This is a genomic window from Allobosea sp. AAP35, assembly GCF_001295925.1.
In the GTDB taxonomy this organism is placed as follows: domain Bacteria; phylum Pseudomonadota; class Alphaproteobacteria; order Rhizobiales; family Beijerinckiaceae; genus Allobosea.
Genome location: NZ_LJHQ01000030.1, coordinates 1 through 43,135, shown reverse-complemented (window position 1 = coordinate 43,135; position 43,135 = coordinate 1). Strand labels below are relative to the sequence as shown.

The window sequence follows — 43,135 nt, the reverse complement described above, 5'->3', positions numbered from 1 at the left end:
CTGGCTCGACCGGCTCGACAAGGTCGTCGGCACCCGCCACGGCATCGAGCCCAATGGCGATCTCCTGGCGACGACGCAGGCCGGAACCGAACGGCGCAGTCTCGTCGAGGCGCTGGCGCGGGTGGACTGGCTCGATCGCGACAGCGGCGGGCCCAAGCTGTGAGCCTCAAGCTCCCCCGCGCCATCCGGCTCGACCCGTCCGACACCTTTGTCTTCCGCCGGGCGGCCGAGCCCGGTGAGTGGCTGGTGACCGGCTCCTTCCTGTTTCGCCAGACCGACCCCTCAGTGCTCGATTCGAAGGGCAAGGCCGCCTTCCGCTCGGGATTCCTCGGCGTTGCCAGTTTCGGCTGGAGCACACTGGCGGTGGTGACGGATGCGACGCCAGCCGAGCGCGACGACGCCGTCGGGCAGCTTGCCGCCCATCTGATCGACAAGCTCGGCGCACCCGATGCAGCGACCGCGCGAGCGGCCGCGGCCGAAGAGATCGCCTTTGCCGCCTCGCTCTGCGATCATCCCGCGCAGACGCTGCTGGCTCTGCACCGGACGCTGGAGGACGGCGAGATCCGCGAGCGCTTCCGCACCCTGACGCCGCGCGATTCCAGCCAGAGCGAGGGCTTTCGCGCCTTCGAATTTCTGGAGGTGGCGGGCGAGGATGATGGGCCGGTCGAGCAGGTCGATCTTCTCAATCTCGACAAGAATCTCGAAAAGACCAGGCTGACATGACGCATTTCTGGGCCACCTCCGGCCATCTCCTGCTGGACCTTGAACCCGGCGGCGGGCTCAAGGTCACCGACGAGTTTCTCAAGGCCTATCTGGCGCGGCCCGAACTGCTGCCGCCCGAGGAGGCCTGCGCCGCCGAGCGCGCCTTGCACGGCAAGCTGATGGACGCGCCCCAGGCTGACGTCTCGCCCGAAGAGCTCAGCGCCATTCTCGATCAGGATGCACGCGAGAACTGGCTGTTCATGCTGGGCTGGCGCGACCGGCTGCTGGCCGCTCCAACATTGGAGGCCGCCTATGCCGGCATCATTCGCGAGGGTGTCTCGGGCATTCCCCCGCTCTTCCTCGACCAGCTCGTCCATGTCATCCTGCGCGCGGCGCTCGACGATCTCGACGATCCCTATGTGACGCGCGCCGCCGAATGCCTGTTCCGGCCCCAGCGCGTCACCCATCACGACAACACGATCCTGCTCGCCGACGCCGACATCATCGAGGGGCACGAGGCCGATCGACACGCCTCGCCGCTGCTGGCGATGCTGGGCGGCCCGGCCGCGACCTCGCTCGACATCCTCAAACCCGCCAATGCCGACCAGTACTGGCAGCGCTCGGATGGGTTCGACATGGTGCTCGACCTCGGCGGAGCGCCCTCGGGGCGCGCCGCGCTCGGCCAGGCGCTGCGCCATTGGGTCCGCCAGATCCATGGCTTCGACGTCACGGTCACGCCGCTGGAGACGGTCAAGGATGCCGACTGGCGCTGGTTCGTCGGGCTCGATGCGCAAGGCACGGCCATCGGCAACGCGCTCTGGCAGGGGCAATCGGTCGGGGAGGATGATCTCTCGCGCGTGCTGGCGCTCTATACGATGACGGTGCCCGACGATGTGCCGGTCTTGCCGGCCGCGAAGGGCAAGCCGATCTATCTGATCATGGCGATGTCGCCCGACCGCCTGCTGCGGCTGAAGCCGCAGAACCTCGTCACCGGCCTGCCGCTGGCGACCCGCGAAATGGCGAACTGAGGATGATGCGATGACGCAAGCCCATATCGAGGTCGGCATCGTCGTCGAGCGCCGCGCGGTCGAGTCCCCCTGGATCGACCACGCCTGGACGCCGCTCGCGGTTCTGCCCGAGCCGCCGCCGCTGGCGCCCTGGACGCAGCTGCAAGGCACGCCCGATCGCCAAAGCTTCTATCTCGGACCGGCGACGCTGACGCTGCACTCCGTCGACACCGCCCATTTCCGCGAGAATTTCCAGGCCGGCCGCGCCAAGCTCTGGGTCGCGATCAGGCCGACGGGGGTGGAGCCCGCAATCGAGTTCGTCGGCGTCACCGCCGATCCCTTCGAGGGCGAGGTCTATTCCGAGAATGTCGGCGACATCGTCGAGGCGCTGCCGATGCCCCACGCGATCGCCGAGCAGGTGCTGGCCTTCTTCGACGAGCATCATGTCGAGCGCGAATTCATCAAGCGCAAGCGCGCCGAACATGATCCGCGCAAGGGTGGCGCGCCCCGTCCCGACAGGCCCGGCTCGCCGCAGTCCGAAACCGGCGGCCGGCGGCGCGAGGGCGGGTCATGAGCGCGACGACGCCTGAAGACGAGGGCTTCCTCGGCCGCTGGTCGCGGCGCAAGCGGGAGGTGGCGGAAGCCGACGCCCGGCCGGAGCCGCTCGCGCCCCTGGCGGAACGCCCCGCCGAGGCCCCGGTCCCGGCCGTGGCACCCGACGTCCAGCCTGAACCGCCCGAGGAGCTGGAACTGGTCGAGCCGCCTTCGCTCGATTTGATCGACAAGGATTTCCAGCTGGCGCCCTGGCTGAAACAGAATGTGCCGGAGGCCTGGAAGCTCGCCGCCATGCGGCGCGCCTGGGAGAACGATCCGGCCATCGCCGGCTTCGAGAACCCGGCCCGCGATTACGCGCTCGACTGGAACACGCCCGGCGGCGCGCCGGGCTACGGCCCGCTGACCGAATCGGACGATGTCGCCGAAATGGTGCGCGGGATCTTCGGCGAGCCGCCGCCGGAAAAACCCGACCTGACGCAGGCAGAGGCAGCAGGCGACGGCATGTCGCACCAACTTTCGTCTGATGACGAGAATGCGAATGCCGATGCTGCAGCGCAAGAAACCGAGCTGCCCGAGGACCTGCCGGTCGCGATCAGGCGCAGCGACGAAAGCGCCAAGGCTTTCGATTTGGCCGACCAGAAGCGCATTGAAGCCCAACCGGTCTATGCTGCAGCGCAGCAAAGCGATGATCCCAGGGATGTTTCGGTGCGGACGCGCAAGCGCGGCGGTGGTGCCATTCCAATCTGAATCCAGTTTGGAATAATTTCAGTTCTGGGTAATAAGCAGGCATTATCACGGCATGCCGGCCGGCAGATCGCCGGGGGCATCAAAAAACAGGACGTTGGCTAGGCCTTATGCGCGACCCGGCACTGGAGAAAGCGATCGGTAGCGTCGGCGGCGTCAGGGCTCTGGCGCGCAGCCTCGGCATTTCTCAGCCTGCGATCTCAAGCTGGAAGCGCGTGCCCGCCGACCGTGTGCTCTCGGTCGAGGCGACCACGGGAGTTTCGCGTGGCGACCTTCGACCCGATCTGTATCCCGAGGCGGGGTCGGCGATGATGGCCGGACGTTCTGAAATTGCAGCGGCCGCAGACATCGACGAGGTCGATGAGGCCCGCGCCCGCGAATGCGAACTGATCGGCGCCCTGCTTTGGCGTGCGCCGACGGCCGAGACGCTGGCTGTGTTGCGCGGCCTCCAGGGCGACGCTTCGCCGCTTGGAATGGCCCATCTCGCGCTTGCCGAGGCGGCGGATGCCGCGACGCCCGAAAGCCTGCGCGACGAATTCTTCGAGCTCTTTATCGGCGTCGGCCGCGGCGAGATTCTGCCCTACGCCTCCTATTACCTGACCGGCTTCCTGCATGAGCGGCCGCTCGCCCTGGTCCGCGAGGACATGGGTGCGCTCGGCCTGGCCCGCGACGAGCGTGCCGGCGAGCCCGAGGATCACATGGCGGTCCTGCTCGACATCATGGCGAAGCTGATCCGGGGCGAGGTCGCAGCCGACGGCGTCGATGCCGATCGCTTCTTTACCCGGCATGTCGAGACCTGGGGCGAACGCTTCTTCGCCGATCTCGAAGTCGCGAAAGCGGCGAAATTCTACAAGGCTGTCGGCCGGCTCGGCAGCCTGTTCCTGTCGATCGAGACGCAAGCCGCGAGGCTTCCGGCATGACGACGACCGTACATCACGATGCGTGGGAGACGACGATGTCGAAAACAACACAATCCGGCAAACCGGCCGTCGATCGCCGCAGCTTTTTCAAGGCGCTCGGCGCCGGTGCCACCCTGGCGGCGACGCCGGCCATGGTGACGCCTGCCGCAGCCGTCGATCCGGGCAAGGAAGAGACCAAGGCGCGCTACCGCGAGTCGGCGCACGTCAAGGAATTCTACCGGTCCAACCGTTACTGAGAGGCGCAGAAAACATGCTGATCAAGCGCAAAACCGCCGATGTCCAGCGCGGCCGGCTCCAGGCGGCGATGGCCGGCCTGTCTTCCGGCGTGATGGATCGCCGCGCCTTCCTCCGCCGCTCCGGTCTCGTCGCGGGCGGCATCGCTGCCGCCGGCGCCATCCAGATCGGTTCCGTCCGCAAGGCCGAGGCGCAAGGCATCGGCCCCGCGACCGGCACCAAGATCGTCAAGAACATCTGCACCCACTGCTCGGTGGGCTGCACGGTCAAGGCCGAGGTCGCCAACGGCGTCTGGGTCGGCCAGGAGCCGGCCTGGGAAAGCCCGATCAATCGCGGCTCGCACTGCGCCAAGGGCGCCTCGGTGCGTGAGGTCGTCCATGGCGACCGCCGCATCAAATATCCGATGAAGCTGGTCGACGGCCAGTGGCAGCGCATTTCCTGGGACGTCGCGATCAACGAGATCGGCGACAAGATGAACGAGATCCGCGCCAAGTCGGGCGCCGATTCGGTCTATCTGCTCGGTTCGGCCAAGTTCTCCAACGAAGGCGCCTATCTTTTCCGCAAGTTTGCGGCCTTCTGGGGCACCAACAACGTCGATCACCAGGCGCGCATCTGTCACTCCACCACTGTCGCGGGTGTTGCCAACACCTGGGGCTACGGCGCGATGACGAACTCCTACAACGACATCCGCAACGCCAAGACGATCATGTTCATGGGCTCGAATGCGGCGGAAGCCCATCCGGTCTCGATGCAGCACATCCTGGCGGGCAAGGAAATCAACCGCGCCAACGTCATCGTCTTCGATCCGCGTCTGACCCGCACGGCGGCTCATGCGACCGATTACATCCGCATCCGTTCCGGCACCGACATCGCGGTGATCTGGGGCATGATGTGGCACATCTTCAAGAACGGCTGGGAAGACCAGGCCTTCCTCGCCGCCCGCGTGCACGGCATGGACGACGTCCGCAAGGAGGTCGAGAAATACGACCCCAAGACCGTCGAGGACATCACCGGCGTGCCCGAGGCGCAGCTGAAGCGCGCCGCCGAGACCTTCGCCAAGGTCAAGCCCGCGACCTTCATCTGGTGCATGGGCGTGACGCAGCACTCGGTCGGCACGGCCAACGTCCGTGCGATCTGCAACCTGCTCCTCGCCACCGGCAATGTCGGCGGCATGGGCAACGGCGCCAACATCTTCCGCGGCCACTGCAACGTGCAGGGCGCGACCGATTTCGGCCTCGATATCTCGAATCTGCCTTGCTATTACGGCCTGGTCGAAGGCGCCTGGCGCCATTGGGCTCGCGTCTGGGACGTGCCTTACGATTACTTCGTCACGCGCTTCGACCAGGTCCCGGCCAAGGGCGGGCGCCCGGCCCGCACGGCCAAAGCCAATATGGAGACCTCGGGCCACACCTCGACCCGCTGGTTCGACGCTGCCAATCTGCCGGCCGAACAGGTCGACCAGAAGGACAACCTCAAGGCCATGTTCGTCATGGGCCATGGCGGTAACACCATCCCGCGCATGCCCGACGCCGTGAAGGGCCTGGAGAAGCTCGAACTGCTGGTCGTCGCCGATCCGCACCCGACCAACTTCGTCTCGCTCGGCGGGCGCAAGAACGGCACCTATCTCCTGCCGATCGGCACCCAGTTCGAGTGCTCGGGCTCGCGCACCTGCTCGAACCGCTCCGTGCAGTGGGGCGAGAAGATCGTCGAGCCGATCTTCGAGGCGGCCAGCGACTATTTCGTCATCTACAAGCTGGCGCAGAAGCTCGGTTTCGCCGAGCCGATGCACAAGAACTTCGAGCTGATCCAGGGCAAATACGGCCCCGAGCCGTCGGCCGAATCGATCCTGCGCGAGATCAACAAGGGCGGCTGGTCGACCGGCTATACCGGCCAGTCTCCCGAGCGCCTGAAGCTCCACATGCAGCACCAGGACAAGTTCGACCTGGTCTCGTTGCGCGGCGCGGTCGGCTCGCCTGTCGAGAACGATTTCTACGGCCTGCCCTGGCCGTGCTGGGGCACACCGGAACTCAAGCATCCCGGCACCCACATCCTCTATAACACCTCGCTTGCGGCCAATAACGGCGGCGGCACCTTCCGTCCGCGCTTTGGCCTCACCCGCGAGCGCACGCTCGCCGATGGCAGCAAGGTCAACGACACGCTGCTGGCGGAGAACGGCTCCTACTCGCTGAACTCCGAGATCAAGGACGGCTATCCCGAATTCACCATGGGCGTGCTGAAGAAGCTCGGCTGGGACGCCGAGCTGACGCTCAAGGAGGTCGAGACGATCACCTGGGTCGGTGGCGCCAACATTGATGCGGTGAACTGGGCCAATGATATTTCGGGTGGCATCCAGCGCGTCGCGCTCGCCCATGGCTGCGTGCCCTACGGCAACGGCAAGGCCCGCGCGAACGCCTGGAACCTGCCTGACCCGGTGCCGACGCATCGCGAGCCGATCTACTCGCCGCGCGTCGACTTGGTCGCCAAATGGCCGGCGCGCCCCGACGAGCGCACGCTGCGTATCCCCAACCTGCACACCTCGGTCCAGAAGGCCGCGGTCGAGAAGGGCATCGCCAAATCCTTCCCGATCGTCCTGACCTCGGGTCGCCTGGTCGAGTACGAAGGCGGCGGCGAGGAGACGCGCTCGAACCGCTGGCTGGCCGAATTGCAGCAGGACATGTTCGTCGAGATCAACCCGGCCGACGCCACCGCGCGCGGCATCAGGGACGGCTCCTTCGTCTGGGTCTCCGGTCCGGAGAACAACTCCAAGGCGCGGGTCAAGGCGCTGGTCACCGAGCGTGTCGGCAGGGGCGTCGCCTTCATGCCGTTCCACTTCGGCGGCTTCTATCAGGGCCAGGACCAGCGCGGGAACTATCCGAAGGGGACGGACCCGATCGTGCTCGGCGAGTCGGTCAACATCGTCACGACCTATGGTTACGACCCGGTCACGGCGATGCACGAAGGCAAGGTCACGCTGTGCCAGATCGCAGCGGCGTAAGGGGAAACTGAAATCATGGCTCGGATGAAATTCCTCTGCGACGCCGATCGTTGCATCGAGTGCAACGCCTGCGTCACCGCCTGCAAGAACGAGAACGACGTGCCCTGGGGCATCAACCGTCGGCGCGTTGTCACCATCAATGACGGCAAGCCCGGCGAGCGTTCGATCTCGATGGCCTGCATGCACTGCACCGACGCGCCCTGCGCCGCAGTCTGCCCGGTCGACTGCTTCTACACCACGGCCGACGCCGTGGTGCTGCACAGCAAGGATCTCTGCATCGGCTGCGGTTATTGCTTCTACGCCTGCCCCTTCGGCGCGCCGCAATATCCCAAGGTCGGCAACTTCGGTTCGCGCGGCAAGATGGACAAGTGCACCTTCTGCGCCGGCGGCCCGGAGGTCGATCTCTCGCCGGCCGAGTTCCAGAAATATGGCTCGAACCGGCTGGCCGAAGGCAAGCTGCCGCTCTGCGCCGAGATGTGCTCGACCAAGTCCCTTCTCGCCGGCGACGGCGAGATCATCGCCCAGATCTACAAGGAGCGGGTGGTGAAGCGCGGCTATGGCTCGGGCGCCTGGGGCTGGCAGACGGCCTATAAAGAGACGATCGCGATCTGACACGCGGGCGATTTCGTTCTCCGGGACACTGCCGGACATCCGGGGCGACACAGGTCGTCCCGGGGTTCATCTCAAGGCGGATCTGGAGTTCCAGGATCAATCCAGGGCTTTGGCGGCTTCGCCGCTGTCCAGGATGACGGCGGGGGAATGGTCGATGACCGCACAACACGCTTCAATTCACGCGACCGCGCTTTTGCGAGAGGACTTCTTCATGCGTTTGGGCGCCCACATCGGCCTTCTGGTCACCGGACTGCTTTTGACCTTCGCGGTCGCTTTCGCCGTTCCCGCTTCCGCCCAGCAGGTCAACCCGACTGCCGATGCAGTGCGCGAGCAGCAGTTCCTCGACGTCCTGAAGGGCAATCGCGAAGCCGAACTCCAGGGTCGCGTGTCGATTCCCGACCAGAGAGCGGCCACGCTGGAGCGTCCGGCGGGTCGCGACTGGCGCCAATTCCACCAGGGCACGATGCTGTGGATCGCCGCCGTATCGGTGCTCGGCATGCTGCTTATCCTGACGGCCTTCTACCTGATCCGCGGCCGCATCCGCACCGAAGCGGGCCCCGCTGGCAGCACGCTGACGCGCTTCAACGCCTTTGAGCGTTTCATGCACTGGCTGACGGCAGCCTGCTTCATCATCCTGGCGCTGTCGGGTCTGAACGTCACCTTCGGCAAGCTCGTACTGCTGCCGCTGATCGGGCCGCAGGCTTTCACCAACCTGTCCGTGGTCGCCAAATGGTCGCACAATTTCCTGGCCTGGCCGTTCATGCTGGGCGTCGTCATGATGTTCGTGGTCTGGATCAAGGACAACATCCCGAACGCGCTTGACGTGCGCTGGCTGGCGGCCGGCGGCGGCATCTTCACCAAGGGCCACCCGCCGGCCAGGCGCTTCAACGCGGGCCAAAAGGTTGTGTTCTGGAGCGTGGTTCTGGGCGGCGCGGCGCTGTCGGTCTCGGGCTTCTACCTGCTGTTCCCGTTCTACGCGGGTGGCGTCCTCAACCTGCAGTTCTGGAACGTCGTCCACGGCATCGTCTCGGTGCTGATGGTCGCCCTGATGCTCGGTCACATCTATATCGGCTCGATCGGCATGGAGGGCGCCTTTGACGCCATGGGCTCCGGCGAGGTCGATCTGAACTGGGCCAAGGCGCACCATTCGCTCTGGGTCGAGGAAGAGATCGAGAAGGGCCAGGTCAATCCCGGTCCTCGGCTTCAGCCGGCGGAATGACGCCGGCCTTGACCGGAACAAGAGGCTGACCGAAGACAACCGGGCGCCAAGGCGCCCGGTTTTCATTTGACAAGGGTTGGCGATGCGCGTGATCGGACTGGCGGGATGGAGCGGCGCGGGCAAGACCACCGTGCTGACCCGCCTCATTCCCGAGCTGGGACGGCGCGGCCTTTCGGTTTCGACCATCAAGCATGCCCATCACGCCTTCGATCTCGATACGCCGGGCAAGGACTCTTTTGCCCATCGCGAGGCGGGCGCGCGCGAGGTGCTGATCTCCTCGGAGCGCCGCTGGGCCCTGATGCGCGAATTGCGGGGCGAGCCCGAGGCCTCGATGATCGATCTGCTCGCCCGCCTGTCGCCGGTCGATCTCGTGATCGTCGAGGGTTTCAAGCGCCAGCCCCACGCCAAGATCGAGATCCACCGCAGCGCGAATGGCAAGCCGCCGCTGCATCCCGGTGACGAGACGATCGTCGCCATCGCCAGCGACCAGGCCTTTCCGGAGGCCGGCCGCCCGGTCGTCGGCCTCGATGACATGGCCGCCATCGCCGATATCATTCTGGACCGAGCGCAACCGCTGGTTGCCGTGCTGGCGCAAGCGGGACCTGCCAAGTGAGACGACCATGGCGCAGCTGAGCCGGGACAGCGAGGCCTTCGGTGGCGCTCTGATGACGCTGGAGCAGGCCGGCGCGCGCGTCGCCGACATGGTCCTGCCCGTGGCCGGCGTCGAGACGGTCGCGCTTGCGCAGGCCGATGGCAGGGTGCTGGCTGCGGATGTCGCGGCGCCGCTCGATCTGCCCCCCTTCGCCAATTCCGCCGTCGATGGCTATGCCGTGCGCTTCGCCGATCTCGCGGCGCAGGGCCGCTCGCACCTGCCTGTCGCGGGGCGGGTCCCTGCGGGCGCCGATGCGCAAACCGTGACGACCCAGGGCGTGGCTGTACGCGTCTTCACCGGCGCGCCGCTGCCGCCGGGTGCCGACACCGTCTTCATGCAGGAGGATGTGACGCTCGCTGATGGCGTGGCGACGCTACCGCCGGGGCTGGCCCGCGGCGCCAATGCCCGGCCCGCCGGAGAGGACATCGCCTGCGGCGCGCTGGCGGCATCCGCCGGCCAGCGTCTGCGGCCGCAGGATCTCGCCTTGCTCGCTGCTCTTGGCCTGACGCAGCTGACGGTGCGGCGCCGGCCCCGCATCGCGCTGTTTTCGACCGGGGACGAGCTGATCGAGCCGGGCCAGCCATTGCCCCCGGCCGCGATCTACGACGCCAACCGCGCCTTGCTGCGCGCCATGGTCGCCCGCGCGGGAGCTGACATCGTCGATCTCGGGATCCTGCCCGACGAACCTGTCGGCCTCGCGCAGCGCCTGTCCGAGGCAGCTGCCTCATGCGACCTCGTTCTGACCTCGGGCGGCGTGTCCACCGGCGAGGAGGACCACGTCAAGGCGGCGGTCGAGCAGGTCGGGGAGCTCGCCTTCTGGCGCATCGGCATCAAGCCCGGCCGCCCCGTGGCTCTGGGTCGCGTAGGCACGACGCCCTTCATCGGGCTGCCTGGCAATCCGGTCGCGGTCTTCGTGACGTTCGCCTTCGTTGCGCGCGTGATGATCGCGCAACTGGCCGGCACGACATGCCCCAGGCCTCTCGCCTTGCCGGTGCGGCTCGGCTTTGCGTATCGCAAGAAGGAGGGCCGGCGCGAATTCGTCCGCGTCTCGCTGGAGCCGGCCGCCGATGGCGTGATGATCGCCCGCAAGCACCCGCAGGACGGGGCCGGCGTGCTGACCTCGCTGACCCGCACGGACGGTCTTGTCGCGCTTGCCGAGGATCTGACGACCGTCGTGGAAGGAACCATCGTCCCTTTCCTCGCCTATGAGCTGCTGGTCGGCTGACGACGAAGGGGATGGTGTTCAGTCGCGCCGGAACACCACGCTGGCGAGCCAACCCAGCAGCAGCGCCATCAGCACAGTGACGAGCCCGTAGATCAGCGGCCATTCATGAGCGCCCGAGGCGAGGCGCTGCTCCATCCCGCTCTTCACAACCTCGAAATTGGTGGTCTGGCGAGCAAGCGGCACGCCGCCCGCATAGAGCACGATGTCGATCTCGTAAGACCCCGTCGGGGCCGTTGCGGGCACGTTGATGGGTGCGCTGAACACGGTGCTCGACAAAAAGGTCACGCCGCGCTCCTCGGCCAGATAAAGCCCCCTCTCTTCGAGGATACGGATCAGCCCGGCCTGAAAGCGCGATGTCGTGAGGTCGAGATCCAGCCCGGCATCCTTCATCTTCTGGGCGTTTTCGAGCCCGATGCGCTCGCGGAGCGCCGTCTCCGGGCTCATGATCTCGCTCAACGGCCGATTGCTCGCCACGGTCAGGAAAAGCGAGCTGTCGGGAAACCGCCGCTGCGTGCGGTTGATCCAGATCGGTCCGAGCCGCTCCTTCTCGCGCACCAGCAGCATGCGACGGGGACCGCGCGCGGTCACCACGATGTCATAGGGGTCGGCGCGGGCGACGGTGCGCCCGTCGCGCTCGACCACACCAAAGACCGTGAGTTGGCTGCCGGTATAGTTGGAGGTGATCAGAATCTGATGGCTCGACATCGCCGCGATCAGCGACTCGGCCTGCGCGGACCATGCGGAGCCAGCAAGCAGCGCGAGAACAGCAAAAAGGCGACCCGCGCGATTCATCGCGGACCCTCCGACGTGACCACGGAAAACGGCTCGCTGGGCGGAATGAACAGCTCGATGGCGAAGCGCAGGCCGACAGACAGGATCAGCAGTGCCAGCAGCAGGCGAAACGACTCGACGTTAAGATTGCGTGCCGCGCGACCGCCGAACTGGGCACCGATCACCCCGCCCAGCAGCAGGAGGATCGCCAGCACGAGATCGACCGACTGGTTGGTCATCGCGTGCAGGAGCGTCGCGCCGGTCATCGTCATCAAGATCTGGAACAGCGAGGTCCCGACCACGACCGCCGGCGGAATGCGGAAGAAGTAGATCAGCGCCGGCACGAGGATGAAGCCGCCGCCGACGCCGAGCACCGCGCCGATGAAACCGATGACGATGGCCAGGGTCGCGATCGGGATTACGCTGCAATAGAGTTGCGAATGCGGAAAGCGCATGCGCCAGGGCAGGCCCATCCACCAGGGATGGGTGCCTGCCTGACGTTTCCGCCGCGCCGGCTTGCCGGCACGCACGCGCAGCATCGCCCGCAATGCATCCGTCAGCATCAACCCGCCAATGATCGTGAACAGCGTCACATAGGACAGGGTAATGACGAGCTCGAGCTGGCCGAGCCGGCGCATCGAGTTGAAGAACAACACGCCGATCACGGTGCCCAGAATGCCGCCCGCGACGAGGATGCCGCCGAGCTTGAAGTCGAGCGCCCGCCGGCGCCAATAGGTCAGCACGCCCGTGGTCGACGAACCGGCGACCTGCGCGGCAACCGTCGCCACCGCCACTGCCGGGGGAATGTCGAGAAAGATCAGCAGCGGTGTCAGAAGAAAGCCGCCGCCGACGCCGAACAGGCCGGAGATGAAACCGACCGCGCCGCTCAACCCCAGCACGGTGAGGATGCTGATCGGCAATTCGGCGATCGGAAGATAGATCTGCACCCCGGCTCCTCACGCGTCGCTTGTACCGATCGACGGATCGAAGCCGACCTTTACGCCCAATCGGTTAAGGCATGATGCCTGGCCGCGATACCGTCAGCGGCTCCTGGTGGGCAATGGAGCGTCCTGATGGCGTGCCAACGCGTCGAAACCATGACGGCTCCGGCGCTCGTGGCGCCGGATCTGCATCTGCGAGCCGTGGTCCAAGTCGTCAAGTCCGGGCCGTCAGGTCCGCGCCGGCTTCGCCGGCTTTTTGGCGGCGGCCGTCGGCGGTTCGTCCCAGCCCTTGGCGGGCGGTGTCACCTCGTTGGCAGCATTGGCCGTCGGCTTGGGCTTCCAGTTGGCCGCCTCGGCTTTTGCCGCGGCAAGATCGGTGGCGCTTAGCCGCTGGCCGACCTCGTCGCGCTTGCGGCCCGCGTCCTCATCGCCCTGGCCCGCCGCAACCGAGAACCAGAGATAGGATTGGACGAGGTCGGTCGGTGCGCCGAGCCCGCGACCCAGCAGCACGGCGAGATTGTACTGGCTGTCACGAACACCCAGTTCCGCAGCGCGGCGGAACCACTCGGTCGCCGTGGCATAGTCCGGCTTGCCGGACACGCCTTCGGCATGCAGCACTGCGAGATTGTGCATCGCCTTGGCGTTTCCGCGCTCGGCGGCGCGCGTGTACCAAACCCGCGCGAGCGAGAGGTCGCGCGCGGTGCCGATGCCTTTCTCGAACATGTTGCCGAGGCGAAACTGCGCCGGGGCGAGGCCGGCAACGGCCGCGCGCTCGAACAGCCGCAACGCCAGTTTGGGATCGCGCGAGGCGGTCGGTCCGTCAGCCGCGCGGCCCGCGATTTCGTAGACCGCGCGCGCATCGCCATCGAGCGCGGCCTTGCGCAGGCCGGCGCTGCCGAGCCCGGCCGGTAATTCGCCGAGGCCGGTCACGGACTGCACGGGTTCGGGCGTGGCCGGGTCGGCGGTCGCTGGCAGGGAGGGCTGTACGGTGGAACCGGTGATGTCGGCAGCCGATGCTGCGGCCGCGGTTGCCGCAGGCGCCGGGGAGGGCTGCAGAGCCGAGTTCTGGTCCTTGGCGGGCAGTTCGGCGGGAGCCTGCTCTGTGGGCGTGATCGGGCTCTGCACTGTGTCGCCGGTCGCCGCCGTGCGAGGCCCCTGCAGCGCGTTCGAGACGAGATGGGCCGTGCCGAGAGCCAGCACGAGCGCGGCGAGACCCAGCAGGAGCGGGCGCTTCCGCTTCTCCATGATTTCCTTGAGCCGACCGCCGCTCTTGGCGGATTCCGGTGCTGCGCTCGGTGCGGCCGAGGCGGCGTCGGTCGCAGCCTTCGCCGAGCGCCTGGCCGCCGCGATCAGGTTCTGCCGGATCGATTGCTGGTCGTGCCCTGCAACCATGGCCGCATCCGCGCGCGGCCGGCCGGAGCCTGGCTCCAGCGGCAGGTCCAGCGCTGCGGCGATCGGGGAGGCGGCGGCAGGGGCTGGGGGAGCGGCCATCTCGGCCTTGGCCGGCGCGGCGCGCTCTGGAGCCGCGATCCGGTCTGCCATAGCCAGCGTCATGGCGGCGGGCATCACGGCAGGCTTGACGGGCGGGCGATCCTCAGCGGCCAGACGCGGAGGCATGGGAGTCCGCGCGGCTTGAGCGGCCGTGGCCTGCCTGTCGGCGATCAACTCGGCCTCGAGGCTGGACAGCCTGGAGATGATGGTTTCGAGCGTCTGGTGGACAGCGCCGATCGCGTCCTGCGTCTCGCGCCCGGTCGAGGCGTGCGTCTCGTGCAGCCCCGAGACCAGCGTGCTCAGTTCGGCAATGCCGCTATCGGGCTGGGATACCTTGCCCAGATGGTCCGACATCGCCGTGCGCGCCGCACGTTCGGCCGCCTCGGTGGTTTCCTCACGCAGCGAGCGCAGATGGACGACGAGATCCTGCAGCGTGCGTTCCATGCCGCTATCGGCGGCGCGCGTCGCGGCGGCGGCATCGAGCCTCTGGGCCAGGCCGGAGATCTGGCGTTCGAGAGCGTCGAACGACCCTGCCTCGGCGCCCGGCCGGCCGGCTTCGTCGATCTTGTCGGCGAGGTTGCGCAGCATCTCTTCGACGGGGCCGAGATCGACCGGCGCGATCTGTGGCGCATGGCCGTCGGCGACAAGATGGGCCAGGCTGCTCGAGGCTGCGAGATTCTCGATCCGGCCGGCCAGGGCCTCGATCTGGCGCGTCACCGCTGCGGGGCCCTTCTCGGCCAGCGCCTCGATGCGCTCCTGCAGCAGGTCGATCCGGTCCTCGATCTGGCGGCTGGGGCGCATATCGACCTTGCTCGCCAGGGACTCGATCTGGCGCGACAGGGCGGCGAGCGGTTCCAGGTCCGCCAGGCGGGACTGGCTGCGATCGGCGAGGATGGCGTCGCGAATCTCGTCGATCGCCGCCGTCAGGCTGTTGAGTTCGCGGCCGTCGGGCTGGTTGTCGCGCAGCCGGTTAATCTCGAAGGACAGGGCGGAAACCTGCTGCGACAATTCCCCCAGACGCGCCTCGCTGCCGCTGCTGGTCAGGACGTCGCGCAATTCGGCGATATCCCGCTGCAGGGGGACCAGCATCGTGCGATCGCCGCCACGGGCGGCCAGCGCGTCGACCTTGCCGGCCAGATGGGCAATCTCATGTTCGAAACGCTGGAAGCTCGGCCCGGAATTGTCCTGCGACAGCCGCGACACCTCGGATTCGATGCGGGCGAGCGGCTTCAGGATCGGGTCCAGCCGATCGCGCTTGTCGAGCCGGTCGAGGCGCGCGCCCAGATCGGCGAGCATCGCCTCGATCTGGCCGAGCTGCGGCTGGTACGCCGGAGCGGGCTGGCGCATGGCGGAAAGAATCCCGGCAGGCTCCCCGGCTGAAACGGGGGCGGCGGACAGGGCCACCGGCGCAACGGGACGCTCGGAGCGCGTGGCGGCAGGTGCGATGCGCGCGCTGAGCTCACGCAGATCGTTCCGCAGGGCTGAAATACGGCTCTCAGCCATCGCCGGCTGGCGAAGGGGAGCGGTCTCCTCGTCATCAAGCATGCGCTGGCGGGTGCGAATATCGGTGACGGCAGCGGCAAGGCCGTCACGGTTGAAGGCGAGGCGCGGCGCATGCTCGGCCCGCGCGGGCGCCGATCCTGCCCGGCTGGGCGGCTGCCCGGCTCGGACGGCCGCGCGCTGGGGCTCGCTGGCCCGCAGTTCGATCTCGGCAAGCCGCTCGCCCATCGTCTTGATCGCGTCGGCGATGACACTGGTGGCGCGGTCCTGGCGCTCTGCCGCGGCCCGCTCGCCGGCGGTCATCCGGCTCTCGGCAGTCTCGATCCAGCGCGCGATCGAATCGAGCGCGCCGACGGTCTTGGCGCTGGATTCCCGGGTCAGTTTCTCGATGCTGGCCGCCTGGGCCAGGACGGCGTCGATTTCATCCCGCGAGGGCTGAGGGGCGCTCCTGGGGGCGCTCGCGATCTGCTGTGGGGCGGTGTCCATCTGGCCCTGGGACAGCCGTGCGAGTCGCTCCGACAGGGCGGCGATGTCCAGCTGTTCAGGCGCGGGCGCCTCGGTGGGCTCCTCCTCGCGCAGCTTGTGGTCGAGCCATTCGCCCAGCGTCATGCCGGCGCGCCTTGCGGCGGCCTTGGCGGCGTCGCGGGTGCGGGGATCGACGCCCTTCACGCTCCAGGGCAGGCTTGTGGCCATGATGACGCTCGCCTCCGGGGCTCAGATCCTTAGGTCGGAAAGGCGCAGGCCCCTGAACGCCGCGGCTTTCCTGCGGGTGGCGACACCTGAAGATTACGTTGCCGTGACGACGACGCCGATCCGCAAGCCCAACCTTTTGGCTGCCTTGGTAAACAGCCGGTTAAAATCCGGGCGCGATCCGTTAATTTTGTCCGAACGCGCGAGGCCATCACGACCTTGTTTTGACTCGCTCAAAGGGCGTGTAACGGTAACTTACCTCACGGAAGCGGCGCATTACCTGACGCAAGGACATGGTCTTGCCCATGTTGGCTCCAGTCCGTCGCCGCCAATCAACACATCTGGCGCGACCATCTGTTCCAAGGATTGAACCTTCATGTCGCGCCACAGCTTTGCTTTGGCGGCCGCTCCGAGTCCCGACGGCCGTTCACCTTCCGCCCCTGCGTCCGCCCCGGAAACCACCGGCGGCTTCACGATCAGCGATCTCGCCCGCGATTTCGGGGTCACTTTGCGCACGCTGCGCTTTTACGAATCGCGGGGGCTGATCGCGCCCGCCCGCTCCGGCATGACCCGCATCTATTCCAGCCGGGACCGCGCCCGTCTCGCGCTGATCCTCAAGGGCAAGCAGCTTGGTTTCACACTCGTCGAGATCCGCGCGATGCTCGCGAACGAAGACAAGAAGGGTGGCGATGCCGGTGCGGCCTCGGTCGGCGGTCTGCAGCTCAGTCGCGAACAGGTTGTCGAGCAGCTCGAATTGCTGCGAGCTCAGCGCGACGAGATCGACGGCGCGATTGCCGAACTCGAGGCTTCGGCGGCGCGTTTCACCAAGGCCTGATCGGCGCAAGCCGGTTGATTCTCACAAGCCTGCGCGCGGCCGACGGTCGCCCGTTCGGATGCGACCAAATACGCCTCGGCTAAACGCCGGGGCGTTTCCGTTTGTGCCCGGTCCATCGATCCCGATCGCGCCCCATGCTGATACGCCAAAGCGAAAACACCCCTTTGCCATTTCGCAGATGATAGTTTATATGTGAACTATCCAAGCCGTCCGATTTCATGGGGACTGGCTGATGCCGAGGGAGCAACGCCATGCCGGTCTACAAGGCCCCCGTCGAAGACACGCTTTTCCTGCTGAACGACGTCTTCAACATCGAGCGCTACAACAACCTGCCTGGCTTCGCCGACGCGACGCCCGATGTTGTCGAGGCCGTGCTGGGCGAGGGCGCCAAGCTCTGCGAGCAGGTTCTGCAGCCGCTGAACCTGTCGGGCGACCAGGAGGGCTGCAGCCGCGACGCCGATGGCCGTGTCACCACGCCGAAGGGCTTCAAGGCGGCTCACGAGGCTTATGCTCAGGGCGGCTGGATCGGTCTCGCCATGGAGCCGGAATATGGCGGGCAGGGGCTGCCCTACACGCTGGGCGCCGTGATGAACGAGTTCGCCTCCTCGGCGAACATGGCCTTCGCCATGTATCCGGGCCTGACGATGGGCGCGATCGCCGCGCTCAATGTCCATGGCTCGGACGAGCAGAAGCGCACCTATCTGCCCAAGATGATCGAGGGGGTGTGGTCGGGCACGATGAACCTGACCGAGCCGCATTGCGGCACCGATCTCGGCCTGATCAAGACCAAGGCCGTCCCCAACGGTGACGGCTCCTATGCCATCACCGGCACAAAGATCTTCATCTCGGCCGGCGAGCAGGACATCACCGAGAACATCATCCACCTCGTGCTGGCCCGCATCGAAGGGGCGCCGGCCGGCGTGAAGGGCATCTCGCTCTTCGTCGTGCCGCGTAACGCGATCGGCGCGGACGGATCGGTGGGCGAGAACAACCACGTCTCCTGCGGCTCGCTCGAGCACAAGATGGGCATTCACGGCAATGCGACCTGCGTGATGAACTATGACGGAGCGAAAGGCTGGCTCATCGGCACGGAGAACAAGGGCCTCAACGCCATGTTCGTGATGATGAACGAGGCCAGGCTGGGCGTCGCCATCCAGGGGCTGGCCCAGTCCGAGGTCGCCTATCAGAACGCCGTCGCCTACGCGAAGGACCGCATCCAGGGCCGCTCGCTGACCGGCGCCAAGAGCCCCGACAAGGCGGCCGACCCCATCATCGTCCACCCCGACGTTCGCCGCACGCTGATGTCGATCAAGGCCTTCAACGAGGCGGCCCGCGCCTTCGTCATTTGGAACGCGCTGAAATCCGACATCGCCCACCGTTCGGGCGATGCTGCCGAGCGCCAGGCCGCCGACGACCAACTCGGGCTGATGACGCCGGTGCTCAAGGGCGTGCTCACCGATGTCGGCTTCGACAACACGGTCAAGGCCCAGCAGATGTTCGGCGGCCATGGCTACATCGCCGAATGGGGCATGGAGCAGTTCGTCCGCGATGCCCGCATCGCCATGATCTATGAGGGCGCCAATGGCGTGCAGGCGATGGATCTCGTCGGCCGCAAGCTCGGCCGCGACGGCGGTCGCGCCATCATGGCCTTCTTCAACGAGGTCGGCGGCTTCATTCAGGAGAATGGCGAGGACGAGGCGCTGAAGCCTCTTCTGGCGCCGCTCGGCGCCTCGCTCGGCCATCTCCAGCAGGCGACCATGTGGTTCATGAACAACGCGATGGCCAGGCCCGACAATGCCGGCGCCGGCGCGACCGACTACATGCACCTGCTCGGCCTCGTTTCGCTCGGCTATATGTGGGCCAAGATGGCCAGGGTCGCCCAGGACAAGCTCAGGGCCGGCGCCAATGGCGCGACCGAGCGGATGAATTCCAAGCTGGTGACGGCCCGCTTCTTCATGGAGCGCAGCCTGCCCGAGACGGCGGCGCATCTGGCGCGGATCACCAGCGGCGCGGATTCGACGATGGCGCTGAGCGCGGAGCAGTTCTGAGCATCGCGCGTCATGGTCGGGCTTGACCCGACCATCTCTCGCAGACCTTGCACACCCCGCTGGATGACGAGATGGTCGGGTCAAGCCCGACCATGACGTCCGGCACGAGAACGAGCCGCCTCGCTGCGGCCAGCCCGGGAGGCCCTGATGGCAGACGCATTCATCTACGACCATGTCCGCACGCCGCGCGGCAAGGGCAAGGCCGACGGCTCGCTGCACGAGGTCACGGCGATCGAGCTCGGCACGACGACGCTGCGCGCGATCCGCGACCGCAACGACCTCGACACGAAGCTCGTCGAGGACGTCGTCTTCGGCTGCGTCGATCCGGTCGGCGAGGCCGGCGCCGACATTGCCCGCACGATCGCCCTCAAGGCCGGCTACGGCAAGGAGGTGCCCGGCATCCAGATCAACCGCTTCTGCGCCTCCGGGCTGGATGCGGTGAACCTCGCGGCCGCGCAGATCATGTCGGGGCAGAAGGAGATGGCGATCGGCGGTGGCGTCGAGAGCATGAGCCGCGTCGGCATGGGTGCCTCGGGCTTCGGCATCGCCTTCGATCCCTCCGTCGCCATCGATACTTATTTCATGCCGCAGGGCATCTCGGCCGATCTGATCGCGACGAAATACGGCTTCTCGCGCGACGATGTCGATGCCTTTGCCGTGCGCTCGCACAAGCGCGCCCACGCCGCCTGGGAGGCCGGGCGCTTCAAGAACTCGGTGATCCCCGTCACCGACGTCAACGGCCTGACCATTCTCGACCGCGACGAGACCATCCGGCCCGGCACCGACATGCAGGCGCTCGCCGCACTGAAGGCCTCCTTCGTCCAGATGGGCGAGATGGGCGGGTTCGATGCGGTCGCCAGCGCCGCTCACCCGGATGTCGAGTTCGTCAACCACGTCCATCATGCCGGCAATTCCTCAGGCATCGTCGATGGCGCAGCCGCCGTCCTCGTCGGCTCGAAGAAGGGCGGGAAGGCAGCAGGGCTGAAGCCCCGCGCTCGCATCCGCGCCTTCGCCACCATCGGCTCCGATCTCGCGCTGATGCTGACCGGTCCGGTGGACGTTACCGAACTCGTGCTGCGCAAGGCCGGCATGACCACTGGGGATATCGACCTGTTCGAACTGAACGAGGCCTTTTCCTCCGTCGTGCTGCGCTACCAGCAGGCCTTCGACATCGACGACGAGATTCTGAACGTCAACGGCGGCGCCATCGCCATGGGCCACCCTCTCGGCGCCACCGGCGCAATGATCCTCGGCACCGTGCTCGACGAGCTGGAGCGCACCGACAAGAACACCGCCCTGGTGACGCTCTGCGTCGCCGCCGGCATGGGCGTCGCCACCATCATCGAACGGGTTTGAGGAGAGCCATCATGAACCTCACCAATTTCCGCTTCGAGACCGATTCCGACGGCATTGCGACAGCGACCTGGGACATGCCGGGCCGCTCGATGAACGTCATCACCCCCGAGCTGATGGCCGAACTCGACGCCATCATCGACAAGGTCGCCTCGGACGAGGCCATCAAGGGCTGCGTCATCACCTCCGGCAAGGAAGCGTTTTCGGGCGGCGCCGACCTGACCATGCTGCAGGGCCTGCGCGACCTCTACATCCGCCTCGCCAAGGATAAGGGCGAACAGGTCGCGATGCAGAGCTTCTTCGACGAGAGCCGCAAGCTCTCGTTGCTCTACCGCAAGCTCGAGACCTGCGGCAAACCCTTTGCCGCCGCGATCCACGGCGTCTGCCTTGGCGGAGCTTTCGAGCTCGCGCTTGCCTGCCAGTACCGCGTCGTTTCCGACGATGCCGCGACCCGCGTCGGCCTGCCCGAGATCAAGGTGGGGCTGTTTCCCGGCGCCGGCGGCACCCAGCGCGTCGCGCGTCTGATGCAGACCGGCGACGCCCTCCAGATGATGTTCAAGGGCGAGCAGGTGAAGGCGCTGCCCGCGCGCAACACCGGCCTCGTCCATGCTGTCGTCCCGCGGGACCAGCTCGTGGCGAATGCGAAGGAGTGGCTCAAGGCCAATCCGCAGGCCAAGGCGCCCTGGGACGATCCGAAATTCAAGCTGCCCTCCAACAAGGTCTATTCGCCGGCCGGCATGCAGATCTGGCCGCCGGCCAACGCGATCTATCGCCGCGAGACCAACGACAACTACCCCGCCGCCCGCGCCATCCTCTCGGCGGTCTATGAGGGCCTGCAGCTCCCGATCGATCTCGGCCTCAAGGTCGAGAGCCGCTACTTCGCCAAGATCCTGCGGACGAAGGAGGCGGCCTCGATGATCCGCTCGCTCTTCGTCTCGATGCAGGAGCTCAACAAGGGCGCGCGCCGCCCGGCCGATGTCCCGCCCTCGAAGCTCAAGAAGGTCGGCGTCGTCGGCGCCGGCTTCATGGGCGCCGGCATCGCCTATGTCTCGGCCCTGTCGGGTCTGGAGGTCGTGCTGGTCGACCGCGATCAGGAGGCCGCCGACAAGGGCAAGGCCTATTCGCACAAGCTGGTTTCCGACCAGATCATGAAGGGCCGCGCCAAGACCGCCGACCGCGACGCGCTGCTCGGCCGCATCACCGCAACCGCCGATTATGCCGATCTCAAGGGCTGCGACCTCGTCGTCGAGGCGGTGTTCGAGGATCCCAAGGTCAAGGCCGAGGTGATCGCGAAGGTCGAGGCGGCGGTGGGGCCGAAGACCATCTTCGGCTCCAACACCTCGACTTTGCCAATCACAGGGCTCGCCACCACGAGCGAGCGGCCGCAGAACTTCATCGGCATCCATTTCTTCTCGCCGGTGGAAAAGATGCTGCTGGTCGAGGTCATCATGGCCAAGAAGACCGGCAAGAAGGCACTCGCCATGGCGCTCGACTTCGTCCGCGCCATCAAGAAGACGCCGATCGTCGTCAACGACACACGGGGCTTCTACGCCAATCGCTGCGTCGGCAATTACATCCGCGAAGGCCATCTCATGCTGATGGAGGGCGTGCCCCCGGCGATGATCGAGCAGGCCGGCAAACAGGCCGGCATGCCGGTCGGCCCGCTCTCGCTCAACGACGAGGTCGCGGTCGATCTCGCTTTCAAGGTGCTCAAGGCCACCAAGGCCCAACTTGGGGACGAGGCGGTTGATCCGGCGCAGGAGAAGCTGCTCTCCGACATGGTCGAGAAGCACGGCCGTCTCGGCCGCAAGAACAGGAAGGGCTTCTACGATTATCCCGAAGCCGGGCCCAAGCGCCTCTGGCCGGGCCTGGCCGATCTCGTCGGCAAGCGGCTCGCGCCGGAAGACGTCGACATGGAAGAGCTGCAGCACCGCCTGCTGGTGACGCAGGCGCTCGAGGCGGCGCGGACCTATGAGGAGGGCGTCGTCACCGATCCGCGCGAAGCCGATGTCGGCTCGATCATCGGCTTCGGCTTTGCTCCTTATTCGGGTGGCACGCTGTCCTTCATCGACAATATGGGCGCGGCCGCCTTCGTGAAGCTCTGCGAGGTGCTCGCGAAGAAGCATGGCGAGCGCTTCAAGCCCAACAAGCAGCTCAAGCGCATGGCCAAGACCGGCGAGAGCTATTACGGCGCGGCGGCGGCCAAAGCCGCCGCCTGAGACGACCATGGCGATCCTGCCGATCCTCCGGTTCCCCGATCTGCGCCTGCGCGCGGTCGCGGAGCCGGTCGGGTGCTTCGATGCCGATCTGCGGCAGCTCGCCGCCGATCTGCTGGAGACGATGCGCGCCGCGCCGGGCGTCGGCATCACCGCGCCGCATGTCGGCGTGCTCAAGCGCCTTGTCGTGCTGGAGCTGACGCCCGGCGAGGTCAGGGTTTACGTCAATCCGCAGATCCTGTGGGCCTCGCCAGAAACCGCCCGCGCCACCGAGGGCAGCGTCTCAATGCCGGGCGTCACCGAGGAGGTGGAGCGCGCGGCGAAGGTTCGGATCGGCTATCGCGATCTCGACGGCGTGCCCCATGAAGAGGAGGCCGACGGCTTCCTGGCCATCTGCCACCAGCATGAGCTCGACCAACTCGACGGAATCTTCTGGCTGCAGAGGCTGTCTCGGCTAAAGCGGGAGCGGGTGGTGGCGCGCTATGGGAAGTTGCAACGCGGAGACATTTGAGGCTGCGGCGAAGCGGCTTGGAGGGAACGGTGCGGGCTGATATGATTACAAGTGATGACAAGGGAGCACACCATGCCGCAGCGCGTCGTATCCGAACCGATCACCATCCGAACGGCCAGGGTTTCGGAGATCGATGCCCTGGCGAATGCGATGGATCGTTCCCGCAACTACATCGTCAATCAGGCGATTGAGCAGTATCTGGAAGCCAACGCCTGGCAGATGGAGCGGATCACGGCCGGGATCGAGGCGGCACGCGCGGGCAAGGCGATGCCTGCCGATGATGTTTTTGCCGGGATCGCAGCGAAGCACGGCTGGTTGCGTTGAAGAAGCTGGTCATTGCCGAACCCGCTGCCCGCGATCTGGAGGGGATCGTCGATTACATCGCGCTGGACAACCCGGTTGCCGCCGAAAGCGTCTAGCGGGGGATTGTGGATGCTGCGCGGAAGCTACCCCGGTTTCCGGCCCTTGGGCGTCTCGGTCGCCAGCCCGAGACGCGGGAACTCAGCGTTTCCGGCCTGCCCTACCTGATCGTCTACGAGGTTGGTGCCGAGGCGGTCACGATACTGGCCATCTTCCACACGGCCCGCGATTTGGCGCAGGCGCTGCATGAGCGGATGAAGGGCCGCTCATTGGGTCATGGCGGCTCAACGGATTAAACCGCTGAGTCAGAAGATTGTCGGCTTCATGTTTGCCGTGGTGAAAACAGCCTTTGCCATCGCGGACAATCTGAGGCTTTCGAACGCCGCTTGTCATCAACCAATTCAGGACTGTCCTGCGGCCCTGTGCGGAGCATCCACATCTCGAACCCCGACCTTGACCAACAACGGCGTGATGGTCGGGATGAGCCCGACCATGACGCCATGAGACGGCTGGCGCTGACGCGTCCTACCCCGCCACAGCCCGGATCACCCGCCTCGTCTTCTCGATGATCTCGCCGATCTGGTCTTCCGTCACGATCAGCGGCGGGGTCAGCGCGATCGTGTCGCCGGTGATGCGGATCATCAGCCCCTCCTCGTGGAAGGCGTGCTCCATCGCCGCATAGCCGCGCTTGCCGACGCCCTCTTCGCGTGAGGCGAGGTCGATGCCGGCCACCAGCCCGAGCGTGCGGATGTCGAGCACGTTGGGCTCTTCCTTCAGCTCCATGATCGCATCGGCCCAGAGCGGCTCCAGCGTCTTGGCGCGCTCGAACAGGCCCTCGTCGCGATAGACGTCGAGGGTCGCCAGCGCGGCGGCGGCCGCCAGCGGATGACCCGAATAGGTGTAGCCGTGGAACAGTTCGATGGCGTTGTCGGGGCCGTTCATGAAAGCGTCGAAGATGGGCTTGCGGACGATCACGCCACCCATCGGCACCGTACCCGAGGTTACGCCCTTGGCGAAGGTGATCATGTCGGGGATGACGCCGTAGCGCTCGGCCGCGAAGGAAAAGCCAAGCCGCCCGAAGCCCGAGATCACCTCGTCGAAGATCAAAAGAATGCCATGCTTCGTGCAGATCTCTCGCAGGCGCTGGAGATAGCCCTTGGGCGGCGGCAGCACGCCGGTCGAGCCCGCCATCGGCTCGACCATCACGGCTGCGATGGTCGAGGCGTCGTGCAGCGTGACGATCCGCTCCAGCTCGTCGGCGAAATGCGCGCCATAGTCCGGCTCGCCCTTGGTGAAGCGCTGCTTCTCGCGGTCATAGGTCGCGGGCATATGATCGGAGCCTGCCAGGAGCGAGCCGAAGAATTTGCGGTTGGAGACGATGCCGCCGACCGAGATACCGCCGAAGCCGACGCCGTGATAGCCGCGCTCGCGGCCGATCAGCCGGGTCTTGGAGCCCTTGCCGAGCACGTTCCAATGGGCGATCGCGATCTTGAGCGCCGTGTCGGCGGCCTCCGAGCCGGAGCCGGTGAAGAAGACATGGTCGAGATCGCCCGGCGCCAGTGCCGCGATGCGGGCGGCGGCCGCGAAGACCTTGGGATGGCCGAACTGGAAGTTCGGGGCGAAATCGAGCTCTTCGGCCTGGGCCTGGATCGCCTCGATGATCGGCCGGCGCTTGTGCCCGGCATTGCAGCACCACAGACCCGCCGTCCCGTCCATGACCGGCTTGCCCTCGGGCGTATAATAATACATCCCCTCCGCCCGCGCGATCATGCGCGGGTTCTTCTTGAACGCCCGGTTGGCCGTGAACGGCATCCAGAAGGCTTCGAGATCGTTGGGGTTCGCGACGGGTGAGGAGGCTGCGGTCATCTGACGATCCTGTGATTAATCTTCGCTCAACCTAACAGCATGATCCCGGCTGTAAATTGTCGGTGCGAAGCGGCATGGCTGCACCGCAAGAGGCGGGCCAACACCGCGTTGCGGGATGACCTAACGTCGCTCTTGCGCTAACGAGCAGAAGGGGCGCAAACCGAACCGGACCCCATGCAGGACAACGAAGCAGCTTCTGACGAGATCGACGGCGGATCCCAGGCAGCGATTCGCGCGGGGCTCGCACGCGTCCTCGCATCCGACGCGTTCCGCGCGGCGCCGCAGCTTTCGGCTTTTCTCGCCTTCATCGTCGAGCGCGCCGTTGCGGGGCGCTCCGCCGAGTTGAAAGGCTACACCATCGCGGTCGAGGCGTTCGGTCGGTCCGCCAGTTTCGATCCGCAGGCTGATCCGATCGTGCGCGTCGAGGCCGGCCGGCTTCGCCGGGCGCTCGCGCAATATTATGCAGGCGAGGGCGCCGCCGATCCGGTGCGGATCACCATCCCGGTCGGCGCCTATATTCCGGCCTTCGAGCGCCTTGATGTCGCTTCCGCCACGATGACCGCGTCAGGGCCCGCAGGCGAGCCCCTTTTCGGTCCCGTCGATTCCACGACATCCGGGCCGACGCAGCGATCCCAAAATCCGGACTTTGAGCGACGGGTCGCGAAGCGCTGGCCGGTGATGGCCGGGGCAGCCTTGTCGCTCGCGCTGCTGTCGCTGGGCGCCTGGCATGGTGGCCTGCTGGGCCGCGATACCGCAACGCGAGGCGCAGCCCTGCCGATCGCCGGCCCGGCAACAGCGGTCGGCCCGAACATTTCGGCTCCGGCAGCTGCGCTCGAGACGACGATCCTGGTCATCTCGCTCCCCGATCCGCCAGGCGATCCCGGTCTCGCTGCAACCGCGCGCCGGTTCTCGAGCTTCCTGGTCGACGCGTTGTCGCGGTTCGACGATCTCGTCACGGTCAAGATGCCGCAGGTCGGCGAGGCTTTGCCGGCGGGTGCCGATTATGTCTTCGAGGTCACGGGCGAAACGGTCGATGGGGCCATGGAAAGCTTTGCCCGGCTGCGCTCCGTTCGCGACGGTCGAATCGTCTGGTCGGCTGCCTCAACGCGAGCCTTTCGCGCCGATGACGCCGATGTGCCCGACATCGCCCGGCGCCTGGCGGCCCGCCTGGCCGAACCCTTCGGCATCATCCATGCCGATATTCGCCAGAACCCGGATTCCGGACCGATGCCTTGCATCTACCGGGCAATGGATTTTCGGCGGGTCATGGCCAAGGAGGACCATCTCGCGGCCCGCAACTGCCTGCAGGAGTTGGTTCGGCGCGATCCGACTTTCTATCCCGCCTGGGCGCAGCTGAGCTTCCTCAGCCAGTTCGAATACAATTTCGGCTTCAATGCGCTGCCGGAACCGCCGCTCGAGCGCGCCTTGTCCGAGGCCTTGACCGCGGTGCGGCTGGCGCCATCGAGCGCCAGGGCCCAGCAGGTCATGATGATCGCGCTTTTTGCACGCGGTGCCGCCGAGGAGGGGCTCAGGGCCGGACAGCTGGCAATGTCGCGCAACCCGTATGATTCCGATATCCTGGCCACGCTCGGCGCCCGCTACATTCAGCTGAACCGCCCGGCGGAAGGGCTGCCGCTCGTCGAAAAGGCGATTCAGATCAGTGCCGGGCGCCCGCCCTCCTATGATTTCTTCGCGTTCCTGGGCGCCCATCTCTTGAATGCGCAACAGGTCTCGCGCGCCCATGGCGAATTTCTCGGCGACAGTACGCATCCCTATGCTTTGCTGGGGCGCGCCATCAGGGCTGTCCAGAGGGGCAACATGGGCGAAAAGACCGAGGCCCTGACCAAGCTCTGCAGCCATTACCCTCTGTTCGAAGCCGATCCGCAGCAATGGTTGATGCGCCGGGGCTTCGGCGCAGCCGTCATCAAACGTATCCTCGACGATCTCGGCCTCCAGTAACCTGACGCGGCCTGACCCGGCCCGTCGTGCCTTGACGACGTTTCGCAATTGGCGCGGGTTCCGCGGGAAAGCTCGCTTGCAGGCAAGCATGAAGGTAATCTGCTACGCAGTGGTGTGATTCGTTGTTTTTCCGATCAACCCCTGGCGCGACTGCTGCTTTTGGCTTCTCTCCGACGCACTGCCCTGCATCCTCTCGCCAGCGCGGTCACCGGGCTGTGCGCGGGCGCGGCCCTGACGCTTCTGATGCCGACGTCGTTGGGCATGGCGCTTGGCCTGCTCTTGGCCGGCGGCGGCTGGCTCGGCTCCGCCTGGATCACGCAGAGGCTCGCGCTGGCGCAGCGGGAGCAAGTGCTCGCCGGCATCGGCGAGGTCAAGGTCCGGCTCGCGACCAATGCCATCCGGCTCGATGCCCTGGCGAAGCGTGTCGAGCAGCTGCCGATGCGCGATGTCGATGCCGCCCCAGCACGCGCTGCCATCAACGAACTGACGGCCGAAGTGGGCCTGCTGGGCGACCTGATCCACCAAGTCGCCACGACGCTGGCCGATCACGATGCCGCGCTGGCGACGATGCAGTCGCGGGTGGCGTCCGCAGCTGAACCGGCGCCCATGTCGGCGCCGCTTGTGGTGATCGATCCCGAGGCGGCTCGGCAGGAGCGTCTGCGGGCGTTGGCAACCGAGCGCGCCGAAACAGCGCGGCAGGCGCGCGAACAGGCCGAAGCCGAACGCGCCGCAGTCATCAGCACGGCGCTCTCGGAAGGCAAGGTCGAGGTCTACCTGCAGCCGATCGTCCAGCTGCCACAGCGCCGGACCCGCGGTTACGAGGCGCTGGTGCGCCTGCGGCTCGACGAGAATACGCTGCTGCTGCCGCATGAATTCCTGCCCGTCATCGAGGAGCGCGGCTTCGGTCCCACACTGGATGCCCTGGTCCTCACACGTGCGCTGGCAATCGCCCGCCATCTCGGCTCGAAGGAGGGCGGACTCTTCGTCTCCTGCAATTTCAGCACGGCGACCTGGGGTTCATCGAAGGCCTTGGCGACGCTGGCGCGCATCCTCGAGAAATACCGCGAACATACCGGCCATCTGATCGTCGAGATGCCGCAGAGCGTCTTTCGCGGTCTCGATCCCACGAGTCTGGGGCTGCTTGGGGCGATGTCGGCCAATGGCGTGCGCTTCGCTCTCGACCAGCTCGTCGATCTGCGGCTCGATCCTGTGTCGTTGTTCGACCGCGGCATCCGCTTCGTCAAGGCGCCTTCGGCCCTGCTGACGGCCCAGGCCGATGGGCAGGCTTCCGATATCGCCGCAGGGGATCTGTCAACGCTGCTCGCCCGCGCCTCGATCGTGCTGATCGCCGACGAGGTCGAAAACGATCCCGCCGTCGCCGATATGATCGAACTCGGCGTGACAATGGGGCAGGGGCCGGTGTTTTCGCCGCCGCGGCCGGTCAAGCCCGATGTTTTTGCCGAACCGGCGCCCGTACCCGCTCCCACCGTGCCCGCGCCGGAACCCGCGCCGTCTCATGCGGCCGAAATCATCGGATATCCCGTGCCGGCCGCTCCGCCGCCGGCTCAGGCCGTTCCCGAACGCCAGTCCTTCCGTTCCGTGCTGCGTCGCGCCACCGCTTGAACCGGCTAGGACGAGCCGCAGCCAGCTCGGCCTGCGGCCTGGGCGCATCGTCCCGGCTTTGCTGCGGATGCGAGAACCGGTTCGATGCTGTAGAGGGATTGGCGACCCAAGGCTCTAGGAGTGACGCGCCGTGTTGCCATTGAAGACTGCTGCCACCCTGCCGCTTCCGGGTTTCGCCCAGATCGCCGACGACTTCGATCTGTGCCTCTGCGACATCTGGGGGGTCGTCCATAATGGCGGGGCCGCGTTCGGCGCTGCGGTCGAGGCCCTGATGGCCATGCGCGAACGCGGCATCACCGTGGTCCTCGTCACCAACGCGCCGCGTCCGCAGTTCGAGATTCAGCGCCAGCTCGAAGGGTTCGGCGTGCCCCAGGCGGCCTGGGACGCCATCGTCACCTCGGGCGATGCCTGCCGCGCCTTGATCCAGGAGCGTGCCGGGCAGCCGATGTTCAGGCTCGGCCCCGATCGCGATCTTCCGCTGATTGCTGGTCTCGATGCGCCGGAAGTTGGTGTCGGCGAGGCGGCTTACGTGCTCTGCACCGGTTTGCGCGATGACGAGACCGAAACGGCGGCAACCTATGCCGACCTGCTCGCCGGCTTTGCCGCGCGCGGGCTGGAGATGATCTGCGCCAATCCCGATCTCGTGGTCGAGCGCGGCGGCCGCATCGTGCCCTGCGCCGGTTCGGTGGCACTGGCCTATGAGGAGCTTGGCGGCAAGGTGGTCTATGCGGGCAAGCCGCACCCGCCGATCTATGAACGGGCGTTTGCCCTGGCGCAGGCTAGGCGGGGCGCGCCGGTCGCTCGCGAGCGGGTTTGTGCCATCGGCGACGCCATCCGCACCGATATCGCGGGGGCACACGCCATCGGCGCGACCGGGATCATGGTCCTGGCGGGCATCCATGCCCAGGATCTGATGGCAGCGTCCTGGGACGAGCGCCATGGCTGGCTCAGCCGGCAGAGCCATCGCCCGGCCTATGCGATGCCGCATCTCGTCTGGTGACCAGGGGCGCCCGCGCCCTTCACCGCGCTCAGGCGGTGCAGACGGATTCGATCTTGGAGCGAAGCGTCTGCGCGTTGAACGGCTTGACGATGTAGTTGTTCACGCCGGCCTTCTTGGCGGCGATGACGTTTTCGGTGCGGGATTCGGCGGTGACCATGATGAAGGGCGTTGCCGACAGGGCATCTTCCTCGCGCACGCGCTGCAGCAGTTCGAAGCCCGTCATCGGCTCCATGTTCCAGTCCGAGATCACCAGCCCATATTGCTTGTCGCGCATCTTGGCGATCGCGGCCTGACCGTCCGAGGCATCGTCGACATTCTCGAAGCCAAGCTGTTTCAGGAGGTTGCGAATGATCCGGACCATGGTCTGGTAATCATCGACCACCAGGATCGGCATGGTTGGATCGAGAGCCATTGCGGTGCTCCAAGCAAGCGGTGAAGGCGCGGGCCGAGCCCACGCCGTGCCGCTTCAATTGCGGCCGTCGTTATTGGTTCCCAAGGGATAGCCTGCCCGTATTTCAAAGCCGTTAATCCAATGGGAGAGTGACGCTACGGCATGCGCCATCCGTTCAAGCCACCAAAGTTGAATGGCTCGCCTGCAACGGCTGTGACAGGCTCGCGATCCCGACAGATCGGCCCTGGCGGTGCTTATCCGTGCCGTGCCGACCATGCAGGTGAACCACAGCGATGAGCAGTGCGCTCTACACCGTCCACGCCTTTGAGGATCTGGCGATCGGCCAGAGCGAGAGCCTGATGCGCACGGTGATGGAGCGCGACGTCTCGCTTTTCGCTGACCTCTCCGGCGACGCCAACCCCATCCATCTCTGCGACCGCTATGCCGCCAACACCAAATTCGGCCAGCGCATCGCCCATGGCATGCTCACCGCGAGCCTGGTCTCGGCCCTGCTCGGCACGCGGCTGCCTGGTCCGGGCGCGGTTTACCTGTCGCAGACCCTGACGTTTCTCGCGCCGGTGAAGATCGGCGACGTCGTGATGGTCCGCGTCGAGGTCATGGAACTGGTTGCCGAGCGGCGTCGCGCCAGGCTGTTCTGCGAATGCCTGGTCGATGGCAAGGCGGTGCTGGAGGGTGAGGCCTGGGTCGCGCTGCCGCCCTCGCGGGCCGGACATCGCGCCGCGGAATAAGCCCGGCGGCTTGACGCATCGCCGCCTCTGGCCAATGACGGGCCGCCCGGCACGTCCCGGGCGTCCGGATCGCCTTGCCCGATGACCACGCCCGCCGACCCCTCAAGCAGCTTCGTGCTCGACTTCGACAAGCCCGTACCTGCCGCGCTGCGCGGCGCGGTGATCGCGCTCGGTAATTTCGACGGCGTCCATCGCGGCCATGCCGAGCTCGCGCGAGAAGCCACCGAGCTGGGCAAACAGCTTGACCGCAGGCCGGCTGCGCTGACCTTCGAGCCGCATCCGCGCAGTGTCTTCAGGCCAGAGGAACCGGTCTTCCGCCTGACGCCACCGGCGCTCAAGACCGAACTGCTGGGGCAGATCGGCCTGCCTTTGACCTTCGTCTTGCCCTTCAACCGCGACATCGCGGCGATTCCGGCCGAGAAATTCATCGCTGATCTTCTGTTCGCCAAGCTCGGCGTGTCCGGGCTCGTCTGCGGCTATGATTTTCATTTCGGGCAGGGGCGGCGCGGCGATCCCGAAATGCTGCAGGCGCGCGGCGAGGCGCAGGCCGTCCCCGTCGTGGTGGTGCCGCCTTATGTCTGGAATGGCGAAGCGGTGTCCTCGACCCTGATCCGCAATTTGCTGGAGCAGGGCGATGTCGCTCGCGCCGGGGATTATATCGGCCGCCCCTGGCTTGTGCGCGGTATCATCGCCCATGGCGACAAGCGTGGCCGCGATCTCGGCTATCCCACCGCCAACATGCATCTCGCCCGCGACTGCAGGCTGAAATACGGCATATATGCCGTGCGGATGAAGATCGACGGCGTCTGGCATGATGGCGTCGCCAGCTTCGGCAGCCGCCCGACCTTCGATGACGGCGCACCGCGGCTGGAGACCTTCGTCTTCGACTTCGCGGGCGATCTCTACGGCAGCCAAGTCGATGTCGCCTTCGTCTCCTGGCTGCGCGGCGAGGCGAAGTTCGACTCGCTGCCCGCCCTGATCGCGCAGATGGACGCCGACAGCGCCCGCGCGCGCGACATTCTCGGCCAGACGCCGCCCTTTCTTCCATGACGCGCGCCTGCTAGAAGCCGCTCATGCTCGCTTTCCGCGCCATATCCATGATCCCGCTCCGGCGAATTACGGGCCCGGCTGCCGCCCCGCGCTAGAGGCGCGGGCGCTCGCGCAAGCCGGGATGACCATCGCATTTTCTGCCCATTTCACAGCGGACAGCGCCACGCCAGATGACCATGGCAGCCAGGCCGCCTTGCCCGAGCCGGACCATGACCGACAAACCAACCGACACGATCGACTATTCCCAGACGCTCTTCCTGCCCCAGACCGAGTTCCCGATGCGGGCCGGCCTGCCGCAGCGCGAGCCGGAGCTGCTCGCGCGCTGGGCCAGGATGGACCTCTACCGCAAGCTGCGCGAGGCCGGGAAGGGCCGCGACCGCTTCGTCCTGCATGACGGCCCCCCTTACGCCAATGGCAACATCCATATCGGCCACGCGCTCAACAAGGTCCTGAAGGACCTCGTCACCCGCTCGCAGCAGATGCTCGGCCACGACTCGAATTACGTGCCGGGCTGGGACTGCCACGGCCTGCCGATCGAATGGAAGATCGAGGAGCAGTACCGCGCCAAGGGCCTGAACAAGGACAACGTCGATGTCGTCGAGTTCCGCAAGGAATGCCGCGCCTTTGCCGAGAAATGGGTCGACATCCAGCGCGAGGAGTTCAAGCGGCTCGGCGTCGAGGGCGACTGGGACGATCCCTATCTCACCATGGCCTATCCCGCCGAGGCGCAGATCGCCCGCGAGATCATGAAATTCGCCGAGACCGGCCAGCTCTATCGCGGCTCCAAGCCGGTGATGTGGTCGGTGGTCGAGAAGACCGCGCTCGCCGAGGCCGAGGTCGAATACGAGGAGCATGTCAGCGACACGGTGTTCGTGGCGTTTCCGGTGACGATGGCGCTCGGGCTCGGACCTGTCGCAGATCGTCTTCTCGATGCTTCGGTTGTCATTTGGACAACCACGCCGTGGACGATCCCGGGCAATCGGGCAATCTCATACAACCGTAAGATAGCATACGGTCTCTACAAGGTTATCGCTGCGCCCGAGAACAATTGGGCCAAGATCGGCTCGACTTATGTGATTGCGAAAAATCTCGCAGAAGGCGTGTTCAAGGCAGCAAAGGTTGAGGCTTTTGAACTCGTCGGGGATTTGGATGAGCGGGACCTTTTCCCAGTCCAGTGCAACCATCCTTTGAACGGCCACGGCTACGACTTCGCCGTGCCTCTCCTCGACGGCGACCATGTCACCGACGAGGCCGGCACGGGCTTCGTCCACACGGCCCCCGGCCATGGCCGCGAGGATTTCGACGTCTGGATGGCAAATGGCCGCCAACTCGCCGAGCGCGGCATCGAGACCCGTATCCCCTACACCGTCGATGCCGATGGCCGCTTCACCAAGGACGCGCCGGGTTTCGAGGGCGCGCAGGTCATCACCGACACGGGCGAGAAGGGCAACGCCAACGAGGTCGTCATCAAGGCGCTCGCGGCCTCGGGCAATCTCGTCGCTCGGGGCCGGCTCAAGCACCAGTATCCCCATAGCTGGCGCTCGAAGAAGCCGGTCATCTTCCGCAACACGCCGCAATGGTTCATCGCGATGGACAAGCCGATCGGCGAGGCCGGCGCACCGGATGTGGCCGATCCGCAGCCGGTCGCCGGTGGCAACACCGATACGCTGCGCAACCGCGCGCTGAAGGCGATCAAGGACACGCAATGGGTCCCCGCCGCCGGCGAGAACCGCATCAACGGCATGATCGCCAACCGCCCTGACTGGGTGGTCTCGCGCCAGCGCGCCTGGGGCGTGCCGATCACCGTCTTTGTCGAGAAGGAGACCAAGGACATCCTGGTCGATGCGAAGGTGAATGCCGCGATCGCCGACGCCTTCGAGGCCGAGGGCGCGGACGCCTGGTTCACCGACACGGACGGGGCGCGCTTCCTGGCGCCTCACGGCTACGATCCGGCGCAATATGAGCGCGTCACCGACGTGCTCGACGTCTGGTTCGATTCAGGCTCGACCCATGCCTTCACGCTGGAGAAGCGCGCCGATCTGAGGGCGCGGCGCCGCGGCGACGGCGGCAATGACCGCGTGATGTATCTCGAGGGCTCGGATCAGCATCGCGGCTGGTTCCACTCCTCGCTGCTCGAAAGCTGTGGCACGCGCGGCCGCGCTCCTTACGACATCGTGCTGACGCACGGCTTCTGCCTCGATGAGAAGGGCGAGAAGATGTCGAAGTCCAAGGGCAACGTCACCGCCCCGCAGGACATCATCAAGGATTCCGGCGCCGACATCCTGCGCCTCTGGGTCGCGGCGGCTGACTATTCCGACGATCTGCGCATCGGCAAGGAGATCCTCAAGACCTTCGTCGAGACCTATCGCAAGCTGCGCAACACGATGCGCTGGATGCTTGGCACGCTCGCCCATTTCAGCGAGGACATCCGCGTCGCCGAAGTCCAGACCATGCCTGAGCTGGAGCGGCTGATGCTGCACCGGCTGGCCGAGATCGGACCGCAGGTCGAGGAGGCTTACCGGACCTATGACTACAAGAAGGTCGTGACGCTGCTCTCGCAGTTCATGAACACCGAGCTCTCGGCCTTCTATTTCGACGTCCGCAAGGACGCGCTCTATTGCGATCCGCTGTCGAGCCATGTCCGCAAGAGCGCGCTCACCGTCGTCGATCATCTCTTCCGCTGCCTGACGACCTGGCTCGCGCCGATCCTAGTCTTCACGGCCGAGGAGGCCTGGCTCGAGCGCTATCCCGAGCAGAAGACGCTCGACGGCTCGGTCCATCTCGAACTCTTCGCGCAGGCTCCCGTCGCCTGGCTCGATCCTGAACTGGCCGAGCGCTGGAGCAAGATCCGCAAGGTCCGCCGCGTCGTCACCGGCGCGCTCGAATTGGAGCGCGCGGCCAAGCGTCTCGGCTCCTCGCTGGAAGCCGCGCCGCAGGTCTTCATCGCCGATTCCGATCTGCTGGCGGCATTGTCGGGGCTTGATCTCGCCGAGATCAGCATCACTTCGGGCATCCGCATCGAGAATGGCGAGGGGCCGCAGGAGGCCTTCCGCCTGCCCGATGTGCCGGGCGTCGCGGTCGTGCCGCATCGCGCGGCCGGCGTGAAATGCGCCCGCTCCTGGAAGTATTTCGACCCGGCGACGGCCGATGCGGCCTACCCGACGGTAACACCGCGTGACGCCAAGGCGCTGCGGGAACTCGGCCGGGGCGCGGCGTGACGGCTCCCCGTCGCCTCGGCCTTGCCGTCGTCCTGGTCGTCTTCCTGGCCGACCAGGCGCTGAAGCTCTGGCTGCTTTTCGGTCTGCGCCTGGCGGAGACCGGGCCCTTCGCCGTGACGCCGTTCATGAACATCGTGCTGGCCTGGAATCGCGGCATTTCCTATGGGCTGTTCCAGCAGGGCACCGATATCGGGCGCTGGGCGCTGGTGTTCATCTCCGTCGCGGCCGCGATCTGGCTGGGGCGCTGGATGTGGCGCGAGGAGCGCACGCTGACCGTCGTCAGCCTCGCTTTGATCGTCGGCGGCGCGCTCGGCAACGGGCTCGACCGCGCCGTCTATGGCGCCGTGGTCGACTTCGTCCATCTGCATTGGGGCAGCTTCAGCTGGTACATCTTCAACATTGCCGATGCGGCCATCGTTGTCGGGGTGGCCGGGCTGCTGTATGAGTCCTTTCGTCCCGGCGCGGAAAAATCGGCGTAAGACGGGCGGCGCCATCGTTTTGCCGTTCGTCTGGGGTTTGAGACGGGGAAGCAATATCCCCCGAGGGAGGTTTGACCATGGCTCATCGCATCCGCGTGACGCATCTGCTGCTGGCCGGCGGCCTTCTGTTTGCGGCCCAGCCCGCGCTGGCTCAGGAGGGCATGCTCTTCAAGAACCTGCTGGAGGGCGTCATCGGCGGCCGCCCGGGCGACGATATCGAGTATCGGCAGCGCCCGCCGCTCGTCGTCCCGCCCAATTCGGTTCTGCCGCGCCCGCAGGCTCCCGCCAGCACCCGCAACGCTGCCTGGCCCAACGATCCCGACGTCGCAGCCCGCCGCGCTGAAGCCGAGGGCGCCCGCGTGCCGACATTCAATCCGAACTGGCGCAACAACCCGGTGCTGAGCCAGGAAGAACTGCGCCGCGGCCGTACCACGCGCAACACCGGCCGCCCCGAGATCGCCGAGGATCACAACAACTACAACAACCAGATCGCGCCGATCCGTATCGGCCGCGAACTGGCGACGCGCCACAACCAGGCCGCTGCCGACCAGCTCGTCTATGGCGAGGAGCCGGCGCGGCGCACCCTGGTCGAGCCGCCTGTGGGCTATCGCCGCCCGGCCGGCACCGCGCCGGTGGGCCCGGGCCAGGGCGGCCCCGTCGAGGACCGGCAGGCCGTGGGCCAGCGCGAGTTCCTGACCGGCACGGTCCCGATGCAGTGAGGGCCGATGCCGGAGTCGTGACCGCCCTTGCGGCTCGGCTCCACGCATGCGCTGAAAGGCGGCACTGGCGTTCGGCGCCCGGCCGCCTTATTTCGTTGTCTTGACAGAAGACTTGGCCTTGCCCGGGATGGCAGGCTGCATCCGCGCAGACCCGCTCGGGGTCATGCCGACCTCGCCCATCATTGGAGACGGCCTCAGGTGAACATGCATTCGCAGCCCCAGGCCGCCCCGTCGCAAGCGCCTCAACCCGTCGAATCCTTCCGGCTCGCCAACGGCCTCGATGTCGTCGTCGTTCAGGACCGTCGCGCGCCGGTGGTGACGCATATGGTCTGGTATCGCAACGGCTCGGCCGATGATCCGGCCGGCAAATCGGGCATCGCGCATTTCCTCGAACATCTGATGTTCAAGGGCACGGCGAAATGGCCGGCGGGCGAGTTCTCCAAGATCGTCGCCGGCTTCGGCGGCCAGGAAAACGCCTTCACCTCTTTCGACTACACGGCCTATTTCCAGCGCGTGCCGAAGGAGCATCTGCGCGCGATGATGGACTATGAGTCCGACCGGATGACAGGCCTTGCCTTCGATGAGGGCGTCGTGGCGCCCGAGCGCGATGTCGTGCTCGAAGAGCGCAAGATGCGGGTCGATTCAGACCCCGCCGCCCAGCTCGGCGAAGAGTTTTCCTCGGCGCTGTTCGTACATCATCCCTATGGCACGCCGATCATCGGCTGGGAGCACGAGATCGAGGGACTCGATCGTGCGGACGCCTTCGCCTATTACCAGCGCTTCTACACGCCCGAGAACGCGATCCTCGTCGTCGCCGGCGATACCGATGCCGCGACCGTGCGTCGCCTGGCCGAAGAGACCTATGGCGTCATCCCCGCGCGGGGCGAGACGCCGGTTCGCAAACGCCCGGCCGAACCCGAGCCGCGCGCCGCGCGTCGCGTGTCGCTGAGCGATCCGCGCGTGCGCCAGCCCTCGCTGCGCCGCGGCTGGCTGACGCCGACCTATCTCAGCGGCGACCGGGGTGAGGCCTTCGCGCTGGAGATTGCCGCCGAAATTCTTGGCGGCGGCACCACCTCGCGGCTTTACCGCAAGCTCTGTGTCGAAGCCGAGCTGGCCTCGGGCGCCAGCGCCTATTTCATGGGCTCGATGGTCGATCGCGCCGCCTTTCAGGTTTCCGCCAGCCCGCGCCCCGGCGTCGAGATGGCGGCGCTCGAGGCCGGGCTGGATGCGGCGCTCGCCGCCTTTCTTGCCGACGGGCCCAGCGAACTCGAACTGGCCCGCGCCCGCACCCGCCTCGTCGCCGAGACGATCTTTGCCCGCGACAGCCAGTCCTCGCTTGCCCGCATCTTCGGGTCGTCGCTGGCGGTGGGCGAAACCGTCGATGACGTGATGGCCTGGCCGGCGCGGATCGAGGCGGTGCCGCGCGAGGCGGTGGTGGAGGCTGCGCGCCGCTACCTGCGGCCCGATCGCAGCGTCACCGGCCTGCTCCTGCCCGCGGCCTGAGCTCTTGCCTGCGGCCTGAGGTGGCCGCATCCTTTTCTCGACAGGGCAGGGCGCCCGTCCGTCATCGGATCATCGCCCGCCGTCAGGACATGACATGAACGCTCCCGTCCCCGTCGCCGCCACCAGCCTGGCTGGCCCCTCCGTCGCCGTCCAGAAGGTTCGCTCGGCCTCAGGGGTTGAGGCCTGGCTGGTCGAGGAGCACAGCCTGCCGCTGATCGCGGTCGACTTCGCCTTCGACGGCGGTGCGACGCGCGACCCCGACAACGCCGCCGGCAGCGCCTATCTCATCTCCGGCCTGCTCGACGAGGGTGCCGGCGATCTCGACGCCGAGGCCTTCCACGGCAAGCTCGCCGACCATGCGATCAGCCTGGGCTTCGATGCGCGGCGCGACGATTTTCACGGCCATCTCCAGACGCTGTCGAGCCATCGCGACACGGCGTTCGATCTGCTCGCGCTCGCCGTCAACGCGCCACGCTTCGATGCCGACGCCGTCGAGCGGGTGAAGGGGCAGGTCATCTCCGGCCTGCAGCGCCAGGCGCAGAACCCCGAGACGCTCTGCCGCAACGCGCTCTACGCCGCAGCCTTCGCCGGCCACGCCTATGCCCGCCCTGACAAGGGCGATGTCGACAGCGTCTCGCGGCTGGAGGCACCGGCGCTGAGGACGCTGACGCGCGACCTGCTCTCCCGCGCCGGACTCAAGGTGGTTGTCGTCGGCGACATCACCGCCGACGAACTGTCACGCTGCCTCGACCAGCTCTTCGGTGCCTTGCCGGAAGGCCTGCCGCGCGCACTGCCGCGCGAGCCGCTGCCGATCCAGGGTCTCGGGCAGACCCATGTCATCGATCTCGACGTGCCGCAGACAGTCATCCGCTTCGTCGGCCCCGGCCTGATGCGGCATGACCCCGATTTCGTCGCCGGCAGCGTGCTCAACCACATCCTCGGCGGCTCCGCCTTCACCTCGCGCCTGTTCATGGAAGTCCGCGAGAAGCGCGGCCTCGCCTATGGCGTCTCGTCGAGCCTGCTGCCGCTGCGCGAGAGCGCCATGCTGGTCGGCGGCACCGCGACCAAGAACGAGCGCGCCGCCGAATCGATGAGCGTCATCCGCGAGGAAATGGCCAAGCTCGCCAATGAGGGTCCCAGCGAGCACGAGGTCGCCGAGGCCAAGCGCTACATCATCGGCTCCTACCCTCTGCGCTTCGACACCTCGCCCAAGATCGCCTCCGAACTCTTGGGTCTGGCGATCAACGGCTTTGAGCCGGAGTTTCTGGCCGAGCGCAACCGGCTGTTCGCGGCCGTGACGCTGGCCGATGTCAAGCGCGTGGCGGAGCGCCTCTTCGGCGACCCGCGCCTGCTGGTCCAGGCCGTGGGCCGCCCGGTCGGGCTGGTCTGAGCCGCAACTTCTACAGACAGTTCAGGCCGGCGCGCAGCGCCGGCCTGGGGGAATGCTTTCCGGCTGGCGATGCGGGCCCGCTCAGCGGTCGCGGCTGTTATAGGCGACGCGTCGATTGGCGCGCTTTTTGCCGAACCAGGCGAGCCGTCGGTCGCCGACATCGACATGGACGAGACCGTTCGAATAGGAACCGACCCCCCCGACATTGTCGATCGTCTTGGCGATGGCGGCCGCTTTGCGCGGCGAGGTCTTGAGCGGGCGGAAGTCGATGGCCTTGCCGCGATAATGTTGCGAATTCCGGGCGTGCCGCCCGCCGCAGGTCGAGGTGATCTCGATCGGACCGATCTTTTCGACCAGTTCCCTGACCATGGCGACCGCCTCCGGCTTGAGACAGCGCAGGCTCTTGACCTGCGGCTGGAAGGATACCTGTTCAATTGCGGGCTCTGCACGGGCAAGCATAGGCAAAGAGGCCGTGAAGATCACGGCCGCAACAATACAACGCATTACTGACCTAACAACAAAAGGGGAAATGGAATGCTCAATCCACCATCGATTGGTCTGGTTGAGCGGTTCGGCGTTGCCAATAGACAGATCGCAAGGCGAAAACAAGGCGGGCCGGCGCTGATTGATCTGGAGCTATAGCCACGCCTTGGGGAGAGACCGGGCGCGGAACCTGAAAATGAACGCAGATATGCGCCGGAACGCGAGCGCTCTACGATGCCGGTCAACCGATGATGCCGGTTGACGTGCGCTTGGTTGCGGCTCTCGCGGTGAGGCAGATGACGAGGCGCGAGAGCGGGCCGGGCGCGACGATTTGCAGGCAATGGCTTGACGCGCCGGTAACCGAGCTCGCGGAGAGGCGATGCCACCCGGCCTCCGCAATGATACCTTCACGTAGGGGCATGCGTTCCATCATGGAGGCGTGAATGGCCGACGAGGTGCAGAATTATCTGACGTCCGAGATCGAGACGCTGCGCAGTGCGGTCTTCCGGGCGGGCGCGCTGAACGCCAAGACGCTCGGCCCCTGCGCCGAGACGCATCTCGACAACGTCCTGCGGTTCGTCGCCTTATCCGAAGTGCTCGAAGCGGCGACCTACGAGGCTTTTTCCTGCATCGGCCTGTTCGCCCGGGCGCTCTATGCCCAGGCGGCAATTGGCGAGATCGAGCAGGCGCGGCGCGACGCCCTGGCGGCGATCGATGCGCTGGCCGTCGTCCTGGACGCATCGCCGCCCAGCGAGGCTGCTCATGTGTTCAGCGCGAGCCCAGCCACCCATCAGGAGCAAAACGCCTCAGTCTCTCTTGGCGGTTGAAATCGCGTCGGGCTGCGTCAGGCGTCGAAGCGGTCTGACGACAGCAGCTATCGCCTGCTCTGGAAGAAGCCGCGCAGCAACTCGGCCGCCTCGCTTTCGCGCAAACCGCCATAGACCTCAGGAGCATGATGGCAGGTCGGGCTGGCATAGAGCCGCACACCGTTCTCGACGGCGCCGCCCTTGGGGTCGCCCGCGCCGAAATAGAGCCGGCGGATTCGGGCAAACGAGATTGCGCCGGCGCACATCGGGCAGGGTTCAAGCGTGACATGCAGGTCGCAGCCGATCAGTCGCTCGGAGCCGATCGCGTCACAGGCCTGCCGCAGCGCCAGCATCTCGGCATGGGCGGTCGGGTCCTTCAATTCCAGCGTGCGGTTGCCGGCGCTGGCGAGCACGATGCCGGCGCGCGTCACCACGGCGCCGACCGGCACCTCGCCACGCGCGGCAGCGGCGCGCGCCTCGTCGAAGGCGAGTGCCATCGGGTCGGGCATCGGTAAGGGGCGCGATTGCGGCACGGAGCCTCCGTTTTGTCGCTCGCAGGCGCAGGGTCGCTCTGCTACAAGCGCCGGCTACACCTTAGAATTCGAGCTGACCTTTTCGCGAGAGTGCCTGTCACTTTTGGCGCGGCACGCTCAGGAGCAGTCATGAGCGACGACAACAATCAGAAAAGCCGGGGCCCGCGCAAGAGTGGCGGCGCCGGCGGCAAGGGCGGCGGTTCGCGTGGTGGCCCTGGCGGCGGTCGCGATGGTGGCGGTTTCGGCGGCAGGGCCCCTCGTCCGGGCGCATCGGCGGGCGTCGAACGCAAGCCGTTCAGGCCGCGCAGCGACAGTGCCGAGCGTCCCGCCCGCGAAGGTGCGGCCGAGCGGCCGTTCCGGTCCAGGCCCGATGGCGAGCGCAGTTCGAGCCGGCCCGCCCGCGAGGGCTTCGCGCCGCGTGGCGAGCGGCCCAGTGGCCCCGGCGCCGGCCCCAAGCGTTTCGACAAGCCCCGTTTCGACAAGCCCCGCTCCGACCGGCCGCGCTCCGACGGCCCCGGGCGTCCAAGGCGCCCCCGCGAAGAAGCGCCGGCGCCGGTCTCCGACGCCAAGCTGCTGCCCTCGCTGATCCTGGAGCCCGAGCGCATCGCCAAGGTGATGGCGCGCGCCGGCGTGGCCTCGCGCCGCGACAGCGAGGCGATCATCCTCGAGGGCCGCGTCAGCGTGAATGGCCGGGTGCTGGAAAGCCCGGCTCGCGATATCGGCCCCGACGATATCGTGCTGATCGACGGCGAGCCCTTGCCGGCGCGCGAGCGCACGCGGATGTGGCTCTACCACAAGCCGCGCGGGCTGGTGACGACCAACCACGACCCCGAAGGCCGGCAGACCGTGTTCGAGGCGCTGCCGGAGGATCTGCCGCGCGTGCTCTCGATCGGGCGGCTCGACATCAACACCGAAGGCCTGCTGCTGCTGACCAATGATGGCGGTCTGGCGCGCATGCTGGAGCTGCCCGAGACCGGCTGGCTGCGGCGCTACCGCGTGCGCGCCTTCGGCTCGGTGACGCAGGACAGGCTCGACACGCTGCGCGACGGCGTCACCATCGACGGCGTGTCCTACGGCCCGGTCGTGGCGCGTTTCGAACGCCAGCAGGGCTCCAACACCTGGCTGACGGTGGATCTGCGCGAGGGCAAGAACCGCGAGGTTAAGACGGTGCTGGAGCATCTCGGCCTCGACGTGAACCGGCTGATCCGGGTCTCGTTCGGGCCGTTCCAGCTCGGCGACCTGCCCGAGGGCGAGGTCGACGAGATCCGCTCGCGCGTGCTGAAGGACCAGCTCGGCGAGGAGCTGATGGCCAAGGCCGGCGTCGATTTCGAGGCGCCGCGCCGTGACGAACTGCCGGCGGCTCCGCCGCGCCCCCCGAGCGCCCCGAGCGGCGAGGACCGCCCGCGCCGCCGCGAGAGCGGCGACCGCGACGGCAAGCCCGAGCGCGAGCGCTGGCAGAGCGACGCCAAGCGCACGCCCTCGCTCGACGACCGCAGCGACAAGCCCTGGAAACGCACCGTCTGGCGCGATGCCGAAGCCGAGCCGCAGCGCGAGCGCAAGGCCCCGCCGCGCCGGGGCGCCGACCCCAAGGCCGAGCGCCAGACCCGCGAGGCCAGCGGCGAGGTGGTTCGCCGTCGCGACAAGGCGATCGCCGATCCCAATGGCCGCCGCGTGCTGGTCGAGCGCGTCGGCGCCGCGCCCCGCGCGGAGCGTGCCGAAAGGCCCGCCCGCGACGGCGTGAACCCCAAGCGCCGGCCCGACCGCCTGCCGCGCAGCGAGCGCGGC

The 43,135-nt window shown here is 66.8% G+C and carries 40 protein-coding genes; 33 read left to right on the top strand and 7 right to left on the bottom strand.

Translation table 11 applies throughout. From position 1 onward, the window contains the following. Positions 1-159 precede the first annotated feature (159 nt). The 11 genes from IP69_RS11625 to glp all read left to right on the top strand — a co-directional run bounded on the left by IP69_RS11625 (position 160) and on the right by glp (position 10,865). Positions 160-723 carry a DUF6505 family protein gene (locus IP69_RS11625; protein WP_054142989.1) on the top strand — a complete coding sequence of 188 codons (564 nt, stop codon included), beginning with the start codon at positions 160-162 and terminating at the stop codon, positions 721-723. Beyond that, positions 720-1,730, top strand: coding sequence for a DUF6352 family protein (locus IP69_RS11620; protein WP_054142988.1), 1,011 nt, complete (start codon positions 720-722; stop codon positions 1,728-1,730). Before IP69_RS11625 ends, IP69_RS11620 begins: the two co-directional genes overlap by 4 nt. 10 nt (positions 1,731-1,740) lie before the next feature. Next, positions 1,741-2,283, top strand: a complete 543-nt coding sequence (locus IP69_RS11615) for a DUF3305 domain-containing protein (protein WP_082359243.1) — start codon at positions 1,741-1,743, stop codon at positions 2,281-2,283. After that, on the top strand, positions 2,280-3,011 hold the full coding sequence (locus tag IP69_RS11610; RefSeq protein WP_054142987.1) for a DUF3306 domain-containing protein: 732 nt from the start codon (positions 2,280-2,282) through the stop codon (positions 3,009-3,011). The genes IP69_RS11615 and IP69_RS11610 overlap by 4 nt, the downstream gene beginning before the upstream one ends. Positions 3,012-3,118: 107 nt before the next feature. Next, on the top strand, positions 3,119-3,928 hold the full coding sequence (locus IP69_RS11605; RefSeq protein WP_054142986.1) for a Cro/CI family transcriptional regulator: 810 nt from the start codon (positions 3,119-3,121) through the stop codon (positions 3,926-3,928). 35 nt (positions 3,929-3,963) lie between these two features. Beyond that, positions 3,964-4,164 (top strand): hypothetical protein, encoded by a 201-nt coding sequence (locus IP69_RS11600; RefSeq protein ID WP_054142991.1) that lies wholly within the window; start codon positions 3,964-3,966, stop codon positions 4,162-4,164. Between the two features lie 14 nt (positions 4,165-4,178). Continuing rightward, a complete protein-coding gene (locus IP69_RS11595) occupies positions 4,179-7,157 on the top strand; it encodes a formate dehydrogenase subunit alpha (protein ID WP_054142985.1) in 2,979 nt (992 codons plus the stop codon). A 15-nt stretch (positions 7,158-7,172) separates the two neighbouring features. Beyond that, complete coding sequence (fdh3B, locus tag IP69_RS11590) at positions 7,173-7,769, top strand: formate dehydrogenase FDH3 subunit beta (RefSeq protein ID WP_054142984.1); 597 nt, start codon at positions 7,173-7,175, stop codon at positions 7,767-7,769. 211 nt (positions 7,770-7,980) lie between these two features. Continuing rightward, positions 7,981-8,988, top strand: coding sequence for a formate dehydrogenase subunit gamma (locus IP69_RS11585; protein WP_054142983.1), 1,008 nt, complete (start codon positions 7,981-7,983; stop codon positions 8,986-8,988). A gap of 82 nt (positions 8,989-9,070) precedes the next feature. Next, the gene (gene mobB, locus IP69_RS11580) at positions 9,071-9,601 is read left to right on the top strand and encodes a molybdopterin-guanine dinucleotide biosynthesis protein B (protein WP_054142982.1); all 531 of its coding nucleotides are present in this window, start codon (positions 9,071-9,073) and stop codon (positions 9,599-9,601) included. Between the two features lie 7 nt (positions 9,602-9,608). Continuing rightward, a complete protein-coding gene (glp, locus tag IP69_RS11575; protein WP_054142981.1) occupies positions 9,609-10,865 on the top strand; it encodes a gephyrin-like molybdotransferase Glp in 1,257 nt (418 codons plus the stop codon). Between the two features lie 18 nt (positions 10,866-10,883). Here glp and IP69_RS11570 read toward each other — a convergent pair whose 3' ends face one another. From IP69_RS11570 to IP69_RS11560, 3 genes are all read right to left on the bottom strand, one after another. Next, positions 10,884-11,570, bottom strand: a complete 687-nt coding sequence (locus tag IP69_RS11570) for a TIGR02186 family protein (protein ID WP_248306804.1) — start codon at positions 11,568-11,570, stop codon at positions 10,884-10,886. An 83-nt stretch (positions 11,571-11,653) separates the two neighbouring features. Then, entirely contained in the window at positions 11,654-12,583 is a 930-nt protein-coding gene (locus tag IP69_RS11565) for a sulfite exporter TauE/SafE family protein (protein ID WP_054142979.1), read from the bottom strand. A 222-nt stretch (positions 12,584-12,805) separates the two neighbouring features. Further along, positions 12,806-16,261 carry a tetratricopeptide repeat protein gene (locus tag IP69_RS11560; protein WP_082359242.1) on the bottom strand — a complete coding sequence of 1,152 codons (3,456 nt, stop codon included), beginning with the start codon at positions 16,259-16,261 and terminating at the stop codon, positions 12,806-12,808. Between IP69_RS11560 and IP69_RS21840 the strand changes: the two genes are divergently transcribed. The 10 genes from IP69_RS21840 to IP69_RS21835 all read left to right on the top strand — a co-directional run bounded on the left by IP69_RS21840 (position 16,260) and on the right by IP69_RS21835 (position 24,085). Further along, positions 16,260-16,628 (top strand): hypothetical protein, encoded by a 369-nt coding sequence (locus tag IP69_RS21840; protein ID WP_156323412.1) that lies wholly within the window; start codon positions 16,260-16,262, stop codon positions 16,626-16,628. The genes IP69_RS11560 and IP69_RS21840 overlap by 2 nt on opposite strands. Before the next feature lie 6 nt (positions 16,629-16,634). After that, positions 16,635-17,093: a MerR family DNA-binding transcriptional regulator gene (locus IP69_RS11555; RefSeq protein WP_082359241.1), complete on the top strand. Its 459-nt coding sequence runs from the start codon at positions 16,635-16,637 to the stop codon at positions 17,091-17,093. A 251-nt stretch (positions 17,094-17,344) separates the two neighbouring features. Beyond that, positions 17,345-19,141, top strand: coding sequence for an acyl-CoA dehydrogenase C-terminal domain-containing protein (locus IP69_RS11550; protein WP_054142977.1), 1,797 nt, complete (start codon positions 17,345-17,347; stop codon positions 19,139-19,141). A gap of 147 nt (positions 19,142-19,288) precedes the next feature. Beyond that, complete coding sequence (locus tag IP69_RS11545; protein ID WP_054142976.1) at positions 19,289-20,497, top strand: acetyl-CoA C-acetyltransferase; 1,209 nt, start codon at positions 19,289-19,291, stop codon at positions 20,495-20,497. 11 nt (positions 20,498-20,508) lie between these two features. Further along, positions 20,509-22,713, top strand: coding sequence for a 3-hydroxyacyl-CoA dehydrogenase NAD-binding domain-containing protein (locus IP69_RS11540; protein ID WP_054142975.1), 2,205 nt, complete (start codon positions 20,509-20,511; stop codon positions 22,711-22,713). Between the two features lie 7 nt (positions 22,714-22,720). Further along, complete coding sequence (locus tag IP69_RS11535) at positions 22,721-23,221, top strand: peptide deformylase (protein ID WP_054142974.1); 501 nt, start codon at positions 22,721-22,723, stop codon at positions 23,219-23,221. A 72-nt stretch (positions 23,222-23,293) separates the two neighbouring features. Then, positions 23,294-23,545 (top strand): ribbon-helix-helix protein, CopG family, encoded by a 252-nt coding sequence (locus tag IP69_RS11530; protein WP_197279828.1) that lies wholly within the window; start codon positions 23,294-23,296, stop codon positions 23,543-23,545. Then, the gene (locus tag IP69_RS22505) at positions 23,542-23,640 is read left to right on the top strand and encodes a type II toxin-antitoxin system RelE/ParE family toxin (protein WP_197279826.1); all 99 of its coding nucleotides are present in this window, start codon (positions 23,542-23,544) and stop codon (positions 23,638-23,640) included. Before IP69_RS11530 ends, IP69_RS22505 begins: the two co-directional genes overlap by 4 nt. Positions 23,641-23,649: 9 nt before the next feature. Then, the gene (locus tag IP69_RS11525) at positions 23,650-23,877 is read left to right on the top strand and encodes a type II toxin-antitoxin system RelE/ParE family toxin (RefSeq protein WP_054142972.1); all 228 of its coding nucleotides are present in this window, start codon (positions 23,650-23,652) and stop codon (positions 23,875-23,877) included. 28 nt (positions 23,878-23,905) lie between these two features. Beyond that, entirely contained in the window at positions 23,906-24,085 is a 180-nt protein-coding gene (locus tag IP69_RS21835) for a hypothetical protein (protein ID WP_156323411.1), read from the top strand. A 21-nt stretch (positions 24,086-24,106) separates the two neighbouring features. Here the strand turns inward: IP69_RS21835 and IP69_RS11520 are convergent, their stop codons facing one another. Beyond that, positions 24,107-25,447: an aspartate aminotransferase family protein gene (locus tag IP69_RS11520; protein ID WP_054142971.1), complete on the bottom strand. Its 1,341-nt coding sequence runs from the start codon at positions 25,445-25,447 to the stop codon at positions 24,107-24,109. 174 nt (positions 25,448-25,621) lie between these two features. Between IP69_RS11520 and IP69_RS11515 the strand changes: the two genes are divergently transcribed. The 3 genes from IP69_RS11515 to IP69_RS11505 all read left to right on the top strand — a co-directional run bounded on the left by IP69_RS11515 (position 25,622) and on the right by IP69_RS11505 (position 30,029). Then, positions 25,622-27,406 (top strand): hypothetical protein, encoded by a 1,785-nt coding sequence (locus tag IP69_RS11515; protein ID WP_054142970.1) that lies wholly within the window; start codon positions 25,622-25,624, stop codon positions 27,404-27,406. A 243-nt stretch (positions 27,407-27,649) separates the two neighbouring features. Next, the gene (locus IP69_RS11510; RefSeq protein ID WP_156323410.1) at positions 27,650-29,029 is read left to right on the top strand and encodes an EAL domain-containing protein; all 1,380 of its coding nucleotides are present in this window, start codon (positions 27,650-27,652) and stop codon (positions 29,027-29,029) included. 130 nt (positions 29,030-29,159) lie between these two features. Next, entirely contained in the window at positions 29,160-30,029 is an 870-nt protein-coding gene (locus tag IP69_RS11505; RefSeq protein ID WP_156323409.1) for a TIGR01459 family HAD-type hydrolase, read from the top strand. A 28-nt stretch (positions 30,030-30,057) separates the two neighbouring features. On the opposite strand, the gene IP69_RS11500 is transcribed toward IP69_RS11505, so the two are convergent. Beyond that, positions 30,058-30,441, bottom strand: coding sequence for a response regulator (locus IP69_RS11500; protein WP_054142967.1), 384 nt, complete (start codon positions 30,439-30,441; stop codon positions 30,058-30,060). 272 nt (positions 30,442-30,713) lie between these two features. On the opposite strand from IP69_RS11500, the gene IP69_RS11495 reads away from it, so the two are divergent. The 7 genes from IP69_RS11495 (at position 30,714) to IP69_RS11465 (ending at position 39,528) form a co-directional block, all read left to right on the top strand. After that, positions 30,714-31,169, top strand: a complete 456-nt coding sequence (locus IP69_RS11495; RefSeq protein WP_054142966.1) for a MaoC family dehydratase — start codon at positions 30,714-30,716, stop codon at positions 31,167-31,169. Positions 31,170-31,250: 81 nt separating this feature from the next. Beyond that, entirely contained in the window at positions 31,251-32,219 is a 969-nt protein-coding gene (locus IP69_RS11490) for a bifunctional riboflavin kinase/FAD synthetase (protein ID WP_054142965.1), read from the top strand. A 209-nt stretch (positions 32,220-32,428) separates the two neighbouring features. Next, the gene (gene ileS / locus IP69_RS11485; protein ID WP_054142964.1) at positions 32,429-35,437 is read left to right on the top strand and encodes an isoleucine--tRNA ligase; all 3,009 of its coding nucleotides are present in this window, start codon (positions 32,429-32,431) and stop codon (positions 35,435-35,437) included. Further along, positions 35,434-35,916, top strand: coding sequence for a signal peptidase II (gene lspA, locus IP69_RS11480; RefSeq protein ID WP_054142963.1), 483 nt, complete (start codon positions 35,434-35,436; stop codon positions 35,914-35,916). Before ileS ends, lspA begins: the two co-directional genes overlap by 4 nt. A gap of 77 nt (positions 35,917-35,993) precedes the next feature. Then, entirely contained in the window at positions 35,994-36,635 is a 642-nt protein-coding gene (locus IP69_RS11475) for a hypothetical protein (protein WP_054142962.1), read from the top strand. A 204-nt stretch (positions 36,636-36,839) separates the two neighbouring features. After that, positions 36,840-38,138 carry a pitrilysin family protein gene (locus IP69_RS11470; RefSeq protein ID WP_054142961.1) on the top strand — a complete coding sequence of 433 codons (1,299 nt, stop codon included), beginning with the start codon at positions 36,840-36,842 and terminating at the stop codon, positions 38,136-38,138. A gap of 94 nt (positions 38,139-38,232) precedes the next feature. Next, positions 38,233-39,528, top strand: a complete 1,296-nt coding sequence (locus IP69_RS11465; RefSeq protein ID WP_054142960.1) for a pitrilysin family protein — start codon at positions 38,233-38,235, stop codon at positions 39,526-39,528. Positions 39,529-39,609: 81 nt separating this feature from the next. On the opposite strand, the gene IP69_RS11460 is transcribed toward IP69_RS11465, so the two are convergent. Further along, positions 39,610-40,137 carry a DUF882 domain-containing protein gene (locus IP69_RS11460; protein WP_156323408.1) on the bottom strand — a complete coding sequence of 176 codons (528 nt, stop codon included), beginning with the start codon at positions 40,135-40,137 and terminating at the stop codon, positions 39,610-39,612. Between the two features lie 317 nt (positions 40,138-40,454). Between IP69_RS11460 and IP69_RS11450 the strand changes: the two genes are divergently transcribed. Next, positions 40,455-40,838 carry a hypothetical protein gene (locus tag IP69_RS11450; protein WP_054142957.1) on the top strand — a complete coding sequence of 128 codons (384 nt, stop codon included), beginning with the start codon at positions 40,455-40,457 and terminating at the stop codon, positions 40,836-40,838. 47 nt (positions 40,839-40,885) lie between these two features. On the opposite strand, the gene IP69_RS11445 is transcribed toward IP69_RS11450, so the two are convergent. After that, on the bottom strand, positions 40,886-41,314 hold the full coding sequence (locus IP69_RS11445) for a nucleoside deaminase (protein WP_197279829.1): 429 nt from the start codon (positions 41,312-41,314) through the stop codon (positions 40,886-40,888). A gap of 165 nt (positions 41,315-41,479) precedes the next feature. Between IP69_RS11445 and IP69_RS11440 the strand changes: the two genes are divergently transcribed. Next, positions 41,480-43,135 (top strand): pseudouridine synthase (locus IP69_RS11440; protein WP_054142955.1); only part of this gene is annotated, 1,656 nt, incomplete at its 3' end.

Bases quoted from the DNA above. Each gene is read 5' to 3' on its own strand.
- IP69_RS11550 (WP_054142977.1), top strand. From the start codon at position 17,345: ATGCCGGTCTACAAGGCCCCCGTCGAAGACACGCTTTTCCTGCTGAAC.
- mobB (WP_054142982.1), top strand. From the start codon at position 9,071: ATGCGCGTGATCGGACTGGCGGGATGGAGCGGCGCGGGCAAGACCACC.
- IP69_RS11520 (WP_054142971.1), bottom strand. From the start codon at position 25,447: ATGACCGCAGCCTCCTCACCCGTCGCGAACCCCAACGATCTCGAAGCC.
- IP69_RS11490 (WP_054142965.1), top strand. From the start codon at position 31,251: ATGACCACGCCCGCCGACCCCTCAAGCAGCTTCGTGCTCGACTTCGAC.
- IP69_RS11605 (WP_054142986.1), top strand. From the start codon at position 3,119: ATGCGCGACCCGGCACTGGAGAAAGCGATCGGTAGCGTCGGCGGCGTC.
- IP69_RS11585 (WP_054142983.1), top strand. From the start codon at position 7,981: ATGCGTTTGGGCGCCCACATCGGCCTTCTGGTCACCGGACTGCTTTTG.
- IP69_RS21840 (WP_156323412.1), top strand. From the start codon at position 16,260: ATGATGACGCTCGCCTCCGGGGCTCAGATCCTTAGGTCGGAAAGGCGC.
- IP69_RS11545 (WP_054142976.1), top strand. From the start codon at position 19,289: ATGGCAGACGCATTCATCTACGACCATGTCCGCACGCCGCGCGGCAAG.
- IP69_RS11515 (WP_054142970.1), top strand. From the start codon at position 25,622: ATGCAGGACAACGAAGCAGCTTCTGACGAGATCGACGGCGGATCCCAG.
- IP69_RS11610 (WP_054142987.1), top strand. From the start codon at position 2,280: ATGAGCGCGACGACGCCTGAAGACGAGGGCTTCCTCGGCCGCTGGTCG.
- IP69_RS11475 (WP_054142962.1), top strand. From the start codon at position 35,994: ATGGCTCATCGCATCCGCGTGACGCATCTGCTGCTGGCCGGCGGCCTT.
- IP69_RS11530 (WP_197279828.1), top strand. From the start codon at position 23,294: ATGCCGCAGCGCGTCGTATCCGAACCGATCACCATCCGAACGGCCAGG.
- IP69_RS11570 (WP_248306804.1), bottom strand. From the start codon at position 11,570: ATGTCGAGCCATCAGATTCTGATCACCTCCAACTATACCGGCAGCCAA.
- ileS (WP_054142964.1), top strand. From the start codon at position 32,429: ATGACCGACAAACCAACCGACACGATCGACTATTCCCAGACGCTCTTC.
- IP69_RS11540 (WP_054142975.1), top strand. From the start codon at position 20,509: ATGAACCTCACCAATTTCCGCTTCGAGACCGATTCCGACGGCATTGCG.
- IP69_RS11535 (WP_054142974.1), top strand. From the start codon at position 22,721: ATGGCGATCCTGCCGATCCTCCGGTTCCCCGATCTGCGCCTGCGCGCG.
- IP69_RS11510 (WP_156323410.1), top strand. From the start codon at position 27,650: ATGCCGACGTCGTTGGGCATGGCGCTTGGCCTGCTCTTGGCCGGCGGC.
- IP69_RS11620 (WP_054142988.1), top strand. From the start codon at position 720: ATGACGCATTTCTGGGCCACCTCCGGCCATCTCCTGCTGGACCTTGAA.
- IP69_RS11595 (WP_054142985.1), top strand. From the start codon at position 4,179: ATGCTGATCAAGCGCAAAACCGCCGATGTCCAGCGCGGCCGGCTCCAG.
- IP69_RS11465 (WP_054142960.1), top strand. From the start codon at position 38,233: ATGAACGCTCCCGTCCCCGTCGCCGCCACCAGCCTGGCTGGCCCCTCC.
- IP69_RS11560 (WP_082359242.1), bottom strand. From the start codon at position 16,261: ATGGCCACAAGCCTGCCCTGGAGCGTGAAGGGCGTCGATCCCCGCACC.
- IP69_RS11470 (WP_054142961.1), top strand. From the start codon at position 36,840: ATGCATTCGCAGCCCCAGGCCGCCCCGTCGCAAGCGCCTCAACCCGTC.
- glp (WP_054142981.1), top strand. From the start codon at position 9,609: ATGGCGCAGCTGAGCCGGGACAGCGAGGCCTTCGGTGGCGCTCTGATG.
- IP69_RS11600 (WP_054142991.1), top strand. From the start codon at position 3,964: ATGTCGAAAACAACACAATCCGGCAAACCGGCCGTCGATCGCCGCAGC.
- IP69_RS11555 (WP_082359241.1), top strand. From the start codon at position 16,635: ATGTCGCGCCACAGCTTTGCTTTGGCGGCCGCTCCGAGTCCCGACGGC.
- IP69_RS11450 (WP_054142957.1), top strand. From the start codon at position 40,455: ATGGCCGACGAGGTGCAGAATTATCTGACGTCCGAGATCGAGACGCTG.
- IP69_RS21835 (WP_156323411.1), top strand. From the start codon at position 23,906: ATGTTTGCCGTGGTGAAAACAGCCTTTGCCATCGCGGACAATCTGAGG.
- IP69_RS11445 (WP_197279829.1), bottom strand. From the start codon at position 41,314: ATGGCACTCGCCTTCGACGAGGCGCGCGCCGCTGCCGCGCGTGGCGAG.
- IP69_RS11500 (WP_054142967.1), bottom strand. From the start codon at position 30,441: ATGGCTCTCGATCCAACCATGCCGATCCTGGTGGTCGATGATTACCAG.
- IP69_RS11495 (WP_054142966.1), top strand. From the start codon at position 30,714: ATGAGCAGTGCGCTCTACACCGTCCACGCCTTTGAGGATCTGGCGATC.
- fdh3B (WP_054142984.1), top strand. From the start codon at position 7,173: ATGGCTCGGATGAAATTCCTCTGCGACGCCGATCGTTGCATCGAGTGC.
- IP69_RS11615 (WP_082359243.1), top strand. From the start codon at position 1,741: ATGACGCAAGCCCATATCGAGGTCGGCATCGTCGTCGAGCGCCGCGCG.